The organism is Actinoallomurus sp. CA-150999, from assembly GCF_050942425.1.
In the GTDB taxonomy this organism is placed as follows: Bacteria; Actinomycetota; Actinomycetes; order Streptosporangiales; family Streptosporangiaceae; genus Actinoallomurus.
Genome location: NZ_CP192063.1, coordinates 2,015,001 through 2,071,316 on the forward strand (window position 1 = coordinate 2,015,001; position 56,316 = coordinate 2,071,316).

A 56,316-nucleotide genomic window follows, 5' to 3' on the forward strand; every position below is an offset into this window, starting at 1 on the left:
TGACGCAGGAGGGTAGCTCAGCCCAGGCGATGGTTGTTCCTGGGGTAAGCATGTAGGGCGGCGTGTAGGTAAATCCGCGCGCTATTAAGCCTGAGATGTGATGCCGAGCCGATTTAGGTGAAGTGAGTGATCCCATGCTGTCGAGAAAAGCCTCTAGCGAGTGTGTCGGCGGCCCGTACCCCAAACCGACTCAGGTGGTCAGGTAGAGAATACCGAGGCGATCGGGTGAACTGTGGTTAAGGAACTCGGCAAATTGCCCCCGTAACTTTGGGAGAAGGGGGGCCCCTGCTGGTGACCGAACTGGCTTCGTGAAGCTGGTGGGGGTCGCAGATACCAGGGGGAAGCGACTGTTTACTAAAAACACAGGTCCGTGCGAAGTCGAAAGACGCTGTATACGGACTGACGCCTGCCCGGTGCCGGAACGTTAAGGGGACCGGTTAGCTGCCCTTGTGGTGGCGAAGCTGAGAACCTAAGCGCCGGTAAACGGCGGTGGTAACTATAACCATCCTAAGGTAGCGAAATTCCTTGTCGGGTAAGTTCCGACCTGCACGAATGGCGTAACGACTTCCCCACTGTCTCAACCACAGGCCCGGTGAAATTGCACTACGAGTAAAGATGCTCGTTACGCGCAGCAGGACGGAAAGACCCCGGGACCTTCACTATAGCTTGGCATTGGCGTTTGGAGCGTCTTGTGTAGGATAGGTGGGAGACTGTGAAGCCATCACGCCAGTGGTGGTGGAGTCGTTGGTGAAATACCACTCTGGTCGTTTCGAGCGTCTAACCCGCGCCCGTGTATCCGGGTGGGGGACAGTGCCTGGTGGGTAGTTTAACTGGGGCGGTTGCCTCCCAAAGAGTAACGGAGGCGCCCAAAGGTTCCCTCAGCCTGGTTGGCAATCAGGTGTTGAGTGCAAGGGCACAAGGGAGCTTGACTGTGAGACAGACATGTCGAGCAGGTGCGAAAGCAGGGCCTAGTGATCCGGCACCACCGTGTGGATGGGGTGTCGCTCAACGGCTAAAAGGTACCCCGGGGATAACAGGCTGATCTTGCCCAAGAGTCCATATCGACGGCAAGGTTTGGCACCTCGATGTCGGCTCGTCGCATCCTGGGGCTGGAGTAGGTCCCAAGGGTTGGGCTGTTCGCCCATTAAAGCGGCACGCGAGCTGGGTTTAGAACGTCGCGAGACAGTTCGGTCCCTATCCGCTGTGCGCGTAGGAGACTTGCGAGGGTCTGTCCCTAGTACGAGAGGACCGGGACGGACGAACCTCTGGTGTGCCAGTTGTACCGCCAGGTGCATGGCTGGTTGGCTACGTTCGGTCGGGATAACCGCTGAAAGCATCTAAGCGGGAAGCCTTCCTTTAGATGAGGTCTCCCAACCTTCGGGTTGTAAGGCCCCCAGCTAGACGACTGGGTTGATAGGCCGGAGATGGAAGCACCGCAAGGTGTGGAGTTGACCGGTACTAATAGGCCGAGTGGCTTGACACACACATCGCTTCGAGAGCTGCGTTAAGCAAGAGATGTTCGCGTTCACTGTGCGGTTCCCGGGACACGGCCGGGAACTTACGACCCCCGTACGCCGGGTTCTGTTAGGCGTTTCGGTGGTTTTGGCGAAGGGGAAACACCCGGTCCCATTCCGAACCCGGAAGTTAAGCCCTTCAGCGCCGATGGTACTGCACTGGAGACGGTGTGGGAGAGTAGGACACCGCCGGACATTCACATAGATCAGGAAAGCCCGCCAGGCTATAGCCCCGGCGGGCTTTCCTGCGTTCCGGACTCTTTTCCGCAACATACATTCAGGGAGTCTCTGACTCGCCAGAACGGCGGTTCCGGAGACGATCCGAAAGTCGGCCCGGGCATGGTGCTGAACACGCCTCTTGAGGCGGCGTTGATCAAAAGCTGCGCTGAATTCCGCGGTTCCGGGTCGTCCGGAACTTGCAACAATCAGTTGGGCAGGGTCAAGGGCTGCTACGTTGTAGTCGTGCCGCAGGCAGTCGGCGCACAACTGGTCGTGAGACCCACCGGGGAACTGAGGTGCGTGGTGTCCAACGAGGCCCAGGGCGAGCGCGTCATCGCGGTTCGCGACAGCAAGGATCCTGACGGTCCTAAGCTCTTTTTCAGCGTGAGCGCGTGGAGGGACTTCCTCGACCGCATCAAGGCGGGCAAGCACGATCTGCCGGAGGACATGCGCGAGGGCCTCGACGAGCGCTTCGCCCGCTAAGCTGGCCGACGGAGCGCGCAGATCGAGTACGCCGCCGGAGGCCCTGTCGCGCGGGCTACGCCGAGCAGGGCGCTCCGGCGCCGAGGTCGTGGCAGCCGGACGCCGTCCGTACTGGCCCGCCGGCGGGACCTCGGGCGGTCGTTGGCATCGCCGAGGCCGCAGGGAGCGTCTCCCGTCACTCAACTCCCACGCCCTACGTCCTCTCTCCACCGCGTTGACGCCCCGGCTGGGCGATCTCGCACGCTTGGAGCCACCATCCGCGGCTCCCGGAGCCACACGGCGAGCTCAGAAGGACGGCCGCTTCACAGACGGCTTATCCGGTGCGTCCGCAGCAGCCCCGCCCGACGGCCTCGCCAAGGAACGAGCACCAGCGTCGTCGGTGTTCCATAAAAGGGGCGTCTGTCCACTCCATCCCCTTTTCGGGGCGTACGCACAAATGACAATGAGTGGTCCTTTGACGTCCATTGCCAGGTTTGCTAGCTTCGCCGAAGCCTCTTACTCCCCGGGGGGAAATGGTGAGACCTGTCGTCGTATCCCTGGCAGCCGCGTCGGTCGTCGCGATCGGTGCCGCAGGCGTTTGGGCGGCCACCGATTCGGGCTCTGCCGGGCGGGCCGTACCCGCGGCCGCTTCGGCGCAGGCGGCAGCCGGTCCGAAGCTCGTCATTCCCTCCAACTTTCCCGACCCGGGCGTCATTAAGGTGGGCACGACCTTCTACGCCTACGCCACGAATTCGCACGGCAAGAACATGCCGGTGGCGTCCGCGCGGTCCGCTCGTGGCCCCTGGAGCATCCTCGCCGCGGATGGGCTACCGCGCCTCGGCGAATGGGCGAAGGCCGGCAAGACCTGGGCACCGGACGTCTCACGCCGCAAGGACGGCAAATTCCTGCTGTATTACGCGGCTCACAACGCGGCGCTCAACCGGCAGTGCGTCGGTGTCGCGGTCGCGTCGTCGCCGGCCGGGCCGTTCGCGCCGTCCGGCACCAAGCCGTTGGTGTGCGACGCTCCAGCCGGGGCCCACCAGGGCAAGCTCAACCCGGAGATCATCGACGCCGCGGGTTACGAAGAGGCCGGCAGGCGCTATCTGCTCTACAAGGTCGGTTACAACCAGTACCACAAGCCGTCGTTCCTGGCTCTCCAGCGGATGAGCGCCGACGGTCTGCACCGGGTGGGCAAGCCCAAGGTGATCCTGAAGCAGACCAACGAGCCGTACACGGTCGAGGCGCCCTACCTCGTCCATCGAGGCGGCAAGTACGTGCTGTTCTACTCCGCCGGCGTGTTCAGCAAGGACAACTACCAGACGCGGTACGCGGTCGCGTCCTCGCTGGGCGGGCCGTACAAGAAGGCGGCGAAGCCGCTGATGACCACCGCCGGCTTCGGGCGGAAGGTGAACGGGCCGGGTGGCGCCGTCGTGGTGGCGGACGCCGGATCCTGGCGCATCTTCTTCCACGGCGCGATCCTGGTAGGCCCGCCGCCGAAGCCGGACCCCTCGCCTCAGCCCAAGAAGCTCCAGCGCGGCATGTACGAGGCGGACCTGCGGTGGTCCAAGAGCGGCCTGCCGTACGTCCCGTAGGGTGCCCGGAACCGCCCTGAACCTCCAGGAGAGCGCCGCCGCGGCACCCGCCGCGGAGGCGCTCAACGCCGGGCTGAGACCGGCTCTCAGCTCCCGATGCGCTTGCGGGCCTGCCCGCGAACGCGCCGCCGCTGCGACGGGTCGAGCATGAGGTAGCCGACGATCGGCGCGGCCACGAGGCCGAGCACGACCAGGAGGGTCACCCACCCGGGCAGCAGCCACCAGGCGATCAGAGCCACGGCAACTCCGCCTACGACGTATCCGGTCCGTCCCATGACAGCCTCCATCCCGAGGACCTCGCTAGAAGAACGCGCACCGGCGCGACCGGTGTTCCGCAAACCGCGATATATCTTCTTTCCGTGTCGGGAGAGCCGCCGCCGCGTCGCGTACGTCCCTGCCGACACCTCGGGCTGATCGGCCGTGTGATGATCGGTGCGTGCCCATCAACGTACATCTGCTCGCCCTGTTCGCCCTGACCACGATCGTCGCGATGGTGGTGCCGGGGCCCGACATGCTGTTCGTCCTCGGCTGCGGAATGCGCGGCGGCCCGCGTGTCGGTCTCCTGGCGACGGCGGGGGTGGCGACGAGCGAGGCCGTCCACGTCGCCGTCGCGGCCGCGGGACTCGCCGCACTCTTCACGGCGGTGCCGCTCGCCTTCACGGTCGTACGGATCGGCGGCGGCGCCTACCTGATCTACCTTGGCGTGCGGACGATCCGTCGTCGCTCGGACGACGCGAATGACGTCCCGAGCGCGACCGGGGGGATGTCCGGCCGCCGGGCGTACCTCAACGGCCTCGCGACCAACCTCCTCAACCCGAAGATGGTCACGTTCACGATCGCTTTCCTTCCCCAGTTCGTCGACCCGCGGGTCGGGCCGGTCTGGGCGCAGTTCGCGATCCTCGGGGCGATCCTCATCGCCTTCGAGTTCGTCGTCGACGGCACGGTCGGACTGCTCGCCGGGCGGATCGGGCGGTGGCTGCGTCGGCGGCGTACGGCCCGTCGTCGCCTCGACGTCGCGGTCGGCGGCGTCTTCATCGGGCTGGGGGTGCGCCTCGCCGTCGAGCGATGACCGGCCCGGCCCGGGACGGCACTGGACGATCGGCAGGCCGCGTCAGACACGCAGCAGGTGACGGCAGGCCGGGCGATTGACCGTCCCGGCCCGGACGGCCCTGGACGACCGGCAGGGCCGCGTCAGACGCGCAGCGTCAGCGGCCCGCCGCCCAGCTGCTCCAGCGCCTGCGCGTGCAGCAGGCCGTTGCTGCAGACGACGCTGCCGCCGTCGGGGCTCGGCACCCCCGACAGGTCGGTGAAGATGCCGCCCGCCTCCTCCACGATGATCTGGAGGGCGGCGACGTCCCACAGGGAGACCTCGGGCTCGGCGGAGACGTCCACCGTGCCCTCGGCGACCATGACGTGGGACCAGAAGTCGCCGTACGCCCGGCTGCGCCACACCGTACGGCTGAGGTCGAGGAACTTGTCCAGCCGGCCCTGCGCCTCCCAGCCGCCCAGGCTCGAGTAGGAGAACGAGGCGTCCTCCATGTCGGCCACGCCCGAGACGCGGCAGCGGGTGGCCTTGGCGAGGCTGCGGCCCGTCCAGGCGCCGCCACCGCGCGCCGCCCACCAGCGGCGGTTGAGGGCCGGGGCGGACACCAGGCCGACCACGACATCGTCGCCCTCCATGAGGGCGATGAGGGTCGCCCACACGGGAACGCCGCGCACGTAGTTCTTGGTCGCGTCGATCGGGTCGATGACCCAGCATCGGGGGCCATAGCCCGTGCGGCCGTACTCCTCGCCGTGGATCGCGTCACGCGGCCGGGCACGCTTGAGCGTGTTGCGCAACGACTCCTCGACCGCCCGGTCGGCGTCGCTGACCGGGGTGAGGTCAGGCTTGGTCTCGACACTGAGATCGAGGGCCCGGAACCGGCGCGTGGAGACGTCGTCGGCCGCGTCCGCCATCACGTGAGCCAGCCGCAGGTCATCCGAATAGTCCGCCACGAAGGGCAACGGTATCGCGACAGGACCCACCGCAGACACACTAGACGGCGTGAACACACCAATATCTTCCGTGTCCAGCCCTCTGGCAGAGCCGCCGACACCGGCTCTGCTGTTCGATCTGGACGGAACGCTGATCGACAGCGTTTACCAGCACGTGATCGCCTGGCGCAACGCGCTGACCGTCGTGGGCATCGACCTGTCGGTGTGGCGGATCCACCGCCGGATCGGCATGAGCGGCGGCCTGTTCGTGTCCGCGCTGCTGCGCGAGACCGGGGTGTCGCTGACCCCGGCCGAGGTCGAAGAGCTGCAGAAACTGCACGCCCGGGCCTATCTCGAGCAGGTCGGATCCGTACGCGCCCTGCCCGGGGCCGCGGAGCTCCTGGGCTTCCTGACCGACCGCGGTGTGCCGTGGGCCATCGCGACGAGTGGCCGGATGGAGACGGCGCACAGCGCCCTGGGGATGCTGGGGCTGCCCGAGGACACTCCGATGATCACTCGTGACATGGTGCGGTTCGCCAAGCCCGATCCGGATCTGTTCCTCGCCGCCGCGGCGCTGCTCGGGGTCGAACCCAACCACGCCATGGTGGTGGGCGACAGCGTGTGGGACCTCCTGGCGGCACGCCGCGCGGGCGCGCTGGGCATCGGCCTGCTGTCGGGCGGGTACGGCCGCGAGGAGCTCGAACGGACCGGCGCCTTCCGCGTGTACGCCGACCCCGCCGACATGCTGACCCGCATCGACGAGCTGGGGTTGCGCCAGACCATCTGACCCGCGGCTCCGAGGGGCGCCGGTCAGCGGACCGGCGCCTCGCTGTTCCAGGAGGCGAGCAGGCGCAGGTTCGCCTCCGAGGGGGAGCCCGCCTCGACGGTGTACGTCACGAGGACCTGGTCGGGGTCGTCGGGGAGCCGCAGCGACTCGTAGTCCATGACCAGCTCGCCGACCAGCGGGTGGTGCATGACCTTGCGGCCGTTGCTCTTGTCCTTGACGTTGTGGTCGGCCCACCACCGGCGGAAGTCCTCGCTCTTGACCGACAGCTCGCCGACGAGGGCCGCCAGCTCCGGGTCGTCGGGGTACTCCCCGGCCCTCAGGCGCAGGAACGCGACGGTCTCCCGGGCCTTGATCGTCCAGTCGTCGAACAGCGCCTGCACGTCCTCGTTGAAGAAGATCATGCGGCCCCAGTTGCGCCGGGCCGGTTCGAGGGCGCCGAAGTCGGTGAACACGGCGGCGGCCATGCGGTTCCACGCCAGGACGTCGGCGCGCCGCCCGAGGAGGTACGCGGGGACGCCCTCGGCCATGTCGAGCAGCCGCCGGACCCCGGGGCGCACGCGCTCGATCCGCGGGGGCCGGCGGCGGGACCGCGTCGGTTTGGTCAGGTTGCGCAGGTACGCACGCTCGTCCTCGTCCAGCCGGAGGGCCTGCGCGACGGCCTGCAGGACCTCCTCGGAGACATTGTTGGTCCGGCCCTGCTCCAGGCGTACGTAGTAGTCCACGCTCACTCCGGCGAGCTGGGCCAGCTCCTCCCTGCGCAACCCCGGGACACGCCGGCGGCCGCTGTACGGGCGCAGGCCCACGTCCTCCGGCTGTAGCCGCGCGCGCCTGGTGCGCAGGAATTCCGTCAGCTCGGCTCGCTTGTCCATGCCGCTCAGTATCGGAGAGTTCGCGGCGCTGAAGGTGGTCCTGTTGGACCCAGGCAACGGCATACCCCCGGTACGACGCAGCCCTGGGTACCCCCTTCGGCCGACCGCAGGATGAGTGTCGTCACGAAGGACACCACCGGAAGTGAGAACAACGATGACCGAGCTTCAGGGCCGTACCGCCGTCGTCACCGGAGCCGCCAGCGGGATCGGCGCCGCCATCGCCCGCCGCCTCGCCGACGAGGGCGTACGGGTCGCGCTCCTGGCGCGCCGCGAGGAGCGGCTGGCCGACCTGGCGGGCAAGATCGAGGCGAACGGCGGGCGGGCGATCGCCGTCTCCGCCGACGTGACGAGCGACGCTTCGGTCGCCGCGGCGGCGGAGCGGATCCACGACGCACTCGGCCGGGTCGACCTCGTCGTCAACGCCGCCGGCGTGATGCTGCCCAACCCGATCGAGGACGGGCGCGTCGACGAGTGGACCCGCATGATCGACACGAACGTGACCGGCGTCCTGCGCGTCGTCCGGGCGTTCACCGCCGACCTGACCGAGGCGGCCGCCGCGGGCAGCACGGCGGACCTGGTGAACATCTCCTCGATCGGCGCGCACGTGCTGTTCCCGAACTACGCGGTCTACGGGGCGACCAAGGCGGCGCTGACGCAGCTGTCCGCCTCGCTGCGCACCGAGTTCGGGCCCAAGGACGTCCGGGTCACCAACGTCGAGCCGGGACTGACCGAGAGCGAGCTCGGCGAGCAGATCGACAACACCGACCTGCGCGGCCAGCTCGACCAGATGCACGACGCGCTCGGCCCGCTGGCCGCCGACGACATCGCCGACCTCGTCGCGTACGTCGCCGGGAGGCCCCGCAACGTCAACCTGCGCCAGATCGTCATCCTCCCGACCCGCCAGGCCTGACCGAGCCCGGAAACGGGTAAAGCATCGCCCATGGCGTGTCGCATCACTGAACTCGTGCTCGACTGTCACGACCCACGCCGGCTCGACCCGCTCTGAGACTCCGGGCAGGTCAGTCGGTGTCGTCGTTCTCACGGCCCGCGAGCAGGCGTCGCACCGACTCGAGGCGGGACACGCTCGCGTGACCGGCGGCGACCCACGCGTCGAGCGCGCAGTCGCTCTGCAGGTGGGTGCAGTGCGGCGGGCACTCGACGGTGCCTTCGAGGAGATCAGGGAAGGCGCCCAGGATGTCCTCGGGGGAGACGTGGGCCAGCCCGAAGCTGCGGACCCCCGGGGTGTCGATGATCCATCCGTCGCCGGAGGGCAGCTCCAGCGCGATCGCCGAGGACGAGGTGTGCCGGCCGCGCCCGGTCACCGGGTTGACCTCGCTCACGGCGCGCTCGGCGTCGGGGACCAGGGCGTTCACCAGAGTGGACTTGCCGACGCCGGAGTGGCCGACGAGCACGCTGATCCGCCCGGACAGCCGCTCGCCGAGGTCGTCGACCGGCTCGTCCTTGCGGGTGACGACGTTCGGGACGTCCAGCGGCGCGTACGTCTCCAGCAGGGGCTCCGGGGACGCGAGGTCGGACTTGGTCAGGCACAGCAGCGGGTCCAGGCCCGCGTCGTACGCGGCGACCAGGCACCGGTCGATCATCCCGGAGCGCGGCGGCGGGTCGGCCAGCGCCGTGACGATGACGAGCTGGTCGGCGTTGGCGACGATCACACGCTCGACCGGGTCGGTGTCGTCCGCGGTACGGCGGAGGGTAGAGGCGCGGGGCTCGATCCCGACCACCCGCGCGAGGGTGTCGGCGCGGCCGGACACGTCACCGACGAGGCGCACCCGATCACCGACGACGACGCTCTTACGGCCGAGCTCCCGGGCGCGCATCGCGGTGACCCTACGGGGCCGCTCGCCCTTCCGCTTCGCCGCGCGTCCGGCGCCCTCGGCGCCGACCAGGCAGGTGTAGCGGCCGCGGTCCACCGCGATGACGAACCCGACGATCGCGTCCTCGTGGGCGGGGCGCCGGCGGGTGCGCGGCCGGGAGCCGCGCCCCGGGCGCACGCGAACATCGTCTTCGTCGAGTCTGCCCCAGTCGCGCGCCACGGTTACCGAAGCATCTCCGTCCAGAGCTCGCCGAATTCGGGGAGCGTCTTGCCGACGGTCGGGAGGTTCTCCACCTCGACGCCGGGCACGGCCAGGCCGAGGACGGCCCCGGCCATCACCATCCGGTGGTCGTCATAGGTGTGGAAGACGCCGCCGCGCAGCGGCCTGGGCCGGATCTCCAAGCCGTCGGGCAGCTCGCGCACGTCACCGCCCAGGCCGTTGATCTCCTCGGTCAGCGCGGCGAGCCGGTCGGTCTCGTGACCGCGCATGTGGGCGATGCCGCGCAGCCGGGACGGCCCGTCGGCCAAGGCGGCCAGCGCGGCGATCACGCAGCTCAGCTCGCTGACGTCACCGAGGTCGACGTCGATGCCGTGGATCGTGCCGCCGCCGCGTACGGTCAGATCGCCGCCCTCGAATGAGGCCGAACCGCCCATGTCGGCGAGCAGGTGACGTAGGGAGTCACCGGGCTGGGTGGTCTCGGCCGGCCAGCCGCGCACCGTTACCCGGCCGCCGGTCACCAGGGCCGCCGCCAGGAACGGCGCGGCGTTCGACAGGTCCGGCTCGATGTCGACCTCACCGCCGCGCAGCGTGCCCGGCTGCACCCGCCAGACGTCCGGGCCGCTCTCGACGGAGGCGCCGGCGTCGGCCAGCATCCGCATGGTCATCTCCAGGTGCGCCGCCGACGGCACCGGCGGCCCTTCGTGGCGCACCTCGATGCCCTTGGCGTAGCGGGGGGCCGCGAGCAGCAGGCCGGAGACGAACTGCGACGACCCGGAGGCGTCGATCGTGACCGAGCCGCCCGCCACCGCACCCGTGCCGCGCACCGTGAACGGGAGCGCGTCACCCTCGACCTCCGCGCCGAGCGTGCGCAGGGCGGCGAGGATGGGGCCCATCGGCCGCTTGCGGGCGTGCGGGTCGCCGTCGAAGGAGATCTCGCCGGTCGCCAGGGCGGCGACCGGGGGCACGAACCGCATGACCGTGCCGGCCAGCCCGACGTCGAGCGTCGCCGGGCCGTGCAGCTCGCCCGGGGTGACGCGCCAGGCGCCCTCGTCCGCGTCGTCGACGGCCACGCCCAGCGCGCGCAGCGCGCCCGCCATGAGCAGCGTGTCGCGGCTGCGCAGCGGCCGCCGGATCATCGACTGCTCGCCGGCCAGCGTGGCGAGGACCAGCGCGCGGTTGGTCATCGACTTCGATCCCGGCAGCGCGACGGCGGCGTCGACCCGCCCGTCGGCGGCGGGTGCGGACCACAGAGGAGGCATGACTGAAGGGTACCGGCCCCAGGGGCGCGCGAGCCGCGTGTAAAACGCCGGTGCGGAGACGATCGCGGATCGTGAATGCGCCGGTAGATCCCCCGGCGACGGCCCTGATCGGTCGCTACCTTGGCGGCACTCGGCTCCGTCGCGGATCCCGGGTCACATGACTCGGGAATCGCCTCGTCGGCCTCACGGGCGAGCCCGGCGCGGCGACCGGAGTGGCCGACCCGAGGTACGAGGCCGTCCGTGGGGAGGGTCGAGCGAGCAGATGACAGGGGGACGACTGTGGACGCATCGCCACGGCCACGGCACCGGGTCCGCAGCGCACCGGCCGATCCGGCCACGCCCGCGGACGGACGGCGATCCGTCCCGCTGCCCTCGGGCCCGTACGAGCTGTGCCTCGCGGACCTGCGCACCCGGTGGCCCGGCGGTGAGGTCATCGGCTTCGGCGACACGGACCTCGTGCTGCCGCAGGGACGCCGGGTCGCGCTGCTGGGGCGCAGCCGCGTCGGCACCTCGGCCCTCGCCGCCGTGCTCCTCGGGTTCCTGGACTACCAGGGCGTCGCCACCCTCAACGACGTGCAACTGCGCGATCTCGCCGACGAGGACGTCCGTACGGTCATCGGGCTGTGCGCGCACGACGCCCACCTCTTCGACACGACGATCGCCGAGAACGTCCGCGTGGCCCGCCCGGACGCCGGCGACGACGACGTCGCCCGCGCGCTGAGCCGGGCGGGGGTCGACCTCCCGCCCGAAACCGGCGTGGACGATCAGGAGGTCGCGGCCGGCCCCGGGCGGCAGCGCATCGCACTGGCCCGCGCCCTGCTGGCCGACCTGCCGGTCCTGATCGTCGACGAGCCGGACGTCCGGCCGGACGAGGACGCCGCGGACGCCGCGCTGGCCGAACTGATCGACGCCGCCGAGGGCCGTACGCTCCTGCTGATCATGCACCGGACGGTCGTCCCGGGCGCCGCGCCGATCCTCCGCCACGTCGACGAGGTCCTGGAGATCTGACCGCGGCACACGGCCGGCCGGGCACCGGCGCGTCCGGTGGCCCGTCGGTCGGTTCGCCGCCGCCGACGGCCGCACGCTGGTGCAGCCGGGCGATCCCGGGAGCGCCGCGCAGCCCGCGTCGGCGTCCGGCGGTGTCTCGTGAGGCGGGATTCGTCTCGCCCGACGTGACGGCCGGGAGAGCGAGCACCGGTCGGCCTACGTACGCCTTTATGGCACGCTCCGTGCGCCGTGCAGGCACCGGTGGGGTCTGTACGCCCATGGCGAGCAGACCGGGTGGGCGTCGGCGGGCTCGGTACAGCGGGCGGGCGTCAGTGCCCGATCTTGGCGGCCTTCCGGCGGGCCCCCTCGACGCGATGGGCGGCCTTGCGCCGCGCGCGCTCGGCCTTGCGGCCGGCCTCCGCTCGGGCGAGCGCCGCCTGAAGCCGCGCCTCGTGAGCGCTCGTGCGGGCGGCCTTGACCGGGCGGTGCCGGCTAGGGGCGGTCGCGACGACGAGCAGCGCCCCGAACAGCCCGGCGGTCTTGAAGAACTGGGACCGCTCCGCGGCGCGCCGCTCCGGGTCGTCCTCGGCCCAGAACCGGTGCTCGGCCAGCAGACTCGGAACCAGCTGACCGGCGAGCACGAGCGTCGTCAGCCGTTCGAACCGGCCCATGGCCAGGAGAGCGCCGGAGCCCACGCTCAGCGCTCCCTGAATCCGCACGAGGGCCTCGGGGTCCTTGGTGGGGAGCCAGGACACACGGTCGGCGAGGGGCTTGATCACGGGAGCGATCCGCTCGGCCCGGCCGCCGGGATCGCGCAGCGTCTCGATCCCCGTCACCACGAACGGCGCGGCTATGAGGGGACGGGTGAGAGTCCTGATGGGTCGCATGCACCCGTCATGCCCACCGCGCGCACGAACAAGCCCCCCACTTTGGCAAGCTTGGGCGGGTCCGGCGCGCGACGCGCCGTACGGACCGGAAGGGGACGCGCGGAGCATGTGCGGGCGATATGCCACGGCGCGTGGGCGCCAAGAGATCATCGACGCCTTCGACGTCGAGCGCGACACGACCGACGCGCTCGAATCCGACTACAACGTCGCCCCGACCAAACCCGTGCCGCTCATCCTGACGCGCGACGTCCGCGAACTCCACGTGGCGCGCTGGGGCCTGGTGCCCTCCTGGGCCAAGGACCTGTCGATCGGCGCCCGGATGATCAACGCGCGGGTCGAGACCGTCCACGAGAAGCCGGCCTTCCGGCGGGCGTTCGTCCGGCGGCGCTGCCTCCTGCCCGCCGACGGCTACTTCGAGTGGTACGCCCGGGAGGACGGCGGCAAGCAGCCGTTCTTCATCCGGCCTTCCGACGGGAGCATGCTCGCCATGGCCGGCCTCTACGAGATCTGGCGGCCGGACCGCCGCCAGGAGGTCGGCGGGGGTGGGCCGGGAGGTCGGCCGGGGTCGGTTGGTCGGGATGGACTGGTCGGGAGTGACACGGAAGAGTCCGAGGAGGAGTGGGTGCTGACCTGCACGGTCATCACCACTGAGGCGACCGACGACGTGGGCCGGATCCACGAGAGGATGCCGATGCTGGTGGAGCCGGAGCGCTTCGGCGCCTGGCTCGACCCGGCGCTGACGGGCCCCGACGAGATCCGCTCGCTGCTGGTGCCGGCGGCCGCGGGGAGCCTGGAGGCCTACCCCGTCTCCACGGCGGTGAACAAGGTCCGAAATAACGGGCCTGAGCTGGTAAAACCACTGCCGGAAATGGGTATCTCCTCCAACGAAACCCCCACGCTGTTCTGACCGCCTCGCCGGGAGGTACGCATGGTCGTGGACACGGCGCAGAGGCGCCTGGAGGACATGCTCGCCGATCTCGATCGCGCGATCGCGGTTCTGCAGAGCGAGCACCCGGAGGCAGACCAGCACACCGCCGACGCCGGCGCGAGCCTCTTCGCCACCGACCGGGCCGACGCCGCGCTGGACGCCATGCGCCGTGAGCGCGCGGAGGTGCTCGCGGCCCTCGAGCGGGCCCGTGCCGGCACCTACGGCAAGTGCGTCGACTGCGGCCTGCCGGTGCCCGACAGCCGCCTCGAGGCACGGCCCGCCGCCGCCCGCTGCGTCACCTGCCAGGCGAAGCACGACCGGGTTCGACGCTGAGCCCCTGCCCGTACTGACGGAGCTCTCCGGCGCTGAGAGGGCCTGGGCGCGCGCTGCGGGCTCTCCGCCTGCTCCGGGGGCGCGTCCGCCCCTCCCGGGCGGCCTGGGGCCCGGGAGGAGACGAGCGCGCGTCAGCGGCTCTTGATCGCGCTGGCGACGAGGTGGATCCCGACCGGCTCGTCGCCGAGCGGCGCCGTCAGCTCGGCGCGGACCAGCCGCGGGAGCGCCTGCGGGCTCGTGGTGAGGACGTGCTCGACCGTCGAGGGCGACAGGGTCGTGCGCGGCCGGATCCACTCCAGCTCCAGCCCGCTGTCGGTGAGCAGCTCGCGCAGTTGCTCGGCGCCGAAGCACCGGGTGATCGACCCGTCCGGCCAGGGGACCAGGACGACCTCCGAGCGCGGCACGTCGGACAGATGTGCCCAGAAGTTCTGCTCGGCGAGGATGGCCATGCCGAGGACGAGCGAGTCGACGCACATCAGCACCCGGCCGCCCGGCCGGAGGACTCGTGCGATCTCCGCGACGACGTTCTCGGTGACGAGGTGCCGGGAGAGCATGCGGCCTTCGGCGACCACCGCGTCGAAGCGCCCGTCGGCGAGGAAGCCGAGGGAGGCGGGATCGGCGACCACCGGTCGTACCCTCCGCGAGTGCGGCCCGCTCCTCGGCGTCTCCTGGACCTCGACGACCGTGTGGCCGGCCGCTGCCACCTGGGACGCGCACCGGGCCTGCGGACCCGACAGGTCGAGGATGCGGGACGGCCGGTGGGGAAGCCATCGGGAGAGTTGGGCGGCGGCGACGGCCCAGTAGAAGGTCCAGTAGCTCGCGAGCGTCTCGGACTCGCCAACAGCGGGATGCTTCGCCGGAATCGACAGCACGGCGGCTCCTCGGGGATGCATTTATCCCAATCCTTCCCTGTTGACGGCACCGCTTCACCCGTCGTGACTGGTGACCGAGCATTCCTCTTTCCCGGGAATCACGCGGCCATGCGAGGTGTTGCACTGCGTCATAACGGCCAGTGACAGCGATTAGTTCGAGGTGATGATGAGCCTTCTGCTCGCGGACCGTCGGCAGGTGTCGCCGGCGGACCCGCTATCGTCAGGTGCGTACGGTTTCGATGCCGATGACGGCCGGACGGAGGAGGTGGGTCAGGTTCCCGAGGCAGTGGAGACACTGGAGGATCGGACCAGGCGCTTCGAGCGCGATGTGTTGCCGTTCCTCGACCAGCTCTACTCGGCCGCGCTGCGGATGACGCGGAACCCGGCCGACGCCGAGGACCTGGTCCAGGAGACCTTCGCCAAGGCGTTCGGGTCCTTCCATCAGTTCCAGGAGGGCACGAACCTCAAGGCCTGGCTCTACCGGATCCTCACGAACACCTTCATCAACTCCTACCGCAAGAAGCAGCGGGAGCCGAAGCAGTCCGCCGCCGAGGAGATCGAGGACTGGCAGCTGGCGCGGGCCGAGTCCCACACCTCGACCGGGCTGAAGTCCGCGGAGGCCGAGGCGCTCGAGCACCTGCCCGACTCCGACGTCAAGACGGCCCTGCAGGCGCTTCCCGAGGACTTCCGCATGGCGGTCTACTTCGCCGACGTGGAGGGCTTCTCGTACAAGGAGATCGCCGACATCATGGGCACTCCGATCGGTACGGTGATGTCCCGGTTGCACCGGGGACGGCGTCAGCTGCGGTCGATGCTCGAGGACTACGCGCGCGAGCGCGGCCTCGCCCGCGCGAACGGCGGCCAGCGTAGGGAGGACCAGTCATGAGCTGCGGTAAGCCGCACGAGACCCCCTGCTCTGAGGTGCTCGGCCGGATCTATGACTACCTCGACGGTGAGCTGGACCAGAGCGGGTGCTCCGACATCCGGCAGCACCTCGATGAGTGCGGGCCCTGCCTCCGGGAGTACGGCCTGGAAGAGGCCGTGAAGAAGCTCGTACACAAGTCGTGCGGTTGCGACCCCGTGCCGCAGGATCTGCGGTCGAAGGTCATGGGGCGCATCGAACAGGTCCGCGCCTCCCTGACCGAGTAAGGCGGATCAGGACTGTAGGTGACGATTGGTTCACGCTTTGCTCACGTTTCCGCGCTCGTCTGCGTGACCTGTCCCCTTCGGGTTAGGCTTACCCCCGATCATTCGGGGACCGGTGAGTCAGGAGGCGAGCCGCCGCACCGCTCGGGTGCCCAGGCTCGTCAGGGGAGGCTGAAACACATGCGAAAAGGCGTGTCCTGGGCTTAGCCCATAACCTCGTAGGGGCGGCAATGCGTGGACTACCCCCGGCCGCATGGGCATACGTCTGTACGGTCGTCACGCTCGGGACCGCGTGCATCGCTCTGTCGTCCTTCGACGGCATCGACTGGACGACGCTCGCGGTGCTCGCGGTGCTCTCCGTGGTCTGTGAGTCGGTGCCGGCGCTGCTCAGCAGCGCGAACGCACGCGTCTCGCTGAGCTACTCGGCCGGCCTGGCCTCGGTCGTGCTGCTCGGCCCCGTGGGGGCGGCACTGGTGGGCGCGTCGGCCGTGGTGACCGGCCGACGCGACGTCGCCCTCGTGAAGCGGTTGTTCAACAGCGCGCAGTTCGCTCTCTCCGGATATCTCGCCGGCGTCGTCTATCAGTCGGCGGGCGGCACGGTCGGCAAGCCGACCGACGGATCCTTCCCCGGCGTCATCCCGCCCTACGTCGCGGCGGTCGTCACCTATGTCGCCGTCAACCTTGCCCTGGTCGCCATCATCCTCATACTGACCAAAAAGGCGCCCATGTGGGGGTTCCGGTGGGCGCCGGTCGGCCAGCTCACCGTCGGCCAGCTCGCGTACGGCATGTTCGGGCTGCTCATCGCCGCCCCGTGGCGCGTCGTCGGCCCGTTCTCCGCGGTGCTGGTGCTGCTGCCGATGTTCATCGCCCGGTGGGCCCTCGAGCAGACCCGGCGGCAGCGGGAGGCCCAGGCGGCGACGATCGCGGCGCTGTGTCAGGCGGTGGAGACCAAGGACTACTACACGCGCGGCCACAGCGAGCGGGTCTCCCGGGGCGCGACGATGATCGCCCGGGAGATCGGCATGCGGCCCGAGCGGGTCGGCGCGGTGCGGTACGCCGGCATGCTGCACGACGTCGGCAAGCTCGGCGTGCCGACGAGGGTGCTGCAGAAGTCCGGCGCCCTGAGCGAGGAGGAGTTCGCCGCCATCCAGCTGCACCCGATGCGCGGCCTGGAGATCGTCCGCGACATCGGCTTCCTCGACGAGGCCCTCGCCGGGATCATGCACCACCACGAGCGGATGGACGGCACCGGATACCCCATGGGCCTGGCGGGGTCGGAGATCCCGGAGTTCGCCCGGGTGATCTCCGTCGCCGACGCCTTCGACTCGATGACCTCCACCCGGTCCTACCGGCCCGCCATGCCGAACGCGGCCGGCATCGCCGAGCTGCGCCGCTGCGCCGGCACCCACTTCGACCCGGCGCTGGTCGAGGCGTTCATCGCCGCGATCGAGCGGCACGGCTGGACCCGCCCCGCCCCGGTCGTCCCGCCCGAGGGCGAGGAGACGGCACAGCAGGACCACGACGACCCGAGCGCCCCGCTGCGCGTCGCCGGCGAAGGCGTCCGCCCGTGAGCCGCCGACCCCGAGGACCGGAACGCACCCCGGAGCGGGCGCGCGTCGTCTGGACTGAGGAGCGCCGGGAGCGAAGCGACCAGAGCGACGAGGGAAGACGGCGCGTTGGGCGCACGCTCCCGCGCTCGCGGAGCGAGCGCAATCAAGCACTGGCCGGGAGACCCGCATGACCGGGAGGCGTCCATGACCGCGAGCGACCGGAGCGAGTAATGAGCCCGAGCGAGCCGACGCAGCGAGCGGAGTGGGCGGCGAGGTACGCGTCGTCCGCGGAGCGAGTGGGGAGGGCGAGCGAGTAATGAGCGCGGCACCGGCGTCCGCGCGGCGGCGCACCATCGGCCAGTCGCTCGACTCCGCCCAGCTTCTGCTGATCGCGGTGGCGGGGCTGCTCGTCATCGGCTCGGTCACCCAGGTCGCCGCGGTCGGGGTCGTCGACTCCCGTACGGCGGTGCTGTTCGGCGCGCTGATCGCGGTGGGCGAGCTGCTCCGCATGGTCGTCCCCGGCAACCGCGAGGTCGCGCCGATCGCCAGCGCGGGGGCCCTCGGCTACGCGCTCCTGCTGAAGGTCGGGGCCGACTCGGCCGCCCACTCCGCCTTCCAGGTCGTGACCGTCACCGCCTGCGGCACGCTGGCCGGAGCGCTGCCGCACATCGCGGTCGGCCGTGTTCCCAAGCTCGACGCGCTGGCCCGGCGGATCCTCACGCCCTCCATCGTGGCGTTCATCTTCCGGCCGATCATGCACTCGACGCTGCGCGACCACTGGCCCGCGCTCATCACCGTCATGGTCCTGACGGTCATCCTGTCGTGTGTCATCGACGTCACCACCGCGGCGGTCATCCGGGCGGAGGCCGTACGCGCGCGGTTCGGCATCGCGCTCGGCGACGAGATCCGGGCCAAGGGGCCGCTGTGCGCCGCCTCCGGCGCGACGGGCATGCTCCTCGCGGTCAGCACGTTCGTGATGGGCCCGGCCGCGCTGCTCGTCTTCACCGCCCCGATCCTCGTCACCCAGGTCGCCTTCCGGCGCTTCGCCGGCATCCGGGCGACCTACCTGCAGACCGTCCGCGCCCTGTCCCAGGTCACCGAGGTCGGCGGGTACGTCGAGGCCGGCCACTCGCGCCGCGTCAGCCGCCTCGCCGTCGCGATGGGCCGGGAGCTCGGCATGACCGAGGAGGAGCTCCTCGAGCTCGAGTACGCCGCGCTCATGCACGACATCGGGCAGCTGTCACTGCGCGACCCGATCCCCGGCGGCGCGACCGTCCTCGCCTCGCCCCAGGAACAGCGCCGCATCGCCGAACTCGGCGCCGGTGTGATCACCAAGACCGGCGTCCTCGACGAGGTCGCCGAGATCGTACGCCGCCAGTCCGACCCGTACCGCGTGAGCGACGGATCGCCGCCACCGCTCGCGAGCCGTGTCATCAAGGTCGCGAACGCCTACGATGACCTCGTCGGTGACTCTCCTGATCGCGACCGGTCGGCGGCCGTGCTGGAGCGGCTGCGGCTCGACTCGGCGGCGGAGTACGACCCCACGGTGATCGAGGCGCTCGGCCACGTTGTCGACCGTATGCGCTGACAAGTCGCACCACGGGTTTTTGTCGTCGCGCGCGGCGGCGCACCGGGCAACGCGTGGTTATTCTCGCTGGGCCGAGTGCAAATGAGGAGGATCGGTGTTCGAGTCCGTATTGGTGGTGAACCGTGGCGAAATCGCCCGTCGGGTGATCCGCACCGTGCGCGCCCTCGGGATCAAGGCCATCGCGGTCTACTCGGAGGCCGACGCCGATCTGCCGTACGTCGACGAAGCGGACGAGGCGATCCTCATCGGCCCGGCCCAGCCGGCGCAGAGCTATCTCGACATCGACGCGGTGATGGAGGCGGCCAAGCGCACCAACGCGCAGGCGATCCACCCCGGATACGGCTTCCTGGCCGAGAACGCCGGCTTCGCCGAGCGGGTCATCGCCGAGGGACTGATCTGGATCGGCCCGCCGCCCGAGGCGATCACCGCGATGGGCGACAAGATCAACGCGCGGAACCTCATGGAGGAGGCGGGCGTGCCCGTCGCCGCCGGCACCCGCGAACCCGTCCCCGACGCCGACGCGGCGGTGGCCGCGGGCATCGGCTACCCCGTCATGGTGAAGGCGGCCGGTGGGGGCGGCGGCATCGGCATGAGCGTCGCCCACGACGAGGCGGAGCTGCGCAAGGCGTACGAGACGGCCCGTACCCGCGCCGAACGGTTCTTCGGCAACCCGGCCATCCTGCTGGAGCGCTACATCGAACGCGCCCGCCACGTCGAGATTCAGATCCTTGGCCTGGCCGACGGCACCGTCGTCGCCCTCGGCGAGCGTGACTGCTCCGTCCAGCGCCGCCACCAGAAGGTCGTCGAAGAGACCCCCTCGCCCAGCGTGGGCCCCGAGCTGCGCGCCCGCATGCTCGCCGCCGCCGTACGCGCCGGCGAGGCTGTCGGCTACCGCGGCGCCGGCACGGTCGAGTGCCTGGTCGACCCGGTCGCACAGGATTTCGTGTTCCTGGAGATGAACACCCGCCTCCAGGTCGAGCACCCGATCACCGAGCTCGTCACCGGCCTCGACCTCGTCGAACAGCAACTGTTGATCGCGGCCGGCGAGCCGGTCTCCTTCACCGCCGTCGAGCCCCGTGGGCACGCCATCGAGTTCCGCGTGTACGCCGAGGATCCCAACCGCTTCCTGCCCAGCCCGGGCCAGATCACCGTCTGGGAGGAGCCGTCCGGCGACGTTGTCCGCGTCGACTCCGGCTACCGCGCGGGCAACAAGGTCACGCCGTTCTACGACCCGCTGCTGGCGAAGCTGTGCGTGTACGGCCCGGACCGCGCCGAGGCCATCGCCGCCGCCCGCCGCGCGGTCGAGGAGTTCCGCGTCGAGGGCCCGAAGACCAACCTGCCGTTCTTCACCGAGCTGCTGGAAGACCCGGGCTTCGTCTCCGGCGAATACGACACCGGCCTCGTGGACCGGATGCGGGCCCGGTGATGGACGGCCGACGCACGGCACGCCGTGAGGACGCGTGACCAGAGCCTTCACACTGATCGAAACGCGCGCCGGCCGACGCCGGCGTCTGAGGAGAGGAGCCGCAGTGGCCGAGGTCCGCGCGGAAATGGTGGCGAACGTGTGGAAGGTGGTCGTCAACGAGGGCGACCAGGTCGAGGACGGCGACACCCTCGTCATCCTGGAGTCGATGAAGATGGAGATCCCGGTACTCGCCGAGGACTCCGGCACCATCACGAGCCTGAAGGTCGCCGAAGGCGACGTCATCCAGGAAGGCCACCTGATCGCCGTCATCGAGTAGGCGAGCGGCGAGCCTCGCCGAGTCATCGTGTGGGACCACCGCGACGTCTCATGATGCGGTCCGCCGTGCCGAGCGCTCCGCCGGTGGCCGCCGTGGCGCGGGTGGTCGTGGACCTGGCCGCTGGGAGATGACAGCCAGGACGGTGCTGGTCCGCTCGATCCACGCGGCGGCGTGCGGGCACATGGTGGCTGCCACGAACAGGAGGTCGGCGTAGTCGGTCTCCAGATCGCGGCGATGGATCGGCTCGTGATGGGCCAGCCGATTCCGCAGGAGATGGAGTCGAGCGACTCGGTCGGCGACCTCACGGCGTCTTTGCGGCCGTAGCTCGGGAAAAGCGTGCCGGAGCGCAGGTGTCCAGAGACTCTGCTCGTACCGTGAGGTCAGGAGGTAGCGCCAGAATCCGAAGCTCAGTTCGGATACCACGCGTCCTCGTGTGATCGGACGCCTCCTCACCGAGACTCGCCGACGGGCTTCGTAGATGTCGCGCTGTCCACGATCATCAAGCAAGTCCTGCGGGTCGTCATACCACTCGCCGGGGAGCCGTCGAGCGGTGTGCCATGTGGTCAGCTCACGGTGTAGGGCGTTGCGCAGTACCACCTCGAATCCCTGCAGAGATGCGAAGAACGCGGCGCTCGCGGCGGTGTTCCATTCATACAGAGCGATCGCTTCAGCATCGCTTCCTCGGGCTACGGCATCGTAGGAGGCAAGCCGTTCCCGAGTAAGGCGGGCACGAAGCGTGTTCAGGTGAATGGGACTGGTGACGTCGACCACGATCTCGGCTATCCTTGGACGTGAAGACCCCGGACGGCCTCTGCCATGTACGCCGCCGGGGTTACCGCTTTCTAGGCCTCCTGGTCAGAGGGCCAGGGCGTAGGTCAGGAGCTCGACGCCTTTGGCGGGGCTCCAGTCGCGGTCCGGGGTGCGGACGAAGCCGAGGCGGCGGTAGATGCGGTGGGCCGCGTGCATGACCGGCTCGGTCGAGAGCCTGAGGGTGGTGCAGCCGTCCTCGCGGGCACGGTCGACGCAGAGGCTGACCAGGGCCTCACCGAGGCCGCGTCCGCGGACCATCGGGCTGACCGCGAGCATCCGGAACTCCGCCTCGCCCGGCCCGGCCAGCTGGGCGAAAGAGCTGCCGAACGGACAGTAGGTCACGGTGCCGATGGGCTCGCCGTGCCGTACCGCGACGATGAGCTCCGCCTCGCGGGCACGTGACGCGGCGTCGCGGAGGTGGGGGACGTAGCTGCCGTTCGGGCTGATGTACGCGGCGGCGACGTAGACGGCCGCGGTGAGTTCGCCGATCGCGCGCAGCTCCTCTGGGCGGGCGACACGGATCTCGATGTCGTCCGGTATCCCCCGGGAGGGCGGTCGCCCCGGCGTACCGATCGCCGGAGGCGTGTCCTGGCTCACGGAGGAAGCTTAGAACACCCCAAAAAGGGCGAAGCCTGCGGTGGCCTCCCAGGTCGAAAGGGGAGGCCACCGCGGACCGGTCAGCCGGCGGTGAGCTCGGGGACGTCCTGGACGCGCGGGTCGTCCGCGTCGGCGAGGAAGTCCGCCGGGCTGGTCTCGTCGGTGCCGTCGGGGACCTTCAGCGCCTTCAGCAGGCCGGTGAGCACGACCACGACGAGCATGTTGATCACGAAGGCGGTCAGCGCGATGTACCCGGTGTGGCCGAGGAACGGGATGTTCGCGATCGACTGCCCGAAGTGCTTCTGCGTCGGGGACGACTGGTCGTACGCGGTGACGGTGCCGTACACCATGGCCACGGCCCAGCCGGCGAGCAACGCCCAGCGGTGGAACCACCGGGTGAACAGCCCCAGCGCGAGCGCCGGGAAGGTCTGCACGATCCAGATGCCGCCGAGCAGCTGCAGGTTGATCGCGAGGGACTTGTCGAAGGCCAGGACGAAGATCAGTGCTCCTATCTTGACCAGCAGGGACGTGAACTGCGACACCCGCGTCTCCTCCGCCGGCGACGCCTCCGGCCGGAAGAACGCCTTGTAGACGTTGCGGGTGAACAGGTTCGAGGCCGCGATCGACATGATCGCCGCCGGGACGAGGGCGCCGACGCCGATCGCGGCGAAGGCGACGCCGGTGAACCAGCTGGGGAAGACGTGGTCGAAGAGCGTCGGGACGGCGAGCTGCGGGTTCTTGGCCGCCTTGACGGCGGCGGCGACGTCGGGCTTGGCCAGGGCCATGTAGCCGAGCAGTGCGAGTAGGCCGAGCAGCAGCGAGTAGGCGGGGAGCAGTGCGGCGTTGCGTTTGATCACGTTGCGGCGGCCGGCGGCGAGCGCTCCCGTCACCGTGTGCGGGTAGATGAACAGCGCCAGCGAGGATCCCAGCGCCAGCGTCCCGTACGCCCAGTGGTTCAGGTCGCCGGTGATGATCGAACCGGTCGGCTTGTGGGTGACCGGGTTGGTCTTGGTGAGGGCCGCCTGAGCCGTGTCGAAGATGTGGCCCCAGCCGCCGAGTTTCGTCGGGATGTAGAGGACCGCCACGATGATCACGAGGTAGATCAGCGTGTCCTTGACGAAGGAGATGAGCGCGGGGGCGCGCAGGCCGGAGGTGTAGGTGTAGGCGGCCAGGAGGGCGAAGGCGATGAACAGCGGCAGGTCCCTGGCCAGGCCGGAGCCCTTCACACCCATGACGGTGAGGACGGCCTGGATGCCCACGAGCTGCAGGGCGATGTAGGGCATCATCGCCAGGATGCCGGTGACCGCGACGGCCAGGCCGAGCGCCTTGGAACCGAAGCGGCCCCGGACGAAGTCGGCGGGCGTGACGTATCCGTGGACGTGCGACACCGACCACAGGCGAGGGCCGATGAGGAACACGATCGGATACGCGATCGCCGCGTACGGCAGCGCCCAGAACCCCATGGCCCCGCCGGCGAAGACGGCGGCCGGCACCGCGATGAAGGTGTAGGCGGTGTAGAGGTCGCCGCCGAGGAGGAACCAGGTCACGAAGGTGCCGAAGCTGCGCCCGCCGAGGCCCCACTCGTCCAGGTGCAGGATGGTCTGGCCGCGCCGCCAGCGTGCGGCGGCGAAGCCGACCACGGTGACCAGGGCGACGAAGAAGACGAAGACGCCGAGCTCGACGCCGTTGACGTTGTCCATGGGAGCCTCACTCGCCCTTCTCGTCGGCCTGGTCGCGGGCCGGCGTCCGGCCGCCGCCGCTACGGGTGAGCGCGTAGGCGATGCCGATGAAGACCGCGGTGAGGATCACCCAGAGCAGCTGCCACCAGTAGAAGAAGGGGAAGCCGGCGAGCCGGGGCTTGATCTTCGCGTAGCTCGGGACGGCGAGGTAGATCACGAACGGCGCGATGAGGAGGACGGCGACCACGGCCCGTACGACGGGTCGGGTCGATTGCGCAGTTTTGTGCGGCATGTGGGGCCCTTTCGAAACAAAGTTTCGCTGGTCGCCACTGTGAACGCGCACGGTCACGTTCTGATATCGGCATGACGCCTATTAATAACGAAACGGTAACGCCGGGAACCTCGCACTAACCCGACCGGCTCGGTTTCACGCGAGGCCGCGGCGTTTTGACGGGAGGGCCATCAGAGCCGATGACGGGGGGCGGCTGCTTCACGCGGGCGGAGTCGGCCGCCCCCGGTGTCTCCTTCGCGAAGGGCCAGTCCGGCGTCGGCGTCGGCGTCTCGCCCGCGACGGGCGGCAGGCCGTTCGCCCCCGATGGCGGGTCCGCCCCAGGGCATATGTTCGCCCCGGCCGCGAGCTTCTGCTTCAGGTCCGCCTGGAGCTGGCCCGGCTCTCCGGGAATCCTCACGATCGGCGCGCCGGGCAGGAGGAGCGCCGTGCAATAGACCTGGAAGTACCCGGGCATCGCCTGCTTCGTGAAGGCCGTGGACTCGATGAACACGGCCCTCGATCCGATCACGCGGATGGTCATGTCCGGCGTCAGCTCCGTGCGCAGGCCGCGGCCGCGTTCCTGGGCGGTCGGGCCGGCGAGGAGTGCGTCGAACACCGCCTGAGTGTCCCAGGGGGCCACCGTCCGCGTCACGGGCGTCGGCCTGCCGTCCAGCAGGAAGTACACCTGCGCGTGCGGCAGCGAGGTGGCGGTCGCCTTGGGAGCCTCTCCGGCGTTCACCACGCCGGTCGGGCGTACTCCGCAGCCGGCCAGCGCGCACAGCGCCGCTCCCAGCGCGACCGCTCGCAGACCCCGGGTCATGCCGGGATCCGGACGATGAACACCGCGCCGCCGGTCGGCGCGTTCGCGGCCTCGATGGTGCCGCCGTGCAGGGCGGCGTTGGCCTGGGCGATCGACAGGCCGAGCCCGGTGCCCTTGCCCGCCGGCCGTGCCGGGTCCGCCTTGAAGAAACGGTCGAAGACGTACGGCAGCACGTCCTCGGGGATGCCGGGGCCGTGGTCGATCACGCGTACCTCCAGTCCGGGCCGGCCGGTGATGCGGACGGGCGGGGCGCCGTGTCGCAGCGCGTTGGCCACGAGGTTCGCGATGATCACGTCGAACCGCCGGGGGTCGAGCCGTACGCGCAGGCCGGATGGGATCTCGATGACGACCTGGTCGCTCCAGCCGCGTGTGGTGACGCACTCGCGGACGAGCTCGGCGAGCGGCACGTCGTCGATGGTGAGGTCGGCGGTTCCGGCGTCCATCCGGCTGATCTCGAGGAGGTCCTCCACGAGGGCGCCCAGGCGGCGGGTCTGGTCGGCGACCAGCCGGGCCGCCGTGCCGGTGTCGGACGGGAGCCGTGCCGTGTCCTCCTCGAGCAGGCCGGTGACCGCGGTCATCGCGGCGATCGGGGTGCGCAGCTCGTGCGAGACGTCGGCCGCGAACCGGCGTGCGGTCGCCTCGAGGCGGCGCAGCTCGCGCACGGTGTCCTCGAGGGAGGCCGCGCTCTCGTTGAAGATGCGCGCGACGTCGGCCAGCTCGTCGCGGCCGCGTACGCGGACACGGACGCCCAGGTCTCCCGCGCCGAGCGACCGGGCGGCCCGGGCCAGCCGGCGCAGGGGCCGCAGGACGCTGCGCCCGAGCAGTGCCGCGAGCACCACGGCCAGGACGATCGTCAGCGCCCCCGCGCGCGTCAGCGCGCTCTGGATACGGTGCAGGTCGGCGTTCTCCTTCTCTAGCGAGGAGAACACGACGACGGTCAGCGGCAGGGGCCCGCCGTCGCGGCCCTGCACGCGCGTGCCGACGACCAGCCACGGTGTCCCGCGGAGGACGACGCGCTGGAAGTACAGCCCCTTGGTCACGTGGGCCGCCAGGCCGGCGGGCACGTCGTCCAGGCCGAACTCGCCCGTGGGGATCACCGTCGTCCCGTCGGTCACGACGACGTACCGGTCGGGGCGGACCAACGCGGCGGCCACGTCCCGCAGGGTCTTCTCCGGCACCGGAGCGGTCAGATCGCCGGGCACGTTGTGGGCGAGGGTCTCCCGCGTGTCGATGAGGACGGCGTCCTGGGCACGCTGCAGGACGGCCCGGCGGACGAAGACGTACCCGATGCCGGCCACGAGCGTGGTCGAGGCGAGACAGGCGGCGACGAACGCGACGAACAGGCGCCCGCGCAGTCCGCTGATCACGGTGCCGCGAATCGGTAGCCGAAGCCTCGCACCGTCTGGATCAGCGTCGGCGCGGCAGAGTCCGGCTCGATCTTGGCGCGCAGTCGCTGCACGCAGGCGTCCACCAGCCGCGAGTCCCCGGCGTAGCCGTGGTCCCACACCTCCCGCAGCAGGTGCCCGCGGGTCAGCGCCTGCCCGGCTTGACGGGTCAGCTCCAGCAGCAGCCGTAGTTCGGTCGGGGTGAGGTGCACGTCCACGCCGGCCTTCGTGACGCGCAGCGCCGCCCGGTCGATGACCAGGTCGCCGAACGTGGACCGGATCATCGGACTGTTCTCCGCGCGGCGCAGGACCGCGCGGATCCGCGCGTCCAGCACGGCGGGCTCGACCGGCTTGACCACGTAGTCGTCGGCGCCCGCCTCCAACCCGACCACCACGTCCAGGCTCTCCCCGCGCGCGGTCAGCAGGATGATCGGGATCTGGTCCGCCTTGCGGAGGCGACGGCACACCTCCACCCCGTCGAGCCCGGGCAGCATGACGTCCAGCACCACGATCTCCGGGCGGCGCGCCCGTGCGTAATCCAGTGCCTCCTCACCCGTCGTCCGGGCGGTGACCGAGTGCCCCTGACGGCTCAGAGCCAGTTCCAGACCCGTACGAACCGACGGATCGTCCTCGACGAGCAAGATCGCTACCACGCGCACATTATCGAGCGACCGGCCCGGCGGCGTGCTCCTGTCACGGAATCAAGACATTTTCCGGGAAGTGAGACGGCACCCCGACAGCTTGATGATCTTCCGTGTCCAGGGTTGTCAGACATGGTGGGAAGGCGAAGACGCGAACGGAACCGGTGGCTCCGGTATGCGGTGCTGGGGCTACGCAGTCTCATCCCGCGCAAGGGCCGCAGGTGGCGCCTGGTCCGGCGGACCGGATACGTGTTCGGGGGTCTCCTGCTCATCCTCGGGGTCGCCGTCGGCGTGATGTACACGCAGGTCAAGGTGCCCCCGGTCAGCGCCGCGGCGCGGGCGGAGGCCAGCATCCTCTACTACCGGGACGGCACTCAGCTCGCCCAGGTCGGGCGGCTCAACCGCGTCGCCGTGCCGCTGCGCGCCGTGCCGGCGCACCTGCGCGGCGCCGTGCTCGCCGCCGAGCAGCGCGGCTTCTACCGCGACCCGGTCGTCTCGCCGGTCGGCATGGGCCGCGCGGTGTGGGCCGCGGTGTCCGGCGGAGCACGCCAGGGCGGATCCGGCATCGCCCAGCAGTACGTCAAGGTCGCGTACCTGGACCCGCGCCAGACCCTCACCCGCAAGGTCAAAGAGCTGTTCATCGCGGTCAAGCTGAACCGGTCCCGATCCAAGGACTGGATCCTCGAGCAGTACCTCAACACCGTCTACTTCGGGCGCGGGGCGTACGGGGTGCAGGCGGCCGCGCAGGCGTACTTCCGCAAGGACGTCGGCGCGCTCACGCCCGCCGAGAGCGCGCTGCTGGCCGGGATGATCCAGGCGCCGTCGTACCTCGACCCGGCGCTCGGACACACCGCCCAGACGCAGGCCCGCTGGCGGTACGTCATCGACGGCATGATGACCACGGGCGTGCTGCCGAAGGGACCGCGACCGGCGTTCCCGAAGGTCGCGGCCGCCCACAGCGACCCGCTGTACGGCGGGCAGCGCGGCTACCTCATCGAGCGGATCACCAGCGAACTGCACGCCCGCGGCTTCGACGACGACCAGATCTACCGGCGCGGCCTGCGGGTGACCACGACCCTCGACCCCACGATGCAGGCGGAGGCGCCGCGCGCGGTGGCCGGGGCGCTCGGCAAGGACAAGGACCTGGAGGCCGGGCTCGTCTCGGTACGGCCCGGCACCGGCGACATCCTCGCGGCGTACGGCGGGCGGGACTATCTCAAGCACCAGTACGACAACGCGTTCCTCGCCGACCTGCCCTCCGGGTCGTCGTTCTTCCCCTTCGTCCTGGCCACGGCGCTGGAGAACGGCATCGGGCTGCGCAGCACCGTCGACGCCTCGCAGCTGAAGGGCGTCCTCAACGACGACGATGACAAGGCCGGCGCGACGGACCTCCTGCAGGCCCTCGGCCGCTCGTACAACACGGCGTTCGCGCGGCTCGGCGCCCGGACCGGAGCGTCCGCGGCGGGCCGCGTCGGTCTCCCGGCACGGTCCTCGCCGCCCCGGGTGCACGCCGTCGACGAGGCCGCGGCGTACGCGGCCCTGGTCGACGGCCGGTACGCCGCGCCGCACATCATCTCCCGCGTCGCGGACTCCTCCGGGAAGGCGCTGCTGACCGTACGGCCCCAGGTCCGCCGGGCGATCTCGGCGGGCGCGGCGGCGGACGTCACCTTCGCCCTGCGGATCGGCGCCAAGATCGCAGGCGACGGGCGACCCACCGATCCGAAGAAGAGCGACCCGCAACCCGTCCTGCTCGAACAGCCGACGGCCGGCAAGATCGGCACGACGGACCACAACGCCGCGGCCTGGTACTGCGGCTACACGCCGAGCGTCGCCACCGCCGTGGTCACGTACCGCGCCAGCAACCTTCCGTTGATCAATCGCGGCGACGCGCCCCTGCGCGAGACCGCGAGCAAACCGGCCGCGATCTGGCAGGCGTTCATGACGGCCGCCGTCGTCGCCAATCCCGGCGAAGCGTTCCCGGCGCCCGCCTGGGTCGGGAAGACCCGCCGGTTCGTGACACCCAGCCCGACCCCCACGCCGACCGTGTCGTCGCCCGCCGTGCAGCCGTCCACGGGGATCCCCGCAGGGGTCGCGCCCACGCCGACGCGGCCCTTCGTGCCGCCGGACGTGCGCAAGCAGAAACAGGCGGCCAAGAAGGCCCGCTCACCCGTCGGAACACCGTCGCCCTGAGGGCCTGGCCGCGTTGATGCCGTCCGTTTCGTCCTCCCGGGCACGGATCCGAGGTCTCGACGGCGGTGCGCCGGCCGGGATTGTGAACCCAGCGCTCATCACTGCGTTGCCGAGACAGTTGTTGATCAAGGCCCTGACCTCGCAGGATCCTTAAGCCATCGCCACACCGCAAGCGATCGAGCGACCAGGTGTGCGTGGTGACGAGAGGAGGTGCGCGATGACCCGCAACGACATCGGCTGGCCGTAAGGCCCGAACGACCTGGCAGCGGCCGGCCCCGCCTTCGGGCGGGGCCGGCCGCCTAGGGTCCTGTCTAGGCGAGGGCGGAGCAGCCGGCCTCGTCGGGAAGGAGTGGCCGGAACTGCACCCGGTAGGGCCGGCCGTGGTCCTCCCAGTCGCTCCACCGGCGGGCCGGCGAGGACAGCCGTGCGGCCGTACGGGCGTCCGCACCCGTGAGCAGGGTGCAGATCCTCGTGCCCACCCGGGTCCCCGAGCCGAGGGGAGCGGTGAACGGCCAGCTCCGCGCCCCGGCCGCGGCCCCGGGGACCGCCAGCGCCGCGACCTTGGCCGGGCGGTACGGGCGCGGCGAGGCCGCCAGGTCGCCCTGCGGCCACCTGGCCGGATCGAGCCGGGCCAGGAACGCCGCCGTTTTGGCGTCGGTGACCGGCTGCACGACCTTCGTACGCGCGGGCCGCCCGTCGACGACGAAGGTGATGACCTTGTACATGGCATCCGCCATGCGTGGACTCGCCACCGTCCGCGGTGTGGCGAGCCCGGCCTCCTGAGCCGCTGCCACGAGCGTGCGCAGCGCCTGGGGCGTCAGCCGGTACTCCGTCAGCGGGCCGGATCCGACGATCGCCCGCCCGTCGCCGTACAGCGAGAAGTCCGGCAGGCTCCCCGGCCCGCCGAGCCCGGCGAAGCCCCCGCTGGTGCTCGTCCGCAGGATCAGCCCCCGGCCCAGCGTCACGGGCGCCGAAGACGGCGCCGGAGTCGACGAGGGATCGAGCTTGGCCTCCGAACGTCCGGTACAGCCGGCCGCCATCAGGACGGCTCCGGCGCATGCCACCACGACCATGGCCTTCATCGGTGATCGCTCCTCAGTGCGTGGCGCGTCCCCGGAAGTCAGACGTGTTCCGAGGCCGCGCGGTTCCCTGACAGGTCGGGGGGAGCGGTTCTGGTTCGGGGAGGGAGTGAACTGCTGGGGCTTAAGTGTAATGGTGGCATGACGATCTGTAGTTACTTATGGTCTGAGTGTGAAGTCGGCGGGGCGGGTGTGGGTGCACGCGATCAGTGCTTCTGCGGCCTACCGCTTGGGTTCCAAAAAGATCTCAGTGTATGTTTGACTCGCTTCCGAGGGCGGGATGGGAGACGGATGGCGAAGCCTCGCCCATTGCAGTTGGGTGATCCGCCTCAACTGGGCGTCTACCGTCTGGAGGCCAGGCTCGGCGAGGGCGGTCAGGGGATCGTCTACCTGGGACGCGATGCCGAGGGGCGGCAGGTGGCGGTCAAGCTGCTGCGGTCCCAGCTGGACCAGGACGAGGCGATGCGGTCGCGGTTCGCCCGTGAACTGGCGGTCATCGAACGCGTCGCGGGGTTCTGTACGGCGCAGGTGATCGACGCTGACGTGGTGGCGGACCAGCCCTACATCGTCAGTGAGTACGTCCCGGGCCCCTCCCTCCAGCAGCTCGTGGCTGAGCGGGGCATGTGCGAAGGTACGGAGCTGGACCGGCTGGCGATCGGTACGGCCACCGCGCTGGCCGCCATCCACCGGGCAGGGATCGTGCACCGTGATTTCAAGCCGGCCAATGTCCTCATAGGCCCCGATGGGCCACGAGTGATCGATTTCGGTATCGCCCGGGTGCTGGAAGCGGGCGCCGACTCGACCACCGCCAGCGGCGTGGTCGGCACGCCGGCCTACATGGCTCCCGAGCAGATCGCAGGGGAACGGGTCACGCCGGCCTCTGACGTGTTCGCCTGGGCTGCGACGATGGCGTTCGCCGCGACCGGACGATCACCCTTCGGGGGTGGTTCGATTCCGGCCGTCATCAACCGGATCACCCAGGGGGCACCCGATCTTTCCGGGGTGCCGATCGCGTTGCTGCCCGTGCTGGAGCGCTGCCTGGCCAAGGACCCGGAGGAACGGCCGACAGCGCAGAAGCTGCTGCTGACCTTGATCGATGAGCAGCCGGATTCGACCACTGCCGACGAATCCATCAAAGAACCGGAGCAACTCCCCGCGGCGCCGTTGCCGCCGGGGCCGGTACCGCCGCCGTACCTTCAGCCGCCGCCACTCCTGGCGCCGCGGCCGGCACGCGGGCGCCGGACCGTACTGATCGCCGCCACAGCGGCGGGCACCGTGCTGGTTTTGGGCGCCGTTGCGGTCGGCGCGTGGATGTACGCCCCGGGGAGAGGCTCGGCGGACTCGCTTGCCCTGCCCACGGGCGGAACCGAACTCCTGAAGGCCGCCTCGGTCGACGTACAGGCCCTCACGAGCTACGACTATCGCACGCTCGACGCCGACGTGAGGTCGGCCCGAAGCATGATGACCGGCGGCATGCAGAAGCAGTACGACTCCGAGATGACGACCACCCGTCAGGCGATGCTGGAGCAGAAGGCCGTGAGCGCGGCGACGGTGCTCAACGCCGGACTGATGTCGACGCGCGGCTCCCGAGCTACTGTCCTGATCTTCCTCAACCAGCAGATCACCAGAGCGGGACAGACGCCGACGGCGAACCGCTCTCAGATCCGGGCCATGCTGGTCCGCCGGCAGGGACAGTGGCGGCTCGATCAGATCACGCTCCTGCCCGCCGCTCCCACCGACGTCAGCGACGTTTCCTGGCCCGGTCGGCAGGTCTCCTCGGTGCTCACGTCCGCGCAGTCTTGTATCCGCACGCTGCACTCGATCAACTATCGGCAACTCGACAGCACGCTCGCAGCGGTCCCCAAGTGCACTACCGGCGAAGTCCGCGATCAATGGACCAGGTCCCAGGCCCAGCTCAGATCGGCCATCGCCGGCGCGCAGAGCATCACCAGCGTCTCGGCCATCGACGTCGCCCTGACTGCGTCGACGGGCCCGTCGCAGGCCACCGTGCTCGCCGCCGTGGGCACCGAGGTGCGGACGAAGACAACGCCGTCGCCGACCAAGCATTCCATCCGTTACCAGGCGACGATGAACCGTGTCGGCGGTCAATGGCTGCTGGCCAAACTGGCACCCGTCACCTGATCTGCCCGTTCGGCTCGCGTTTCCTGTGGCTTGCCGAAAAATCCCCGCGAGAAACTCAGTATTCAGGGACGGTCACGGGATGAGATCCCAGGCGCGGGCCCGGGCGGCACAGTCCTCCCGGAAGGCAGCCGCGTCGAAGACGCCACCGAGATGCGGGGCGAGACCGTCCCGGGCGGCGAGCAGGAACTCCGGCCCGTCGAGCCGCCCCGACCGCTCGGGCAGCGCCCCGGACAGCGGACGGGCGGCGATCGTCTCCAGGTCCCGGACGTTGCACAGGTCGTCCAGGCCGGGCCGGTGCGGCCAGGCGCCGATGACGACGCCGGCCAGGTCGAGGCCGTGGTTCGCCATCGTCTCCAGGGTCAGCGCCGTGTGGTTCAGCGTGCCCAGTCCCGGCCGTACCGCGACCAGAACGGGCGCCCGCAGCGAGTGCGCGAGGTCGGCCAGCGTCGCCCCGTCATCGTCGAACCGGACGAGCAACCCGCCGGCCCCTTCGACGATGACCAGGTCGCGGTCCAGCGCATGGATCCGATCGGCGGCGGCGACCAGGTCAGGGGGCGGCAGCTCGGCCCGCCGGGCGGCCGCGGCCGGAGACAGCGCGTCGGCATAGCGAGCGAACTCGTGCAGGTCGCCGACGCCCGCGAGCCGCCGGACCTCGTCCAGGTCCCCCGGCAGGCCGGGCCGTGCACCGGTCTGCGCGGGCTTGACCACCGCGACCGACGCCCCCCGCGCCCGCGCCAACGCCGCGACCGCCGCGGTGACGACCGTCTTGCCCACTCCGGTGTCCGTCCCGGTGACCACGAGCACACTCACCCTCGTGACTCTAACCAGTCACGGCACCGAATCCGCGGCGACACTGCGGCCGACGAAGCGGCGAGCAAGGATCTGCTGTGCTCGATCCCAGGGGTCACCGGCGCGGGCGGAGAGTCGCCGCCCTCAGCGTGGAATCTCGTCCCAGGGCTCCCACTTGTCAGTGGGGATCGCGAATCCGAATGGATCCGGTAGGCGGATGGTCTCCCCGAACTCCCAGGATTGAAGGTGCCGGTACATGCCGCTGCTCCGGTCCGGATTGGAGAAGAACAGGGTCTGTGCGGCACGGGGGTCGCGATCGACTAGAAGATAATTGGGGATTCCGGCCTGGGCGTAGCCGCTCCACTTGGTGGCGGCGCCGCGTCTCGGCCCCGGCTGACGGTCACAGGCGGCGTTGGAACGCGAGGTGACCTCGACGACCAGACTCACCTGATCTGGAAGAAGGTGCCGGACATCGGCCTTTCGCGCCTCGTCATGCATGTCGACGTCCAGGACGATGAGATCCGGAATATAGCCGTCGCGGATATCGCTCAGATTCAGGTCGGTTACCTGCACGCAACGCCAGCGGAAGGTCGGATCCGCGATTCTTGCTTCGACCATGCAGTCGGCGATGTCCTGCACGATGCCGTTATGGCCAAAGGTCGGACCCGGTGACACGACGATTTCCCCTCCGATGACCTCGACCCTGGTGCCGTCGTCAGGGAGGTGGAGGAAGTCGGCCAGTTCGCCGCGCACCCATAGGTCGTACGGGGTGTCCGGGAGCGTGTAGTAATGGGCCACCGCGCTCACGTTGTGTGACTCCTCCCTCACGATCAGCTCCGGTCATCGTAGGGAACCTGCTCACTGTCCGTACCCAGAACCGTACATTCCCCGGCGCCTGCTGTCGGGAGGTGAGCCTAGGGAGTCTGGTCGCGGCGGCGGAGGCGGGTGATGAACTTGTAGCGGTCGCCGCGGTAGAAGGACTGGGCCCATTCGACGGGGTGGCCGTCGAGGTCGAAGGCGTGCCGGGACAGCAGGAGCAGCGGCAGGCCGACGTCGACGCCCAGGAGCTGGGCGTCGTCGGGGGTGGCCAGCACGGTCTCGATCGTCTCCTCGGCTTCGGCGAGGTGGACGTCGTACGCGGTGGCGAGCGTCTCGTACAGCGAGCCGTGGCGCGGGAGCTCCTTGCGGAGGCCGGGGAAGCGGCGCGCGGGCAGCAGGGACGTGTCGATCGACATGGGCTCGCCGTCGGCGAGGCGAAGCCGGTGGATGCGCAGGGCGCGGCCGCCGGGGCGGATGCCGAGCAGGCCGGCGACGCGTTCGTCGGCGGTGACGTAGTCGATGTCGAGGATGCGGGTCTCGGGGTGGAGGCCGTGGTGCCGCATGTCCTCGGTGTAGCTGACGAGCTGCAGTTCCTGGGCGACCTTCGGCTTGGCGACGAACGTGCCCTTGCCCTGGATGCGCTGCAGGCGTCCTTCGATCACGAGCTCGGCGAGGGCCTGGCGGACGGTCGTGCGGGAGGTGCCGTACTTCTCGGCGAGGCTGCGTTCGGGCGGCAGGGGGCTACCGGGGGTGAGGGCCTCGGTCAGCTCGATGAGGCGCTTCTTCAGCCGGTAGTACTTCGGGACCCGGGGTTCGATCCCTAGCTCAGGTGCCCGTTCAGCCGTCACGCGCTCTCCTAACGTTCATCGCCGCGTCGCTCCGGCGTTAGGAGCAGGGTACGGTCTGGAATCTTCCTTGACAGTAGCCAGGGCCTCGCAGGCTACTGTGAGATCTGCCTCGCTCAGGTCGGCGCGGGCGGCAATGCGCAGGCAGGCGCGTCCTTCCGGCACTGACGGTGGCCGGAAGCAGCCGACTCGCACCCCTTGCTCGGCGCACAGTTCCGCGGCGCGGACGGCGTCGTGGGGGTCACCGATGATCACTGGGACGACGGCGGCGGCCGGGGACGTGGTCTCCAGGCCGAGTTCCCGCGCGATGCCGGCCAGCCGGTGGGCGCGTTCGCGGGCGCGTTCGGGCCGGTCCGGCTCTTTCGCGAGCACGTCGAGGGCGGCAAGGGCCGCGCCGGCGCACGCCGGAGCCAGCCCGGTGTCGAAGGTGAAGGACCGCGCGGTGTCCACGAGGGTCTCGACGACCTCCGGGGCGCCGAGGACCACGCCGCCCTGCGCGCCGAGCGACTTGGACAGGGTGGCGGTGAGGACGACGTCGGGCTGTCCGGCGAGTCCGGCGGCGTACGCGGCGCCGCGGCCGTCCGGTCCGACGACGCCGAGTGCGTGGGCCTCGTCGATCACGAGGATCGCGCCATGGTGCCGTACGACCTGGTGCAGTTCCCGGAGCGGCGCGATGTCGCCGTCCACGGAGAACACCGCGTCGGTGACGACGATCGCGTCACGCGCGCCGGCCAGGGCGGCGTCGACGGCCGCGACGTCTCCGTGCGGAGACACCGTGACGGCCGCCCGGGAGAGGCGGCAGCCGTCGATCAGCGACGCGTGGTTGCCCTGGTCGGACACGATCACCCGGGGACGCAGGGCGGTGACGGCCCCGAGGTTGGCGAGGTAGCCCGAGGAGAACACGAGCGCGGACGGCATGCCGGTGAACTCCGCGAGGCGGTGCTCCAGCTCGGCGTGCAGCTCCGTCGTCCCGGTGACCAGCCGGGACCCGGTCGAACCCGCGCCCCACGTCCGTACGGCCTCGACGGCCCCCTCGATCACCCGCGCGTCGCCGGACAGGCCCAGATAGTCGTTGGAGGCCAGGTCGAGGAGCCGGGGCACGGACGGGCGGGGACGGAGCGTACGGTGCAGGCCTGCGGCCGTGCGTTCGCGTGTCGCGGCCGTCAGCCGCAGAAGAGGGTCCACCCGGAAATCATTCCAGCCCCGCCTGCGATTATGCAGAGGTGCCCACGTTGACCGACCTGACCCGGCAGCACACCGATCTCGACGCGGCGGACCTCGAATGGATCCACGCCCTGGTGTCGGACTGGCAGCTGCTCGCGGACCTGTCCTTCGCCGACCTGGTGCTCTGGGTCCCGCTGACCTCGCGCCGCCCCCGGAAGAACGGCACCGTGGAGGGCTGGGTGGCGGTGGCCCAGATCCGGCCGACGACGGGCCCGACGGCCTACCCGGACGACCTCGTCGGCGTCGTCGCCGATCCCGGGACGCGCGGCCTCATCGACGTGGCGTGGGCGGAGCAGCGGATCTGGCGGGAGGGCGACCCCGAGTGGGGGAGCGGCATCCCGGTCCGGGAGGAGGCCATCCCCGTACGCCGGGGCGACCGGATCCTCGGCATCATCCAGCGCAGCACGAACCTCAGCTCCGCGCGTACGCCCAGCCACCTGGAGCTGACGTATCTGCAGAGCGCCAGCGACCTGGCGAAAATGATCAACGATGGGCGCTTCCCGTTCCCGGGCGAGGAGCCGAACCTCGCGCGGTCCCCGCGCGTGGGCGACGGCCTGGTCCGGGTCGATCACGACGGGCGCGTGCTCTACGCCAGTCCCAACGCCCAGTCGGCGTACCGCAGGCTGGGGCTGGCCACCGACCTGGAGGGCACGCTCCTGAGGGACACCACGGCGCTGCTCGTCAGCGCCCCGGTGGACGACTCGCTGGCGGTGGTCGCCGGCGGGCGCGCCGCCCGCGAGACCGAGATCGAGGCGAACGGCGCGATCGTCCAGCTCCGCGCCATCCCGCTGATCGTCGACGGCGAACGGACCGGCGCGCTGGTCCTGCTGCGGGACGTCACCGAGCTGCGCTGGCGCGACCGGGCGCTGATGAGCAAGGACGCGACGATCCGGGAGATCCACCACCGCGTGAAGAACAACCTGCAGACCGTCGCGGCGCTGCTGCGCCTGCAGGCGCGGCGGCTGCGGGTGCCGGAGGGACGGGAGGCGCTGGAGGAGGCGGTGCGCCGGGTGGGCTCGATCGCGATCGTCCACGAGACGCTGTCGCACACGCCCGACGAGCTCGTCGACTTCGACGACATCGCGGACCGGGTCATGGCCATGGCGGGGGAGGTCTCCGCGCCGGAGACCCGGGTACGCCCGCGGCGGGTCGGTGGCTTCGGGGTGCTGCCCGCGGTGATCGCCACGCCGCTCGCCATGGTCCTGGCCGAGCTGCTGCAGAACGCCCTGGAACACGGGCTGGCCAACCGCGCCGGATCGCTCGAGGTGGTCGTGACCCGCGGCGAGGAGCGGCTCAACGTCCTCGTCGCCGACGACGGGAGCGGGCTGCCGGCCGACTTCGACGTCGAGTCGGCCTCGAGCCTGGGCCTGCAGATCGTGCGGACGTTGATCGTGGGAGAGCTGGGCGGGGTCATCGACCTGCGCCCGCGTTCGGGCGGGGGCACGGAGGTGGTCCTGGACATCCCGCTGGACCAGGGGCCGCGTACCGCGCCGCCGGGCTGATCGGTCCGCCGAGGCGGATCGTGGCCGGTGGGAACCGCAGATCACACTGGGCCGGCTCGCGGGGCGAGACCCGGCCGATCAGCCGTCCAGGGCCCGGAAACGACCGACGCCCGCGGCCGTGGGGCCGTGGGCGTCAGTGCCGTCCGCTGTCGTGGACCGACCTGCGAACCACGATGCGGTGTCGTCTGTGTTCAGGCGTGGGCGCGAGCGCGGGCGCGGGCGTTCCGGCGCTTCAGGGCGCGTCGCTCGTCTTCGCTCAGGGCGCCCCAAACGCCGGCGTCCTGACCGGAGGTCAGGGCCCAGCGCAAGCAGGCGTCGGTCACCGGGCAGCGGCGGCATACCTGCTTGGCCTCCTCGATCTGCACCAGTGCGGGGCCGGTGTTCCCGATCGGGAAGAACAGCTCGGGGTCCACGTCACGGCAGGCAGCGCGGTGGCGCCAGTCCATGCGGTCCACTCCTTCGTAGCGCGTGAAGTGTCGACTCCACTTGTGAACGGTTTCACGATGTCGCGAACAGTCCGTGGACCATTGGGTGAGGGTCCGGGAAGTGTTCATGGCGGTCTCGACCAGGGGCGATACCCGAATGCCGCGCGCCACTTAGAGATTCCCAGGGCGTCAGAGAGGGCGCAAGACCTTTGAGAAAACTTTCTCAAAGTATGGCTGTCGTGTGTGTCACATGACCGAAACATGAACGTCGCTTCGTGACTCAGATCACGATGCGAACCGCCTTGGGAACGGAGCGGAAGGTCACTGCCTCGCGTTGCCCGAGGTAGTCCCCGTCGACCTGGAAGGCGATCGGCCGGTGCGACCGCAGCGTGAACTCCGGCAGGTCGTGCAGACCCACGACGTGGCCCCCGCGCGGCAGCCGCTTGAACGGCGGCAGGATCTGCGGCAGCACGCCCAGCGTGGACAGCAGATCCAGCCGTCGTAGCCCGAACAGGTCGAGGCCGGTCGCGAACGCCGCCCGCGGGTTCGGGTCGACCGGCCACGGCCCGGCGTACGTCCACGGCGAGGTGTTCGACACGATGCTCAGGAAGATGTGCCCGAGCGGCGGCTTGCCGGGCACTTCGAGGGTGAGCGCCGGACGCCGGCGGTCCGTCAGCACGAAGAACTGGCGCAGCGCCGTCCGGATGTACAGCGTGGAGTAGGCGCGGGACCCGGACGACCGGAGCTGCTCGACGGCGTGGACGACCTCCGCGTCCAGCCCCAGGCCGGCGCAGAAGGTGAAGTAGCGGTTGTCGGCCATGCCGAGGCCCACGGTCCGGTGCCGGCCGGCCCGGAGCGCCTCCAGCACCTGGCCCGCGGCGTCGAGCGCGTTGTTGGGCAGGCCCAGCGAACGCGCGAAGACGTTCGCGCTGCCCGACGGGACGACCGCGAGAGCCGGCAGGTCCTCCGACGGGCCGCCCGCGAGCAGCCCGTTGACGGCCTCGTTCACGGTGCCGTCGCCGCCCAGCGCGATGACCACGTCATAGCCCTCGGCGACCGCCTGCTCGGCCAGCTCGGTCGCGTGCCCGCGCCGCTGGGTCTCGGCGAGCTCCAGCCGCACCTCGCCGGCGAACGCGCGCATGAGCACGTCCCGGGCTCGCCGTGACGTGGTGGTCGCCTTCGGATTGGCGATCAAGAGTGCGCGCACGACCAAAAGGGTAGTTCACCGCAGAACAGGGGAAGGCGCGGCCTGGGCATCACGGGCGGGCGTGCCCCACTAGTGTTCCTGGATGTGTCCACACGTCCCGCCACCCTGAGCGCCGCCGCCCTCGTCGAGGCCCTGGAAGGGGTCGCCGTGCTGGCCGTCGGCCTGTACGTCGGCATCGAGGCCGTCATCGGCCGTCCCCACGACCTCGCGAGCGCCGTCGCCCTCGCCTTCATGGCCGTCCTCGGCGGCGCCGGCATCATCGCGGTCGGCTGGGGACTGTGGCAGGTACGCCGCTGGGGGCGTGCCCCGGCCCTGCTCACCCAGATCTTCACCCTGATCATCGCCGTGTCGATGTTCCAGAGCCACCGCGCGGTCCTCGGGGTCGTCCTCGTGGTGGTGGCCGTCGCCGGTGCCGTCGCGCTGCTCAGCCCGCCCACGACCCGCGCCTTGATCGACGACTAGCCGGAAGACGAAGCACCCCCCGCCACGTCGGCAGGGGGTGCTTCATGTTCTGCTCAGTCGTCGGCGGTAAGGCCGTCGCGGAGCTGGGCGAGCGTACGGGCCAGGAGCCGGGACACGTGCATCTGGGAGATGCCGAGCTCGGCGGCGATCTGCGACTGGGTCATGTTGCCGAAGAACCGCAGCAGCAGGATGCGCTTCTCCCGGGCCGGGAGCTTCTCCAACAGCGGCTTGAGCGACTCGCGGTATTCGACCCCCTCGAGGGCCTCGTCGACGATGCCCAGGGAGTCGGCGACCGCCGGAGCGTCCTCGTCGCCGGAGTCGGGGGCGTCGAGGGAGACGGTGGAGTAGGCGTTGGCCGACTCCAGGCCCTCGAGCACCTCCTCCTCGCTCATCTGCAGGTGCTCGGCCAGCTCGCTGACGGTCGGCGCGCGGCCCTCGCGCTGGGCGAGGTCGCTGATCGCCTTGGTCAGCGACAGCTTCAGCTCCTGGAGCCGGCGCGGAACGCGGACGGCCCAGCCCTTGTCGCGGAAGTGCCGCTTGATCTCTCCGACGATCGTCGGCGTGGCGTACGTGGAGAACTCCACGCCCCGCTCCAGGTCGAACCGGTCGATCGACTTGATCAGCCCGATCGTCGCGACCTGCACCAGGTCGTCCAGCCATTCGCCGCGGTTGCGGAAGCGGCGGGCGAGGTACTCGACGAGCGGCAGGTGCAGCTCTACGAGCTCGTCGCGGATGCGCTGCCGCTCCGGGTCGCCTGCGGGCATGGTGGCGAGGCGCTCGAACAGCTGACGTGCTCGAGCTCGGTCGGGCACGCCGTGCTCGTTGCCGGCCACCGTGGTCTTCTCGGTCACGCGTCCACCTCGCTCAGCGGCCCGAGGCCGCGTGGGCGGTGGTCGAGAGCCGTGGGGGTCGCGGCGTTCACGACGTCTTCCCGCGCCGTTTGTTCATCACGATGGTCACCCGGTCGTCGACGCCCACCGAGGCGTCGACGTCGCCGGCGAGCGAACTCAGCACCGTCCAGGCGAAGGTGTCGCGGCTCGGCTCCAGGCCGTCGACGGTCAGAACCGACACCGAGATGCTCATCGCGTCGTCATTGAGCTGGAATTCGCACGTCAGGTCCGTGCCAGGCACCGCCTGGGCCAGGAGCATCGCGCACGCCTCGTCGATCGCGATACGCAGATCCTCGATCTCGTCGAGGTTGAAGTCGAGGCGTGCCGCCAGCCCGGCCGTGGCCGTGCGCAGCACGGAAAGGTAGGCGCTGTCGGCCGGCAGCCGCACGGTCACGACGTCGCGCACGTCGGACACACTCGCCGGCATGGCCGCGGTTTCCTCGGTCACGTCACTCCCTCGTTGGGGCTACCCGCTGCTGTCGAAACTACCGCCTCAACGCACCTGGGCGCGCATCCGGCGCGCTCGGTCGTCGAAGTGATGATCGTAGAGGTGAGGCGGCCTCGTTTCGGCCATGGTCAGGGGCTTTCGGTCATGGTCAAGGGATCGTAGGTTATTGGGTCCACCGGAAGATCATCCGTGACCGGCAGAGAGGCGCGCCGATGGACTTCTCCAGCAAGGCCCTGCACGTGGGCAGTCTGCTACGCCCTCCAACCCTTCTCCAGGCCCGTGAACGCCACGCGGCCGGTCAGATGGACGGAGAGGAACTTCGGCAGGTCGAGGACCGGGCGATCCTCGAAGCGCTCGCCCTGCAGCGGGACAGCGGCATCGGCGTGTACACGGACGGCGAGTACCGCAGGAACGACTTCATGAGCCCCCTGACCGCGGCGACGGACGGCTTCGTCAGCCAGGCGCCCGTGCTGGACTGGAACGCCGAAGGGGAGGAGCGGACCGAGGACGACGCGATCCTCAACCTCATCGGCGGGAGGCTGCGGCATCGTGACCGGTTCACCGACCGGGAGGCGGCGTTCCTGGCCGGTCACGCCCCGGGGCCGTGGAAGCTGGCGATCCCCGAGGTCACGAACTTCGTCGTCGCCAACTGGCAGCGCGGCGTGAGCGACGGCGCGTACCCCACCCGGGCCGACATCGTCGACGATCTCGCGGCGGTCGTCCGGACGGAGGCGGAGGCGCTGGCGCGGGACGGCGTCCGGCACGTCCAGATCGACGCGCCGTGCTTCACGAGCTTCGTGAACGAGCGGCTGATCCCCGTCTTCGAAGCGGAGGGCCTGCACCCGCGAGAGCTGCTGAACCGGTGCGTCGAGGCCGACCGCGCGATCGTCGGCGGCCTGCGCGACGCCGGAGTCGTCGTCGGGATGCACATCTGCCGAGGGAACTACCGGGGCCAGTGGTTCAACGAGGGCGCCTACGACGGCATCGCCGAAGACGTGTTCGGCCGGATCCCCGTCGACCACTGGCTGCTGGAGTACGACACCGAACGCGCCGGGAACCTGGATCCGATCAAGCACGTTCCGGCCGGTACGACCGCCGTCCTGGGCCTGGTGACCACCAAGACGGGAGCGCTGGAGGACCCCGACGCGCTCGCGCGGCGCGTGGACGAGGCGTCGCGCTTCAAGCCCCTGGAGGACCTGGCGATCAGCCCGCAGTGCGGCTTCGCGTCGGAGGTGCAGGGCAACCCGCTGACCTGGGACGACCAGCGGCGCAAGCTGGATCTCGTCGTGTCCGTCGCGCAGCGGGTGTGGGGCTGAGGCTCGGTCTCAAAGCCCTGCACGTGTGAGGCTGGGGCTTGGTCTCAAAGCCCTGTGCGTGTGGGCCTGGGGCTCGGTCTCGAAGCCCTGGAAAAAGCGCGTGGCGGGCCGGTCGGTCCTCGCGAGGACCGACCGGCCCGCCACCGTCCGATCCTGCAGACGAGACAGGCCGGATCAGGCGTTCTTGGTCTCCCAGAAGATCTTGGCGATCTCGTCGATCTTGGCCAGGAGCTCCTCGGCCTTGGCCTTGTCGAGGCTGCCCTTGGTGCCGCTGGCGCCCGCGAGCTTGGTGGCCTCGTTGAACAGCTGGTGAAGCTGCGGGTACTTCTCGAAGTGCGGCGGCTTGAAGTAGTCGGTCCAGAGCACCCACAGGTGGTGCTTGACCAGCTCGGAGCGCTGCTCCTTGATGATCAGTGCCCGGGCGCGGAAGATCGGGTCGTCGTTGGCCTCGTACTTCTCGACGATGGCCTTGATCGACTCGGCCTCGATCCGCGCCTGTGCCGGGTCGTACACGCCACAGGGCAGGTCACAGTGGGCCGACACCGTGGTCTTGGGGCGCAGAAGTCGTGCAAGCACCTGCGTGTCCCTTCCGTTGTTTCGGATCATGCTCCGATAGCAGACACTACTCCTGGTACCCGTTCCCACTCGCAGAGAGGTATGCCACGTGCAGACGGTCGAGGTGACGGGCGAGTCGATGCTGCCGGTGCTCCGGCCCGGCGACTGGCTGCTCGTACGGCGTGGCGCCCGTCTCGCCCCCGGCCACATCGTCGTGGCACGTCATCCGCGCGAGGCCCGGCTGATCGTCAAGCGGGTGGCCTGGCGCGGGCGCGGCGGGTGGTGGCTGGAGAGCGACAACCAGCGGGCCCCCGGCCGGCAGGACAGCTGGGACTTCGGCGCCGTACCCGACGACCTGATCGTCGGGCGGGTGATCGCGCGTTACTGGCCCCGGCCCTCCGTACGGCTCCGCGCGCCCCGGCGAGGCCGGAGCGCGCGGATACCGGACTGATCCCGGCTCAGAGCACCTTCGACAGGAAGTCCTGCGTGCGCCGGTGCTGCGGGTCGGTGAGCACCTCGCGGGGGTCGCCCTCCTCCACGACGACGCCCTCGTCCATGAAGACCAGCGAGTCGCCCACCTCGCGGGCGAAGCCCATCTCGTGGGTCACCACGACCATGGTCATGCCGTCCACCGCGAGCTGCCGCATGACGTCCAGGACGTCGCCGACCAGCTCCGGGTCGAGCGCGCTGGTCGGCTCGTCGAAGAGCATGAGCTTGGGCTCCATGGCGAGGGCCCGCGCGATGGCCACGCGCTGCTGCTGACCACCGGACAGCTGGGCCGGGTAGCTGTCCACCTTCTCGGACAGGCCCACCTGGTCGAGGAGCTTCAGCGCCCGCTCGCGTACGACCTGGCGGGACTCGCCCTTGACCCGGGTCGGCGCCTCCATGATGTTCTGCACGGCCGTCATGTGCGGGAACAGGTTGAACCGCTGGAACACCATGCCGATGTCCCGGCGCTGCGCGGCCACCTCCTTCTCCCGCATCTCGTGCAGCTTGTCGCCGCGCTGGCGGTAGCCGACGAGGTGACCGTCGACCCAGAGCCGCCCGGAGTCGATCTTCTCCAGGTGGTTGACGCAGCGCAGGAACGTCGACTTGCCGGAGCCGGACGGTCCGATGACGCACATCACCTCACCGGATCTGACCTCCAGGTCGATGCCGCGCAGGATGTGCAGCCGGCCGAAGTACTTGTGGATGCCCTCGGCCTTGACCATCACGTCGCTCGCGGGTGCGTTCTCGGTCATGCGGACCCCTCCCGTACGGCCGGGGGTTTGGCGTGGAAGGTCGTCAGGTTCCGCCGCAGGCGTTGCAGCGGGGTCGGGGGCAGCTCACGTGAGGAACCCCGGCCGTAGTGACGCTCCAGGTAGTACTGCCCGACCGAGAGGACCGAGGTCACGATGATGTACCAGACGCTGACCACGATCAGCAGCGGGATCGTCTTGTAGTTGGCGTTGAAGATGTCCTCGCCGGCCTTGAGCAGCTCGGTGAACGCCACGGTCGAGGCGAGTGACGTCGTCTTCAGCATCGAGATCGTCTCGTTGCCGGTGGGCGGGATGATCACTCGCATCGCCTGCGGGAGCACGACGCGCCGCATGATCTGCAGGCGGCGCATGCCCAGCGCCTGGGACGCCTCCGTCTGGCCCTCGTCCACCGACAGGATGCCCGCCCGGACGATCTCCGACATGTACGCGGCCTCGTTCAGGCCGAGGCCGAGGATCGCCGCGATGAACGTGGTGACCAGGCTGTTGACGTCCCAGGTGATGAACACCGGGCCGAACGGGATGCCGAGCGAGATGTCGCCCATCAGCGACTTGATGTTGAACCAGAAGATCAGCTGGACCAGGACCGGCGTGCCGCGGAAGAACCAGATGTACAGCCAGGCCGCCGACGACAGCATCGGGTTCGCGGACAGGCGCATCAGCGCCAGGACGATGCCGCCCACGATGCCGATCGCCATCGCGATGACGGTCAGTTCCAGGGTGGCGACGAGGCCCTTGACGATCCCGCCGTCGAAGAAGAAATGGCGGAACGTCGACCAGTCCAGCTGCTTGTTCGTGAACAGCATGTGGACGAACATCGCGGCCAGCACCAGGATGACCGCGCCGCTCACCCACCGGCCGGGGTGCCGGACCGGCACCGCCTTGATGCTCTCAGGCGGTGTCGGTCCGGTGGTGTCGTCGATCTGTGTCACGTCAGTCTCAGCCACCCGCGCCGTTGACCTTCGGGTCGGTGACGGCGCCCTGCGAGATGCCCCACTTCTCGGTCAGCTGCTTGTACGTGCCGTCCGAGAGCAGGTCCTTCACGGCCTTCAGGATTCCGTCCCGCAGGTCGTTCTCGTTCTTGGGGATCGCGATGCCGTACGGCGCGGTGTCGTAGGCGTTACCGGAGATCACGAACTTGCCGCCGGACTCCTTGGCCGCGTACGCGGCGACCGGCGAGTCGGCCAGGACCGCGTCGGCGCGGCCGTTGCCCAGCGCCAGGTTGGCGGCGTTCTGGTCGTCCAGCGAGATCCTGGTCGGGGCGGGCTTGCCGCCCTGCTTGCACTTGTCGAGCCGGGCGCCGGCGTCGGGCTTGGCCGCCGACTTGGGCGTGAGCTCGTCCTCCTGCGTGGTGCCCTTCTCGACGGCGATCTTCTTGCCGCACAGCGACAGGTCGTCCGGCGAGAGCTTCTGCGGGTTGCCCGCCTTCACCATCAGGCCGGTGCCCGCGGTGTAGTACGTCACGAAGTCGAAGGCCGCCTCCCGCTGCTTGTTGTCGGTGAAGGAGGAGAGGCTGATGTCGTACTTCTTGCTCTGCAGCGCGGGCAGGATGTTGTCGAACTTGACGTCCTGGAACTCCGCCTTCACGCCGAGCTTCTTGGCGATAGCGGTGCCGAGGTCGACGTCGAACCCGACGATCTGGCCGTTCTGCTTGAACTCGTTCGGGGCGTACGACGCGTCCGTCGCGATCACGATCTTGCCGTTCTTCTTGATCGTGTCGAGCGCGCTCTTACTGCCTCGCGTCGTCGTCTTGGCGTTACAGGCGGACATGGCGAGGGCGGTCGCCAGGACTGTGATGCCCACCCCTAGGGCGCGACGGCGAAGACCGCTGTGCACGGCGTCCTCCTCCTAATGACAGGGCGTAACGCCCCGGTCGATTGCTCGGTAGTTTCGGGACATCTTGGCGCAACCCCGTCTCAAGTGCGATTACTGCCTTGAAACAATCCCGCAACGGCCGGATGATCTCTGGCGGGTGGATCAGCCGCTCGCCGCGTTGATCCTGGGTTCGCGTACGGCGCCCGCGGAGATCCCCCACTTGTCGGTGAGCCCCTGGTAGGAGCCGTCCTTCATCAGCTCCTTGACCGCCTTGAACACCGCGTCCCGCAGGTCCTCGTGGTGCTTGGGGACCGCGATTCCGTACAGCGCGGTCCCGTAGGCCTGCCCGGACAGTTCGAAGCGGCCGGCGGACTGCTTCGCGCCGTAGTCGGCGGAAGGGGCGTCGGCCAGCACGCCGTCGGCGCGACCCTTGGCCAGCGCCACGTTGGCGGCGGCCTGGTCGTCGAACGACAGGCGGATGGGGACCGGCCGGCCGGCCTTCTGGCACGCCTTCAGGCGCGAACCGGCGTTCGGATTCGCCGCGCTCTCCGGCGTGAGCTCGTCCTCCTGGGTCGTGCCCTTCTCGACGGCGACCCGCCGCCCGCACAGGGACAGATCATCGGGCCGCAGGTGCTTCGGGTTGCCCTTTCGGACCAGCAGCATCGTGCCGGCCGACAGGTACGTGACGAAATCGAACCGGCTCTCCCTTTCCGCCGTGTCAGTGAAGGAGGAGAGGCTGATGTCGTACTTGCCCTCGCTCAGCGCGGGCATGATCGACTCGAATTTCACGTCCTGGAACTCGGCCTTGACGCCCAGTTTCCGGGCGATCGCGTCGCCCAGGTCGACGTCAAAGCCCACGATGTGCTCGCCCTGCTTGAACTCGTTCGGCGGGTACAGGGCGTCGGTGGCAATGACGATCTTGCCGGCCTTCTTGACCCGGCCCAGCGCGGTGGCCGGGTCGGAGTCCTTACAGCCGGACAGGACGAACGTCGTGGTGAGCGCGGTGAGGCCCGCCGCGACCAAGCGGCGGACGAGTGGACGGGGACGCAGTGTTCCTCCTTGGGGCGGAGGTGGGATGAAGGGGGAAGTCAGACGACATCTTGGCCTACTCCGGCCCGAGAAGTGATCAACAATGATACGAATGGATAACGGCCGAGGCCGTTGCGGTGGGCACCCGGACCCCCTGACTGGCGCCCGCTGGAGCGTGTGGGATAATTGGTCGACGGGTGACCCCCGTACATCGAGAGACGACCGCGCGCTGTCCATTGACCCGGAGGCAAAAGCGGTCGTCTGCCCGTTTTTCTCACTAGTAGCAGGGGTCGCTGTGGCTGCTGAGCCTGTCGAACCGCACGATTACGATGCCGATCCGGCCTTCGCGTTGCACCGTGGAGGCAAGTTGGAGGTCCGCTCGACCGTCCCCGTCCGGGACAACGACGACCTCGCCCTCGCGTACACCCCGGGTGTGGCGCGCGTCTGCAGCGCGATCGCCGAGAGCCCGGAGCTCGCCTACGACTACACCTGGACGTCCAAGGTGGTGGCCGTCATCACCGACGGCACCGCCGTGCTGGGCCTCGGCGACATCGGCCCGGCCGCGGCCATGCCCGTCATGGAGGGCAAGTCCCTCCTCTTCAAAGAGTTCGCCGGCGTGGACTCCGTCCCGATCTGCCTCGACTGCACCGACACCGACGAGCTCGTCGAGACCATCACCCGGCTCGCGCCCAGCTTCGGCGGCATCAACCTTGAGGACATCAGCGCGCCGCGCTGCTTCGAGATCGAGGATCGGCTGCGCGCCGCCCTCGACATCCCCGTGTTCCACGACGACCAGCACGGCACCGCGATCGTCGCGCTGGCGGCGCTGCGCAACGCGTCCCGCCTCACCGGCAAGCCGCTGGCGAAGATGCGGGCGGTCGTGGCCGGCGCCGGCGCCTCCGGAGTCGCCGTGTCCCGCATCCTGCTGAACGCCGGGATCGGCGACATCGCCGTCTCCGACAGCAAGGGCCTGATCCACGAGGGCCGCGACGGGCTCAACCCGATCAAGCAGACGCTCGCCCGCGACACCAACCGCGCCGGGCTCAAGGGCTCGACCGAGGACGCCCTCCTCGGCGCGGACGTCTTCATCGGCCTGTCGGGCGGCACCATCCGCGAGGACTGCCTCGACGTGATGGCCGACGACGCCATCGTGTTCGCGCTGTCCAACCCCGACCCGGAGATCCACCCCGAGATCGCCCGCCGCCACGCCCGCGTGGTCGCCACGGGGCGGAGCGACTTCCCCAACCAGATCAACAACGTGCTGGCGTTCCCCGGCGTGTTCCGCGGGGCCCTCGACGTCCGCGCGCACACGATCACGGAGGGCATGAAGCTGGCCGCGGCCGGCGCCCTGGCCGACGTGGTCGGCGACGACGTGTCCGAGGATTACGTGATCCCCAGCCCGTTCGACGAGCGCGTCGCCCCCGCCGTCACCCAGGCGGTCGCCGACCAGGCCCGCAAGGAAGGCGTCGCCCGCCTCTGACCCGTACGCCGACAGCCGCGGCCCGCACACGCTCAGCGAGTGCGGGCCGCGGCCTCGTTTTGCCGATGAATGGAAGCGTAGTGTAACTATCTGGAAACTGATTGTGATCATTGACATATTTATGTCACGCTGCTGACACTGAAGGCATGCGGAGGACAACGGTGCGGATCGACGATCAGCTACTCGCGGACGCCAAGGCGCTCGCCGCTCAGCAGCATCGCAGCCTGAATTCGGTAATAGAGGACGCGCTGCGCCAGCTGCTCCAGCGCACGCGAACGCGGGAACCAGAGCCGGTGGACTTCCCTGTCTACGGGGGAAGCGGGCCGGCGAGTCCCGACATCGACCTGAACGATCCCCGCGTCCTCAAGGCTCTCATGTACGAAGACGAAGAGGAGTACTACCGGATGCGAGCGCACGATGCGGCTGGTTGACGTCAACGTCCTCGTCTACGCTCACCGGCCGGACATGGCCGAGCATGAGCGATACCGGTCGTGGCTGTTCGCCATGATGGACAGTCCCGAGCCGTTCGCAGTCTCGGAGCTCGCTCTCAGCGGATTCGTCCGAGTGGTGACCAACCCGCGCGTCTACAAGGATCCGACGCCGCTTCCGACGGCATTGGCCGCCGCGTCAGCCGTCCGGAACCGTTCCAACTGCGTGCCTCTCGTGCCTGGTCCCCGGAACTGGGCGATCTTCACCGAGCTGTGCGAGAAGTCGGCGGCCAGGGGGAACACCGTTCCGGACCCCTATCACGCGGCCCTGGCCATCGAGCACGGTTGCGAGTTCATCACCGCAGACAAGGGCTTCAGCCGGTTCCCGGGCCTGCGGTGGCGGCATCCCCTCAACTGATCCTTCGCAGGGTGCCGGGTTAGAGTGCCAACCATGTTCGCCGTCACTGCCGCACGTATCGATGCCGACGATCCGCTGAATGGGCTGGAGCTGGGGGAGCGTCCCGAGCCGACGGTTCCCGAGGGCTGGACGACCGTCACCGTCAGGGCGACCGCGCTCAACCACCACGACGTCTGGACGCTCCGCGGCGTCGGGATCCGCGAGGACCGGCTGCCGATCGTCCTCGGCTGCGACGCGGCCGGGGTCGACGAGGACGGCAATGAGGTCATCGTCCACTCGGTGATCGGCGATCCGGAGCGGGGCGGCGGCGACGAGACGCTCGATCCGAAGCGCTCCCTGCTGTCGGAGACGTACGACGGGACCTTCGCGGAGAAGGTCGCGGTGCCGCGCCGCAACCTCGTGCCCAAGCCGGCCTCGCTGTCGTTCGAGGAGGCGGCCTGCCTGCCGACCGCGTGGCTGACCGCCTACCGGATGCTGTTCGACAAGGCCGGGCTGGAGCCCGGGTCGACGATCCTGGTCCAGGGAGCGGGCGGCGGCGTCGCCACCGCGCTGATCGCCCTCGGGTCGGCCGCCGGCTACCGCGTCTGGGCGACCAGCCGCGGCGAGGACAAGCGCAAGCGGGCGCTCGAGCTCGGCGCGGACCAGGTCTTCGAGTCCGGGGCACGGCTGCCCGAGCGGGTCGACGCGGTCATGGAGACCGTCGGCCAGGCGACGTGGTCGCACTCGCTGAAGTCCCTGCGTCCCGGCGGCCGGATCGTCGTCTCCGGCGCGACCAGCGGCCAGGTGCCGCCGGCCGAGCTGAACCGCGTGTTCTTCCTTCAGCTCTCGGTCGTCGGCTCCACGATGGGCACCCGGGACCAGCTGGTACGGCTCGCCCGCTTCCTCGACAAGACCGGGGTGCGCCCCCGGATCGACCGTGCGATCCCGCTGCGGGATGCTCGGGACGGGTTCGCCGCGATGATCGGCGGAGACATCTTCGGGAAGATCGTCTTTAACCCCTGACGGCCACCGGTCAGACCTCGCCCGGCCTGGCGGTCACCGGCCCGACCGTCATCGGTCCGACGCCCACTGACCTGACGCCCACCGGCCAGGCCCGTCACCGGCCTGACCGTCATCGGTCCGACGGCCCCGTCCGGTGGTCACCGGCCTGACCGTCATCGGTCCGACGGCCCCGTCCGGTGGTCACCGGCCGGGGCGGGGCTCGTTACTCGTCTTGGCCGAGGATCTCCGTGCGCAGGCGCGCGGACGTCTCGGTGAGCAGCGCGCGTACCGCGGCGACCTGCTCCTCATCGACGCCGTCCCGCGCCGCGCCGCGGATCTCCTCGACGAACTTCCGCAGGGCCCGGTCGAGCTTGACGCGCGCCGCGTCCTCTGTGGTGCCCGTGGCGGTCGCCCAGGCGTCGTCCCAGGTCTGCCGCCACTCCTCCTTCAGCACGCGCTTGTGCTCCCGCCAGTGGTCCTTCTGGCGCTGCCACTCGTCCTTCTGCCGACGCTTCGTCTCCTTGAAGTTCTGCGTCGCGCCGGCCGTGCCCTGCTTGCGCACCTCGCGGGCGGCCTGGGTGAGCTCCTCACGCAGCGATCGCACCGTGTCGCGTACGTCCTCCTGGACCTCGCGGGCGATGTCGCGTACGGACTCGGTGAGCTCCTCCTCCAACTCGGCCAGCTCGTCCATCCGGCGCTCGAGCTCGGCCCGGCCCGCGTCGGTCAGGCGATAGACCTTCTTGCCCTGCACGACCTCGTGGGTGACCAGGCCCTCCTCTTCGAGGCGCGCCAGCCGCGGATAGATCGTTCCGGGGGAGGGCGAGTAGACGCCGAGGAAGCGGTCCTGGAGCAGGCGGATGACCTCATAGCCGTGCCGTGGGCTCTCTTCGAGCAGCTTCAGCAGGTACAACCGAAGCCGGCCATGACCGAACACGGGGCTCATCTCTGGCCACCCCTCCTCACGCGCTTCACCACCGGTCTCGTTCTCGCTGCGACTTCATCGCCCGCTCATCCTCCTCGCCCGCCGATCACGTCAGCTCCTCCGGGCCCGGCCGGCTGAGCAGCGTGACGGCGCCGGAGACCGAGTTGACGGAGAGGGACGCATCGCCGTCGCCGAGCGTACCGGTGACGTCCTTGCCCATCGGGCGGTCCTGCCGGCTGAGTTCCGGGAACGCCGCGTCGACGCGGCCGGTGACGGAGGTCAGGGTCACCGTCGCGGAGGTCGACGCGGGCAGCCGCATCGTCACCTCGCCGGAGACGGTGTTCACCTGGGCACGGCCGTCGGCGCGCAGGTCGACGTCGGTGGTGACCTTGCCGGTGACCGTGTGGGCCGCGAGGCGGTCGAGGCTGCCTCCGGCCAGGGCGAGGTTCCCGGAGACGGACTTGAAGGTCACCGAGCCGGCGAGGCCCTGCGCCTCGATGTCCCCGGCCGCGGTGTTCGCGTCGATCGATCCGGTGACCCCGTCGAGGGTGACGGCGCCCGACGCGGTCTTGACGGACACCCGGCCGGACAGGCCGGTGATGACCGCGTTCGCGGTCACGAGGTTGAGGGTGACCGGGCAGTCGGGCGGAACGGTGATCGTGATGGCGACCCGGCCCCGGGTGTTCTGCAGCCACTTGAGGACGCCGTCCCAGCCGCCGCTCTTGTGGTTGACGGTCAGCATCCCGGCCTCGTGGATCACCTCGAGCGGCTGCCCGGAGATCTCGCCGACCTGCAGTGCGGGCTTCTCGTCGCTCGCCAGGATGGAGATGGTGCCGGCCACGATGTTCGCCCGGAGGGCGACCACGCCGTCGAAATCGATCGTCTTGGGCTCATCCACGGTCCAGCGCGCCACGGCACGATCCCCTTCCGTCAAGACGCTTTCGCCCTTAACAAGATATGTCGTGTTCGGGGAAAGTCAAGATGTATCGCGTCTATAGGGCGGGAGCCCACCTGCCGGGATCGGCGGGCGGGCCGATCCGTCAGTCGTCGTCTTCGTCGCCCAGCCGCGCCAGCCACGTGGCCAGCCGTTCGACGGGTGTCTCGAACTCGGGGTTGAGATCGACGAACTCCCGCAGCCGGTCGGCCAGCCAGACGAAGGAGACCTCTTCCTCGCCGCGCCGGTCGGCCAGTTCCTCGATCCCCCGATCGGTGAAGTACATGCTCAACCTCTTGTCCGATGTGGCTTCAGAGCCCGGAGCGGAACGGCGCCCCGCACACGACCGTGCGGAGCGCCGTAACGCCGGTGGATCGTCGTGCCGCTCGCTGCGAACGAGATCCACCGGACACGTCCCAGGGCCCGGTGGTCAGTCGCCGAAGACGGCGGCGACCAGACCCTGCTGCTCCAGCGTGTGGATCTTGGCGGACCCGACGGCGGGCGAGGAGCTCGCCCGGCGGGACACCCGCTTGAGCTCGCGGCCCTCCAGGTACGGCGGGAGCTTCAGCGCCATGAAGGTCCATGGCCCCATGTTCGCGGGCTCGTCCTGCGCCCAGATCAGCTCGGCGTCGGCGGGGTACTTCGCCAGCTCCGCCTTGATCTCGTCGACGGGCAGCGGGTAGAGCCGCTCCACGCGGATCAGCGCCACCGAGGTATCGCCGGACTTCTCCCGGGCGGCGGCCAGGTCGTAGTAGAGCTTGCCGCTCGTGAGGACCACCCGGCGGACCTGACCCGGCTGCGCCGGGTCGCCGATCACCGGCTGGAAGGAGCCCGAGGTGAGGTCCGACGTGGCCGACGTGGCGGCCTTCAGCCGGAGCATCGACTTCGGCGTGAAGACGACGAGGGGCTTCTCCCGCGGCGACAGCGCCTGCCAGCGCAGCAGGTGGAAGTAGTTCGCCGGGGTGCTCGGCTGCGCCACCGTCATGTTGTCCTGCGCGCAGGTCTGCAGGTAGCGCTCGATGCGGGCCGACGAGTGGTCCGGGCCCTGGCCCTCGTAGCCATGCGGCAGCAGCAGGACCACGCTGGAGCGCTGACCCCACTTCTGCTCGCCGGAGGAGATGTACTCGTCCAGGATCGACTGCGCGCCGTTGGCGAAGTCGCCGAACTGCGCCTCCCAGCAGACCAGCGCGTCCGGGCGGGTCATGGAGTAGCCGTATTCGAAGCCCATCGCGGCGTACTCGCTGAGCAGCGAGTCGTGGACGTAGAACTTCGAGGTGCCCTGGCCGAACTGCTTGAGCGGGGTGTACTCCTCGCCGGTCCTGCGGTCGAAGAGCACGGCGTGCCGCTGGCCGAAGGTGCCGCGCTGGGTGTCCTGGCCGACGACGCGCACCGGACGGCCGTCGATCAGCAGCGACCCGAAGGCGAACATCTCGCCGGTCGCCCAGTCGATCGCGTTCTCTTCCACCATCTGCGCGCGCTTGGCCAGCAGCGGCTGGACGCGCGGGTGCGGCGTGAAGCCCTCCGGCAGGTTGAGCTGGGTGTCGACGATGCGCTTGACCGTCTCGTCGGAGATGGCGGTCGCGACCCCCGCGTGGTCGACCGGGATGCGCTCGACGTCGGGCCGGTCGAAGTCCGCGGGCGCCTGCTGCTTGGTGGCCTCCCGGGTCTCGCTGAACGCCCGCTCCAGCTGCTGCTGGTAGTCGCGCAGCGCCTGCTCGGCCTCTTCGACGGTGATGTCGCCGCGGCCGATCAGGGCCTCGGTGTACAGCTTGCGGACCGACCGCTTGGCGTCGATGAGGTCGTACATCAGCGGCTGCGTGAACGACGGGTTGTCACTCTCGTTGTGACCACGTCGCCGGTAGCAGATCATGTCGATGACGACGTCCTTGTTGAACGCCTGCCGGTACTCGAACGCCAGCTGGGCCACGCGCGCGCACGCCTCGGGGTCGTCCCCGTTGACGTGGAAGATCGGCGCCTGGATCATCCGGGCCACGTCGGTGGCGTACACGCTGGAGCGGGAGTACTCCGGCGCCGTCGTGAAGCCGACCTGGTTGTTGACGATGATGTGCACGGTGCCGCCGGTGCGGTAGCCGCGCAGCTGCGAGAGGTTGAGGGTCTCGGCCACGACGCCCTGGCCCGCGAAGGCCGCGTCGCCGTGGATGAGGATCGGCATGACGGTGAAGCCGCCCTCGCCGACGTCGCGCAGGTCCTGCTTGGCGCGGACGACGCCCTCGGCGACCGGGTCGACGGTCTCCAGGTGGCTCGGGTTGGCCACCAGGGCCGTGCGGATCTTCGACCCGTCGCGGGTCACGAAGTCGCCGTCGGCGCCGAGGTGGTACTTCACGTCGCCGGAGCCCTGCGCGCTGCGCGGGTCGAGGTTGCCCTCGAACTCGCCGAAGATCTGGCCGTAGGACTTGCCGACGATGTTGGCCAGGACGTTGAGCCGGCCGCGGTGGGCCATGCCGACGACGACCTCGTCGAGGTGGTCCCGCGCGGCCGCGGTGATCACCGAGTCGAGCAGCGGGATCAGCGACTCGCCGCCCTCGAGGGAGAACCGCTTCTGCCCGACGAACTTCGTCTGCAGGAACGTCTCGAACGCCTCGGCGGTGTTGAGCCGGCCGAGGATGTGCAGCTGCTCCTCGCGGTCGGGCTTGTCGTGCGGGACCTCGACCCGCGCCTGGATCCAGGCGCGCTCGCCGGGGTCCTGGATGTGCATGTACTCGATGCCGACGGTGCGGCAGTAGGAGTTGCGCAGCACGCCGAGGATGTCGCGGAGCTTCATCGTCGACTGGCCGCCGAAGCCGCCGGTGGCGAACTCGCGCTCGAGGTCCCAGAGGGTGAGGCCGTGCTTGAGGACGTCGAGGTCGGGGTGGCGGCGCTGGGTGTACTCCAGCGGGTTGGTGTCGGCCATGAGGTGGCCGCGCACGCGGTAGGCGTGGATCAGCTCGTGCACGCGGGCGACCTTGGCGACGTCGTCCTCGTGCGTGGCGCTGATGTCGCGCACCCAGCGGACCGGCTCGTACGGGATCCGCAGCGCCTCGAAGATCTCGTCGTAGAAGCCGTCCTCGCCGAGCAGCAGCCGGTGCACCATTCGCAGGAAGTCACCCGACTGGGCGCCCTGGATGATGCGGTGGTCGTACGTCGACGTCAGCGTCATGACCTTGCTGATGCCGAGCCGGGCGAGGGCCTCCTCGGAGGTGCCGGCGTACTCGGCCGGGTACTCCATCGCGCCGACGCCGATGATGCTGCCCTGGCCGGGCATGAGCCGCGGCACCGAGTGGACGGTGCCGATGGTGCCCGGGTTGGTCAGACTGATCGTGGTGCCCGCGTAGTCGTCGATCGTGAGCTTGTTCGCCCGCGCCTTGCGGATGAGCTCCTCGTACGCCGCCCAGAACTGGCGGAAGTCGAGGGTCTCGGCGGCCTTGAGGTTGGGCACGACGAGTTGCCGCTGGCCGTCGTCCTTCTTCAAGTCGATGGCCAGGCCGAAGTTGACGTGCTCCGGCCGGATCAGGGTGGGCTTGCCGTCCACCTCGGCGTACGAGGCGTTCATCTCCGGCATCGCCTGCAGCGCCCGGACGATGGCGTAGCCGATCAGGTGCGTGAAGGAGACCTTGCCCCCGCGGCCGCGCTTGAGGTGGTTGTTGACGACGATGCGGTTGTCGATCAGCAGCTTGGCCGGGACCGCGCGCACGCTCGTCGCGGTCGGCACGGCGAGGCTGGCCTCCATGTTGGTGACCGTGCGGGCGGCGACGCCGCGCAGCCGCACCTCTTCGGCGCCGGCGGGCGTCTGCGGGGCGGGCGCGGGCTTCTTCGCGGGCGCGGCCGGCTTCTCGGCGGCGGTGGCCGGGGCGGCGGGCGTCTGCTTCGGCGTGGGGGCGGGAGAGGGGGGCGCCGTGGGGGGCGCGGCCGTCCCGTCGGCGCCGGCGGGCGCCTTGGCGGGCCGGTCCGGCTGGTAGTCGGCGAAGAAATTCCACCAGGCTCGATCAACCGAGTTGGGGTCTTCTAGGTATTTTTGGTACAGCTCGTCGACCAGCCACTCGTTGGGACCGAAGTCAGGAGTGTTCAGGTCGGCGGCGGATCGCGACGACTGGGTCGACACGGCGGCGATCGCCCTCTTCCGCGGCTCGCAGGTGGATCAGTAACCGTGACAAGGCTACCGGGCCGACGGCCGAAGCGGGGCAAAGCCTGGGACGGGCA

General features: G+C 69.9%; 56 protein-coding genes and 2 rRNA genes (1 of these 58 cut by a window edge). 26 read left to right on the forward strand and 32 right to left on the reverse strand.

Features of this window, described 5'->3' with window-relative positions:
* The 4 genes from ACQP2O_RS09555 to ACQP2O_RS09570 form a co-directional block, all read left to right on the forward strand.
* Positions 1-1,483 (forward strand): 23S ribosomal RNA (locus tag ACQP2O_RS09555) (it extends 1,654 nt beyond the left edge of the window).
* Between the two features lie 109 nt (positions 1,484-1,592).
* Positions 1,593-1,709: ribosomal RNA gene (gene rrf / locus ACQP2O_RS09560) — 5S ribosomal RNA — on the forward strand.
* Between the two features lie 144 nt (positions 1,710-1,853).
* Positions 1,854-2,216 (forward strand): DUF397 domain-containing protein, encoded by a 363-nt coding sequence (locus ACQP2O_RS09565; protein WP_433181888.1) that lies wholly within the window; start codon positions 1,854-1,856, stop codon positions 2,214-2,216.
* Between the two features lie 512 nt (positions 2,217-2,728).
* Positions 2,729-3,787, forward strand: coding sequence for a glycoside hydrolase family 43 protein (locus ACQP2O_RS09570; protein ID WP_433181890.1), 1,059 nt, complete (start codon positions 2,729-2,731; stop codon positions 3,785-3,787).
* An 86-nt stretch (positions 3,788-3,873) separates the two neighbouring features.
* On the opposite strand, the gene ACQP2O_RS09575 is transcribed toward ACQP2O_RS09570, so the two are convergent.
* Positions 3,874-4,026: a hypothetical protein gene (locus ACQP2O_RS09575; protein ID WP_433181891.1), complete on the reverse strand. Its 153-nt coding sequence runs from the start codon at positions 4,024-4,026 to the stop codon at positions 3,874-3,876.
* Positions 4,027-4,223: 197 nt separating this feature from the next.
* On the opposite strand from ACQP2O_RS09575, the gene ACQP2O_RS09580 reads away from it, so the two are divergent.
* A complete protein-coding gene (locus ACQP2O_RS09580; protein ID WP_433181893.1) occupies positions 4,224-4,856 on the forward strand; it encodes a LysE family translocator in 633 nt (210 codons plus the stop codon).
* A 122-nt stretch (positions 4,857-4,978) separates the two neighbouring features.
* Here the strand turns inward: ACQP2O_RS09580 and hisN are convergent, their stop codons facing one another.
* Positions 4,979-5,782, reverse strand: a complete 804-nt coding sequence (hisN, locus tag ACQP2O_RS09585) for a histidinol-phosphatase (protein WP_433181895.1) — start codon at positions 5,780-5,782, stop codon at positions 4,979-4,981.
* Positions 5,783-5,852: 70 nt separating this feature from the next.
* Between hisN and ACQP2O_RS09590 the strand changes: the two genes are divergently transcribed.
* Positions 5,853-6,548 (forward strand): HAD family hydrolase, encoded by a 696-nt coding sequence (locus ACQP2O_RS09590; protein WP_433181897.1) that lies wholly within the window; start codon positions 5,853-5,855, stop codon positions 6,546-6,548.
* Between the two features lie 23 nt (positions 6,549-6,571).
* Here ACQP2O_RS09590 and ACQP2O_RS09595 read toward each other — a convergent pair whose 3' ends face one another.
* Entirely contained in the window at positions 6,572-7,417 is an 846-nt protein-coding gene (locus tag ACQP2O_RS09595; RefSeq protein ID WP_433181899.1) for a helix-turn-helix transcriptional regulator, read from the reverse strand.
* Positions 7,418-7,571: 154 nt separating this feature from the next.
* Between ACQP2O_RS09595 and ACQP2O_RS09600 the strand changes: the two genes are divergently transcribed.
* Positions 7,572-8,327: an SDR family oxidoreductase gene (locus ACQP2O_RS09600; RefSeq protein WP_433181901.1), complete on the forward strand. Its 756-nt coding sequence runs from the start codon at positions 7,572-7,574 to the stop codon at positions 8,325-8,327.
* Positions 8,328-8,436: 109 nt separating this feature from the next.
* Here the strand turns inward: ACQP2O_RS09600 and rsgA are convergent, their stop codons facing one another.
* Together rsgA and aroA are read right to left on the reverse strand one after the other, a co-directional pair.
* Complete coding sequence (rsgA, locus tag ACQP2O_RS09605) at positions 8,437-9,426, reverse strand: ribosome small subunit-dependent GTPase A (RefSeq protein WP_433181903.1); 990 nt, start codon at positions 9,424-9,426, stop codon at positions 8,437-8,439.
* Between the two features lie 44 nt (positions 9,427-9,470).
* Complete coding sequence (gene aroA, locus ACQP2O_RS09610; protein ID WP_433181905.1) at positions 9,471-10,727, reverse strand: 3-phosphoshikimate 1-carboxyvinyltransferase; 1,257 nt, start codon at positions 10,725-10,727, stop codon at positions 9,471-9,473.
* 279 nt (positions 10,728-11,006) lie between these two features.
* Between aroA and ACQP2O_RS09615 the strand changes: the two genes are divergently transcribed.
* Positions 11,007-11,735, forward strand: a complete 729-nt coding sequence (locus ACQP2O_RS09615; protein WP_433181907.1) for an ATP-binding cassette domain-containing protein — start codon at positions 11,007-11,009, stop codon at positions 11,733-11,735.
* A gap of 308 nt (positions 11,736-12,043) precedes the next feature.
* Here the strand turns inward: ACQP2O_RS09615 and ACQP2O_RS09620 are convergent, their stop codons facing one another.
* The gene (locus ACQP2O_RS09620) at positions 12,044-12,601 is read right to left on the reverse strand and encodes a DoxX family protein (protein WP_433181909.1); all 558 of its coding nucleotides are present in this window, start codon (positions 12,599-12,601) and stop codon (positions 12,044-12,046) included.
* A gap of 106 nt (positions 12,602-12,707) precedes the next feature.
* On the opposite strand from ACQP2O_RS09620, the gene ACQP2O_RS09625 reads away from it, so the two are divergent.
* Positions 12,708-13,508 (forward strand): SOS response-associated peptidase, encoded by an 801-nt coding sequence (locus ACQP2O_RS09625; protein ID WP_433181910.1) that lies wholly within the window; start codon positions 12,708-12,710, stop codon positions 13,506-13,508.
* A gap of 21 nt (positions 13,509-13,529) precedes the next feature.
* A complete protein-coding gene (locus ACQP2O_RS09630) occupies positions 13,530-13,862 on the forward strand; it encodes a TraR/DksA family transcriptional regulator (RefSeq protein ID WP_433181912.1) in 333 nt (110 codons plus the stop codon).
* Between the two features lie 131 nt (positions 13,863-13,993).
* On the opposite strand, the gene ACQP2O_RS09635 is transcribed toward ACQP2O_RS09630, so the two are convergent.
* Positions 13,994-14,755 (reverse strand): class I SAM-dependent methyltransferase, encoded by a 762-nt coding sequence (locus ACQP2O_RS09635; protein ID WP_433181913.1) that lies wholly within the window; start codon positions 14,753-14,755, stop codon positions 13,994-13,996.
* Between the two features lie 142 nt (positions 14,756-14,897).
* Here ACQP2O_RS09635 and ACQP2O_RS09640 point away from each other — a divergent pair, with 142 nt between their 5' ends.
* The 6 genes from ACQP2O_RS09640 (at position 14,898) to ACQP2O_RS09665 (ending at position 20,760) form a co-directional block, all read left to right on the forward strand.
* Entirely contained in the window at positions 14,898-15,620 is a 723-nt protein-coding gene (locus tag ACQP2O_RS09640; RefSeq protein WP_433181915.1) for a sigma-70 family RNA polymerase sigma factor, read from the forward strand.
* Positions 15,617-15,883: a mycothiol system anti-sigma-R factor gene (rsrA, locus tag ACQP2O_RS09645; protein ID WP_360892541.1), complete on the forward strand. Its 267-nt coding sequence runs from the start codon at positions 15,617-15,619 to the stop codon at positions 15,881-15,883. Before ACQP2O_RS09640 ends, rsrA begins: the two co-directional genes overlap by 4 nt.
* Before the next feature lie 227 nt (positions 15,884-16,110).
* The gene (locus tag ACQP2O_RS09650) at positions 16,111-17,451 is read left to right on the forward strand and encodes an HD-GYP domain-containing protein (RefSeq protein WP_433181917.1); all 1,341 of its coding nucleotides are present in this window, start codon (positions 16,111-16,113) and stop codon (positions 17,449-17,451) included.
* 295 nt (positions 17,452-17,746) lie between these two features.
* Positions 17,747-19,018: an HD-GYP domain-containing protein gene (locus ACQP2O_RS09655; protein WP_433181919.1), complete on the forward strand. Its 1,272-nt coding sequence runs from the start codon at positions 17,747-17,749 to the stop codon at positions 19,016-19,018.
* Between the two features lie 94 nt (positions 19,019-19,112).
* Positions 19,113-20,444 (forward strand): acetyl-CoA carboxylase biotin carboxylase subunit, encoded by a 1,332-nt coding sequence (locus ACQP2O_RS09660; RefSeq protein WP_433181921.1) that lies wholly within the window; start codon positions 19,113-19,115, stop codon positions 20,442-20,444.
* Positions 20,445-20,478: 34 nt separating this feature from the next.
* On the forward strand, positions 20,479-20,760 hold the full coding sequence (locus tag ACQP2O_RS09665; protein WP_433181923.1) for a biotin/lipoyl-binding carrier protein: 282 nt from the start codon (positions 20,479-20,481) through the stop codon (positions 20,758-20,760).
* A 48-nt stretch (positions 20,761-20,808) separates the two neighbouring features.
* On the opposite strand, the gene ACQP2O_RS09670 is transcribed toward ACQP2O_RS09665, so the two are convergent.
* The 7 genes from ACQP2O_RS09670 to ACQP2O_RS09700 form a co-directional block, all read right to left on the reverse strand.
* Complete coding sequence (locus ACQP2O_RS09670; RefSeq protein ID WP_433181925.1) at positions 20,809-21,531, reverse strand: hypothetical protein; 723 nt, start codon at positions 21,529-21,531, stop codon at positions 20,809-20,811.
* 84 nt (positions 21,532-21,615) lie between these two features.
* A complete protein-coding gene (locus tag ACQP2O_RS09675) occupies positions 21,616-22,167 on the reverse strand; it encodes a GNAT family N-acetyltransferase (protein ID WP_433181927.1) in 552 nt (183 codons plus the stop codon).
* A gap of 80 nt (positions 22,168-22,247) precedes the next feature.
* Positions 22,248-23,867, reverse strand: coding sequence for a monocarboxylate uptake permease MctP (mctP, locus tag ACQP2O_RS09680; RefSeq protein WP_433181929.1), 1,620 nt, complete (start codon positions 23,865-23,867; stop codon positions 22,248-22,250).
* Between the two features lie 7 nt (positions 23,868-23,874).
* Positions 23,875-24,138, reverse strand: coding sequence for a DUF3311 domain-containing protein (locus tag ACQP2O_RS09685; RefSeq protein WP_433181931.1), 264 nt, complete (start codon positions 24,136-24,138; stop codon positions 23,875-23,877).
* 115 nt (positions 24,139-24,253) lie between these two features.
* Positions 24,254-24,937 (reverse strand): hypothetical protein, encoded by a 684-nt coding sequence (locus ACQP2O_RS09690; RefSeq protein ID WP_433181933.1) that lies wholly within the window; start codon positions 24,935-24,937, stop codon positions 24,254-24,256.
* Complete coding sequence (locus tag ACQP2O_RS09695) at positions 24,934-26,304, reverse strand: ATP-binding protein (RefSeq protein ID WP_433181934.1); 1,371 nt, start codon at positions 26,302-26,304, stop codon at positions 24,934-24,936. The genes ACQP2O_RS09690 and ACQP2O_RS09695 overlap by 4 nt, the downstream gene beginning before the upstream one ends.
* Positions 26,301-26,975, reverse strand: coding sequence for a response regulator (locus tag ACQP2O_RS09700; protein ID WP_433181936.1), 675 nt, complete (start codon positions 26,973-26,975; stop codon positions 26,301-26,303). The genes ACQP2O_RS09695 and ACQP2O_RS09700 overlap by 4 nt, the downstream gene beginning before the upstream one ends.
* A gap of 237 nt (positions 26,976-27,212) precedes the next feature.
* Between ACQP2O_RS09700 and ACQP2O_RS09705 the strand changes: the two genes are divergently transcribed.
* A complete protein-coding gene (locus ACQP2O_RS09705) occupies positions 27,213-29,153 on the forward strand; it encodes a transglycosylase domain-containing protein (protein ID WP_433181938.1) in 1,941 nt (646 codons plus the stop codon).
* 311 nt (positions 29,154-29,464) lie between these two features.
* Here the strand turns inward: ACQP2O_RS09705 and ACQP2O_RS09710 are convergent, their stop codons facing one another.
* A complete protein-coding gene (locus ACQP2O_RS09710) occupies positions 29,465-30,235 on the reverse strand; it encodes a hypothetical protein (RefSeq protein WP_433181940.1) in 771 nt (256 codons plus the stop codon).
* A gap of 288 nt (positions 30,236-30,523) precedes the next feature.
* Here ACQP2O_RS09710 and ACQP2O_RS09715 point away from each other — a divergent pair, with 288 nt between their 5' ends.
* The gene (locus tag ACQP2O_RS09715; RefSeq protein WP_433181942.1) at positions 30,524-32,374 is read left to right on the forward strand and encodes a serine/threonine-protein kinase; all 1,851 of its coding nucleotides are present in this window, start codon (positions 30,524-30,526) and stop codon (positions 32,372-32,374) included.
* A 72-nt stretch (positions 32,375-32,446) separates the two neighbouring features.
* Here the strand turns inward: ACQP2O_RS09715 and bioD are convergent, their stop codons facing one another.
* From bioD to ACQP2O_RS09735, 4 genes are all read right to left on the reverse strand, one after another.
* Positions 32,447-33,184 (reverse strand): dethiobiotin synthase, encoded by a 738-nt coding sequence (gene bioD, locus ACQP2O_RS09720; RefSeq protein ID WP_433181943.1) that lies wholly within the window; start codon positions 33,182-33,184, stop codon positions 32,447-32,449.
* A gap of 123 nt (positions 33,185-33,307) precedes the next feature.
* Entirely contained in the window at positions 33,308-33,970 is a 663-nt protein-coding gene (locus tag ACQP2O_RS09725) for a Uma2 family endonuclease (protein ID WP_433181945.1), read from the reverse strand.
* A 107-nt stretch (positions 33,971-34,077) separates the two neighbouring features.
* The gene (locus ACQP2O_RS09730) at positions 34,078-34,830 is read right to left on the reverse strand and encodes a GntR family transcriptional regulator (protein WP_433181947.1); all 753 of its coding nucleotides are present in this window, start codon (positions 34,828-34,830) and stop codon (positions 34,078-34,080) included.
* A gap of 15 nt (positions 34,831-34,845) precedes the next feature.
* The gene (locus ACQP2O_RS09735) at positions 34,846-36,012 is read right to left on the reverse strand and encodes an 8-amino-7-oxononanoate synthase (protein WP_433181949.1); all 1,167 of its coding nucleotides are present in this window, start codon (positions 36,010-36,012) and stop codon (positions 34,846-34,848) included.
* A 38-nt stretch (positions 36,013-36,050) separates the two neighbouring features.
* Here ACQP2O_RS09735 and ACQP2O_RS09740 point away from each other — a divergent pair, with 38 nt between their 5' ends.
* Entirely contained in the window at positions 36,051-37,553 is a 1,503-nt protein-coding gene (locus ACQP2O_RS09740) for a histidine kinase N-terminal domain-containing protein (protein WP_433181951.1), read from the forward strand.
* Positions 37,554-37,744: 191 nt separating this feature from the next.
* Here ACQP2O_RS09740 and ACQP2O_RS09745 read toward each other — a convergent pair whose 3' ends face one another.
* Positions 37,745-37,999, reverse strand: a complete 255-nt coding sequence (locus ACQP2O_RS09745) for a WhiB family transcriptional regulator (protein WP_360892601.1) — start codon at positions 37,997-37,999, stop codon at positions 37,745-37,747.
* Between the two features lie 259 nt (positions 38,000-38,258).
* A complete protein-coding gene (locus tag ACQP2O_RS09750; protein ID WP_433181953.1) occupies positions 38,259-39,185 on the reverse strand; it encodes a diacylglycerol/lipid kinase family protein in 927 nt (308 codons plus the stop codon).
* Between the two features lie 84 nt (positions 39,186-39,269).
* On the opposite strand from ACQP2O_RS09750, the gene ACQP2O_RS09755 reads away from it, so the two are divergent.
* Complete coding sequence (locus ACQP2O_RS09755) at positions 39,270-39,647, forward strand: hypothetical protein (protein WP_433181955.1); 378 nt, start codon at positions 39,270-39,272, stop codon at positions 39,645-39,647.
* A 53-nt stretch (positions 39,648-39,700) separates the two neighbouring features.
* Here the strand turns inward: ACQP2O_RS09755 and ACQP2O_RS09760 are convergent, their stop codons facing one another.
* Together ACQP2O_RS09760 and ACQP2O_RS09765 are read right to left on the reverse strand one after the other, a co-directional pair.
* Positions 39,701-40,459, reverse strand: a complete 759-nt coding sequence (locus ACQP2O_RS09760; protein WP_433190974.1) for an RNA polymerase sigma factor SigF — start codon at positions 40,457-40,459, stop codon at positions 39,701-39,703.
* A gap of 106 nt (positions 40,460-40,565) precedes the next feature.
* Complete coding sequence (locus ACQP2O_RS09765; protein ID WP_433181957.1) at positions 40,566-40,985, reverse strand: anti-sigma factor; 420 nt, start codon at positions 40,983-40,985, stop codon at positions 40,566-40,568.
* 212 nt (positions 40,986-41,197) lie between these two features.
* Between ACQP2O_RS09765 and ACQP2O_RS09770 the strand changes: the two genes are divergently transcribed.
* The gene (locus tag ACQP2O_RS09770) at positions 41,198-42,301 is read left to right on the forward strand and encodes a cobalamin-independent methionine synthase II family protein (RefSeq protein WP_433181959.1); all 1,104 of its coding nucleotides are present in this window, start codon (positions 41,198-41,200) and stop codon (positions 42,299-42,301) included.
* Positions 42,302-42,475: 174 nt separating this feature from the next.
* Here ACQP2O_RS09770 and sodN read toward each other — a convergent pair whose 3' ends face one another.
* Positions 42,476-42,877 carry a superoxide dismutase, Ni gene (sodN, locus tag ACQP2O_RS09775; protein ID WP_433181961.1) on the reverse strand — a complete coding sequence of 134 codons (402 nt, stop codon included), beginning with the start codon at positions 42,875-42,877 and terminating at the stop codon, positions 42,476-42,478.
* An 88-nt stretch (positions 42,878-42,965) separates the two neighbouring features.
* Between sodN and sodX the strand changes: the two genes are divergently transcribed.
* A complete protein-coding gene (gene sodX / locus ACQP2O_RS09780; RefSeq protein ID WP_433181963.1) occupies positions 42,966-43,307 on the forward strand; it encodes a nickel-type superoxide dismutase maturation protease in 342 nt (113 codons plus the stop codon).
* Between the two features lie 7 nt (positions 43,308-43,314).
* On the opposite strand, the gene ACQP2O_RS09785 is transcribed toward sodX, so the two are convergent.
* The 4 genes from ACQP2O_RS09785 to ACQP2O_RS09800 form a co-directional block, all read right to left on the reverse strand.
* The gene (locus ACQP2O_RS09785; RefSeq protein ID WP_433181965.1) at positions 43,315-44,097 is read right to left on the reverse strand and encodes an amino acid ABC transporter ATP-binding protein; all 783 of its coding nucleotides are present in this window, start codon (positions 44,095-44,097) and stop codon (positions 43,315-43,317) included.
* Positions 44,094-45,044 carry an amino acid ABC transporter permease gene (locus ACQP2O_RS09790; protein WP_433181966.1) on the reverse strand — a complete coding sequence of 317 codons (951 nt, stop codon included), beginning with the start codon at positions 45,042-45,044 and terminating at the stop codon, positions 44,094-44,096. Before ACQP2O_RS09790 ends, ACQP2O_RS09785 begins: the two co-directional genes overlap by 4 nt.
* Positions 45,045-45,051: 7 nt before the next feature.
* Positions 45,052-45,948: an ABC transporter substrate-binding protein gene (locus tag ACQP2O_RS09795; protein ID WP_433181968.1), complete on the reverse strand. Its 897-nt coding sequence runs from the start codon at positions 45,946-45,948 to the stop codon at positions 45,052-45,054.
* Between the two features lie 141 nt (positions 45,949-46,089).
* Positions 46,090-46,950: an ABC transporter substrate-binding protein gene (locus ACQP2O_RS09800; protein WP_433181970.1), complete on the reverse strand. Its 861-nt coding sequence runs from the start codon at positions 46,948-46,950 to the stop codon at positions 46,090-46,092.
* 301 nt (positions 46,951-47,251) lie between these two features.
* On the opposite strand from ACQP2O_RS09800, the gene ACQP2O_RS09805 reads away from it, so the two are divergent.
* The 4 genes from ACQP2O_RS09805 (at position 47,252) to ACQP2O_RS09820 (ending at position 50,284) form a co-directional block, all read left to right on the forward strand.
* On the forward strand, positions 47,252-48,436 hold the full coding sequence (locus ACQP2O_RS09805; protein ID WP_433181972.1) for an NAD(P)-dependent malic enzyme: 1,185 nt from the start codon (positions 47,252-47,254) through the stop codon (positions 48,434-48,436).
* A gap of 161 nt (positions 48,437-48,597) precedes the next feature.
* Complete coding sequence (locus ACQP2O_RS09810; protein ID WP_433181973.1) at positions 48,598-48,867, forward strand: hypothetical protein; 270 nt, start codon at positions 48,598-48,600, stop codon at positions 48,865-48,867.
* Positions 48,854-49,282 carry a type II toxin-antitoxin system VapC family toxin gene (locus ACQP2O_RS09815; RefSeq protein ID WP_433181974.1) on the forward strand — a complete coding sequence of 143 codons (429 nt, stop codon included), beginning with the start codon at positions 48,854-48,856 and terminating at the stop codon, positions 49,280-49,282. Before ACQP2O_RS09810 ends, ACQP2O_RS09815 begins: the two co-directional genes overlap by 14 nt.
* A gap of 33 nt (positions 49,283-49,315) precedes the next feature.
* A complete protein-coding gene (locus tag ACQP2O_RS09820) occupies positions 49,316-50,284 on the forward strand; it encodes a zinc-binding dehydrogenase (RefSeq protein ID WP_433181975.1) in 969 nt (322 codons plus the stop codon).
* A gap of 202 nt (positions 50,285-50,486) precedes the next feature.
* Here the strand turns inward: ACQP2O_RS09820 and ACQP2O_RS09825 are convergent, their stop codons facing one another.
* The 4 genes from ACQP2O_RS09825 to ACQP2O_RS09840 all read right to left on the reverse strand — a co-directional run bounded on the left by ACQP2O_RS09825 (position 50,487) and on the right by ACQP2O_RS09840 (position 56,218).
* Complete coding sequence (locus ACQP2O_RS09825) at positions 50,487-51,206, reverse strand: PadR family transcriptional regulator (RefSeq protein ID WP_433181977.1); 720 nt, start codon at positions 51,204-51,206, stop codon at positions 50,487-50,489.
* A gap of 85 nt (positions 51,207-51,291) precedes the next feature.
* Entirely contained in the window at positions 51,292-52,098 is an 807-nt protein-coding gene (locus ACQP2O_RS09830) for a DUF4097 family beta strand repeat-containing protein (RefSeq protein WP_433181979.1), read from the reverse strand.
* A 127-nt stretch (positions 52,099-52,225) separates the two neighbouring features.
* Complete coding sequence (locus ACQP2O_RS09835) at positions 52,226-52,405, reverse strand: DUF6104 family protein (protein WP_252775676.1); 180 nt, start codon at positions 52,403-52,405, stop codon at positions 52,226-52,228.
* A gap of 144 nt (positions 52,406-52,549) precedes the next feature.
* Positions 52,550-56,218, reverse strand: a complete 3,669-nt coding sequence (locus ACQP2O_RS09840; RefSeq protein WP_433181982.1) for a multifunctional oxoglutarate decarboxylase/oxoglutarate dehydrogenase thiamine pyrophosphate-binding subunit/dihydrolipoyllysine-residue succinyltransferase subunit — start codon at positions 56,216-56,218, stop codon at positions 52,550-52,552.
* Positions 56,219-56,316: the final 98 nt, after the last annotated feature.

Coding starts and splice junctions, on each gene's coding strand:
- ACQP2O_RS09565 (WP_433181888.1), top strand. CDS start 1,854: ATGGTGCTGAACACGCCTCTTGAGGCGGCGTTGATCAAAAGCTGCGCT.
- ACQP2O_RS09570 (WP_433181890.1), top strand. CDS start 2,729: ATGGTGAGACCTGTCGTCGTATCCCTGGCAGCCGCGTCGGTCGTCGCG.
- ACQP2O_RS09595 (WP_433181899.1), bottom strand. CDS start 7,417: ATGGACAAGCGAGCCGAGCTGACGGAATTCCTGCGCACCAGGCGCGCG.
- ACQP2O_RS09600 (WP_433181901.1), top strand. CDS start 7,572: ATGACCGAGCTTCAGGGCCGTACCGCCGTCGTCACCGGAGCCGCCAGC.
- aroA (WP_433181905.1), bottom strand. CDS start 10,727: ATGCCTCCTCTGTGGTCCGCACCCGCCGCCGACGGGCGGGTCGACGCC.
- ACQP2O_RS09620 (WP_433181909.1), bottom strand. CDS start 12,601: ATGCGACCCATCAGGACTCTCACCCGTCCCCTCATAGCCGCGCCGTTC.
- ACQP2O_RS09625 (WP_433181910.1), top strand. CDS start 12,708: ATGTGCGGGCGATATGCCACGGCGCGTGGGCGCCAAGAGATCATCGAC.
- ACQP2O_RS09630 (WP_433181912.1), top strand. CDS start 13,530: ATGGTCGTGGACACGGCGCAGAGGCGCCTGGAGGACATGCTCGCCGAT.
- ACQP2O_RS09635 (WP_433181913.1), bottom strand. CDS start 14,755: ATGCATCCCCGAGGAGCCGCCGTGCTGTCGATTCCGGCGAAGCATCCC.
- ACQP2O_RS09640 (WP_433181915.1), top strand. CDS start 14,898: ATGATGAGCCTTCTGCTCGCGGACCGTCGGCAGGTGTCGCCGGCGGAC.
- rsrA (WP_360892541.1), top strand. CDS start 15,617: ATGAGCTGCGGTAAGCCGCACGAGACCCCCTGCTCTGAGGTGCTCGGC.
- ACQP2O_RS09650 (WP_433181917.1), top strand. CDS start 16,111: ATGCGTGGACTACCCCCGGCCGCATGGGCATACGTCTGTACGGTCGTC.
- ACQP2O_RS09655 (WP_433181919.1), top strand. CDS start 17,747: ATGAGCGCGGCACCGGCGTCCGCGCGGCGGCGCACCATCGGCCAGTCG.
- mctP (WP_433181929.1), bottom strand. CDS start 23,867: ATGGACAACGTCAACGGCGTCGAGCTCGGCGTCTTCGTCTTCTTCGTC.
- ACQP2O_RS09685 (WP_433181931.1), bottom strand. CDS start 24,138: ATGCCGCACAAAACTGCGCAATCGACCCGACCCGTCGTACGGGCCGTG.
- ACQP2O_RS09690 (WP_433181933.1), bottom strand. CDS start 24,937: ATGACCCGGGGTCTGCGAGCGGTCGCGCTGGGAGCGGCGCTGTGCGCG.
- ACQP2O_RS09710 (WP_433181940.1), bottom strand. CDS start 30,235: ATGAAGGCCATGGTCGTGGTGGCATGCGCCGGAGCCGTCCTGATGGCG.
- ACQP2O_RS09715 (WP_433181942.1), top strand. CDS start 30,524: ATGGCGAAGCCTCGCCCATTGCAGTTGGGTGATCCGCCTCAACTGGGC.
- ACQP2O_RS09745 (WP_360892601.1), bottom strand. CDS start 37,999: ATGGACTGGCGCCACCGCGCTGCCTGCCGTGACGTGGACCCCGAGCTG.
- ACQP2O_RS09770 (WP_433181959.1), top strand. CDS start 41,198: ATGGACTTCTCCAGCAAGGCCCTGCACGTGGGCAGTCTGCTACGCCCT.
- ACQP2O_RS09785 (WP_433181965.1), bottom strand. CDS start 44,097: ATGACCGAGAACGCACCCGCGAGCGACGTGATGGTCAAGGCCGAGGGC.
- ACQP2O_RS09815 (WP_433181974.1), top strand. CDS start 48,854: ATGCGGCTGGTTGACGTCAACGTCCTCGTCTACGCTCACCGGCCGGAC.
- ACQP2O_RS09820 (WP_433181975.1), top strand. CDS start 49,316: ATGTTCGCCGTCACTGCCGCACGTATCGATGCCGACGATCCGCTGAAT.
- ACQP2O_RS09825 (WP_433181977.1), bottom strand. CDS start 51,206: ATGAGCCCCGTGTTCGGTCATGGCCGGCTTCGGTTGTACCTGCTGAAG.
- ACQP2O_RS09835 (WP_252775676.1), bottom strand. CDS start 52,405: ATGTACTTCACCGATCGGGGGATCGAGGAACTGGCCGACCGGCGCGGC.